Annotated in this window: 54 protein-coding genes, 4 tRNA genes and 1 pseudogene (2 of these 59 cut by a window edge); 5 read left to right on the forward strand and 54 right to left on the reverse strand. The window is 39.1% G+C overall.

Features of this window, described 5'->3' with window-relative positions:
- The 22 genes from serS to QRX23_RS08505 form a co-directional block, all read right to left on the reverse strand.
- Positions 1-161, reverse strand: the start of a protein-coding gene (gene serS / locus QRX23_RS08400; RefSeq protein WP_140836471.1) for a serine--tRNA ligase. Its footprint begins 1,123 nt before the window's first position; only the first 161 of its 1,284 coding nucleotides appear in the window; the start codon lies at positions 159-161; the stop codon falls past the left edge of the window.
- A gap of 13 nt (positions 162-174) precedes the next feature.
- A complete protein-coding gene (locus tag QRX23_RS08405) occupies positions 175-828 on the reverse strand; it encodes a deoxynucleoside kinase (protein ID WP_251940879.1) in 654 nt (217 codons plus the stop codon).
- Between the two features lie 176 nt (positions 829-1,004).
- The gene (locus QRX23_RS08410; protein WP_002828027.1) at positions 1,005-1,421 is read right to left on the reverse strand and encodes a F0F1 ATP synthase subunit epsilon; all 417 of its coding nucleotides are present in this window, start codon (positions 1,419-1,421) and stop codon (positions 1,005-1,007) included.
- Positions 1,422-1,438: 17 nt separating this feature from the next.
- The gene (gene atpD, locus QRX23_RS08415) at positions 1,439-2,839 is read right to left on the reverse strand and encodes a F0F1 ATP synthase subunit beta (RefSeq protein ID WP_002828028.1); all 1,401 of its coding nucleotides are present in this window, start codon (positions 2,837-2,839) and stop codon (positions 1,439-1,441) included.
- A 44-nt stretch (positions 2,840-2,883) separates the two neighbouring features.
- Positions 2,884-3,765, reverse strand: a complete 882-nt coding sequence (locus tag QRX23_RS08420) for a F0F1 ATP synthase subunit gamma (protein WP_002828029.1) — start codon at positions 3,763-3,765, stop codon at positions 2,884-2,886.
- 17 nt (positions 3,766-3,782) lie between these two features.
- Complete coding sequence (atpA, locus tag QRX23_RS08425; RefSeq protein ID WP_002828030.1) at positions 3,783-5,294, reverse strand: F0F1 ATP synthase subunit alpha; 1,512 nt, start codon at positions 5,292-5,294, stop codon at positions 3,783-3,785.
- 74 nt (positions 5,295-5,368) lie between these two features.
- On the reverse strand, positions 5,369-5,911 hold the full coding sequence (gene atpH / locus QRX23_RS08430) for an ATP synthase F1 subunit delta (RefSeq protein ID WP_251940881.1): 543 nt from the start codon (positions 5,909-5,911) through the stop codon (positions 5,369-5,371).
- Complete coding sequence (atpF, locus tag QRX23_RS08435) at positions 5,911-6,426, reverse strand: F0F1 ATP synthase subunit B (RefSeq protein WP_002828032.1); 516 nt, start codon at positions 6,424-6,426, stop codon at positions 5,911-5,913. The genes atpH and atpF overlap by 1 nt, the downstream gene beginning before the upstream one ends.
- Before the next feature lie 24 nt (positions 6,427-6,450).
- On the reverse strand, positions 6,451-6,669 hold the full coding sequence (gene atpE, locus QRX23_RS08440; protein ID WP_002828033.1) for a F0F1 ATP synthase subunit C: 219 nt from the start codon (positions 6,667-6,669) through the stop codon (positions 6,451-6,453).
- Between the two features lie 38 nt (positions 6,670-6,707).
- Positions 6,708-7,418: a F0F1 ATP synthase subunit A gene (atpB, locus tag QRX23_RS08445; RefSeq protein WP_140836476.1), complete on the reverse strand. Its 711-nt coding sequence runs from the start codon at positions 7,416-7,418 to the stop codon at positions 6,708-6,710.
- A 295-nt stretch (positions 7,419-7,713) separates the two neighbouring features.
- Positions 7,714-8,991 (reverse strand): solute carrier family 23 protein, encoded by a 1,278-nt coding sequence (locus tag QRX23_RS08450; protein WP_330155287.1) that lies wholly within the window; start codon positions 8,989-8,991, stop codon positions 7,714-7,716.
- A 242-nt stretch (positions 8,992-9,233) separates the two neighbouring features.
- Positions 9,234-9,866, reverse strand: a complete 633-nt coding sequence (locus QRX23_RS08455; RefSeq protein WP_330155288.1) for an NAD(P)H-binding protein — start codon at positions 9,864-9,866, stop codon at positions 9,234-9,236.
- Positions 9,867-9,962: 96 nt separating this feature from the next.
- The gene (gene upp, locus QRX23_RS08460; RefSeq protein ID WP_040760557.1) at positions 9,963-10,592 is read right to left on the reverse strand and encodes a uracil phosphoribosyltransferase; all 630 of its coding nucleotides are present in this window, start codon (positions 10,590-10,592) and stop codon (positions 9,963-9,965) included.
- A 40-nt stretch (positions 10,593-10,632) separates the two neighbouring features.
- Positions 10,633-11,883, reverse strand: a complete 1,251-nt coding sequence (glyA, locus tag QRX23_RS08465; protein WP_251940887.1) for a serine hydroxymethyltransferase — start codon at positions 11,881-11,883, stop codon at positions 10,633-10,635.
- Positions 11,884-11,912: 29 nt separating this feature from the next.
- Entirely contained in the window at positions 11,913-12,941 is a 1,029-nt protein-coding gene (locus tag QRX23_RS08470) for an L-threonylcarbamoyladenylate synthase (protein WP_330155289.1), read from the reverse strand.
- 2 nt (positions 12,942-12,943) lie between these two features.
- On the reverse strand, positions 12,944-13,804 hold the full coding sequence (prmC, locus tag QRX23_RS08475; protein ID WP_330155290.1) for a peptide chain release factor N(5)-glutamine methyltransferase: 861 nt from the start codon (positions 13,802-13,804) through the stop codon (positions 12,944-12,946).
- 9 nt (positions 13,805-13,813) lie between these two features.
- Complete coding sequence (prfA, locus tag QRX23_RS08480) at positions 13,814-14,899, reverse strand: peptide chain release factor 1 (protein WP_330155291.1); 1,086 nt, start codon at positions 14,897-14,899, stop codon at positions 13,814-13,816.
- Between the two features lie 24 nt (positions 14,900-14,923).
- Positions 14,924-15,526 (reverse strand): thymidine kinase, encoded by a 603-nt coding sequence (locus QRX23_RS08485; RefSeq protein WP_002828042.1) that lies wholly within the window; start codon positions 15,524-15,526, stop codon positions 14,924-14,926.
- 112 nt (positions 15,527-15,638) lie between these two features.
- On the reverse strand, positions 15,639-16,346 hold the full coding sequence (locus QRX23_RS08490) for a type 1 glutamine amidotransferase (protein ID WP_330155292.1): 708 nt from the start codon (positions 16,344-16,346) through the stop codon (positions 15,639-15,641).
- A gap of 4 nt (positions 16,347-16,350) precedes the next feature.
- Positions 16,351-17,703, reverse strand: a complete 1,353-nt coding sequence (locus tag QRX23_RS08495) for a MurT ligase domain-containing protein (protein WP_330155293.1) — start codon at positions 17,701-17,703, stop codon at positions 16,351-16,353.
- A 155-nt stretch (positions 17,704-17,858) separates the two neighbouring features.
- Positions 17,859-18,824 carry a mannose-6-phosphate isomerase, class I gene (gene manA / locus QRX23_RS08500; protein WP_330156137.1) on the reverse strand — a complete coding sequence of 322 codons (966 nt, stop codon included), beginning with the start codon at positions 18,822-18,824 and terminating at the stop codon, positions 17,859-17,861.
- 17 nt (positions 18,825-18,841) lie between these two features.
- Positions 18,842-19,564, reverse strand: a complete 723-nt coding sequence (locus tag QRX23_RS08505; protein WP_330155294.1) for a MucBP domain-containing protein — start codon at positions 19,562-19,564, stop codon at positions 18,842-18,844.
- Between the two features lie 197 nt (positions 19,565-19,761).
- Between QRX23_RS08505 and QRX23_RS08510 the strand changes: the two genes are divergently transcribed.
- Together QRX23_RS08510 and QRX23_RS08515 are read left to right on the forward strand one after the other, a co-directional pair.
- Positions 19,762-19,833, forward strand: a tRNA-Asn gene (locus tag QRX23_RS08510).
- Positions 19,834-19,966: 133 nt separating this feature from the next.
- Positions 19,967-20,038: transfer RNA gene (locus QRX23_RS08515), tRNA-Asn, on the forward strand.
- Positions 20,039-20,110: 72 nt separating this feature from the next.
- Here QRX23_RS08515 and QRX23_RS08520 read toward each other — a convergent pair.
- The 6 genes and pseudogenes from QRX23_RS08520 to QRX23_RS08545 all read right to left on the reverse strand — a co-directional run bounded on the left by QRX23_RS08520 (position 20,111) and on the right by QRX23_RS08545 (position 26,773).
- On the reverse strand, positions 20,111-20,767 hold the full coding sequence (locus QRX23_RS08520) for an SDR family NAD(P)-dependent oxidoreductase (protein ID WP_330156138.1): 657 nt from the start codon (positions 20,765-20,767) through the stop codon (positions 20,111-20,113).
- Positions 20,749-20,841: pseudogene (locus QRX23_RS08525) on the reverse strand (SDR family NAD(P)-dependent oxidoreductase); the annotation flags it as partial. The gene QRX23_RS08520 and the pseudogene QRX23_RS08525, both read right to left, overlap by 19 nt.
- 134 nt (positions 20,842-20,975) lie before the next feature.
- The gene (locus QRX23_RS08530) at positions 20,976-22,763 is read right to left on the reverse strand and encodes an ABC transporter ATP-binding protein (protein ID WP_330155295.1); all 1,788 of its coding nucleotides are present in this window, start codon (positions 22,761-22,763) and stop codon (positions 20,976-20,978) included.
- Positions 22,753-24,480 (reverse strand): ABC transporter ATP-binding protein, encoded by a 1,728-nt coding sequence (locus tag QRX23_RS08535; protein ID WP_330155296.1) that lies wholly within the window; start codon positions 24,478-24,480, stop codon positions 22,753-22,755. Before QRX23_RS08535 ends, QRX23_RS08530 begins: the two co-directional genes overlap by 11 nt.
- A 327-nt stretch (positions 24,481-24,807) precedes the next feature.
- Entirely contained in the window at positions 24,808-26,094 is a 1,287-nt protein-coding gene (hflX, locus tag QRX23_RS08540) for a GTPase HflX (protein WP_330156139.1), read from the reverse strand.
- A 7-nt stretch (positions 26,095-26,101) separates the two neighbouring features.
- Entirely contained in the window at positions 26,102-26,773 is a 672-nt protein-coding gene (locus tag QRX23_RS08545; RefSeq protein ID WP_251940905.1) for a histidine phosphatase family protein, read from the reverse strand.
- A 214-nt stretch (positions 26,774-26,987) separates the two neighbouring features.
- On the opposite strand from QRX23_RS08545, the gene QRX23_RS08550 reads away from it, so the two are divergent.
- Together QRX23_RS08550 and QRX23_RS08555 are read left to right on the forward strand one after the other, a co-directional pair.
- Positions 26,988-27,059: transfer RNA gene (locus QRX23_RS08550), tRNA-Glu, on the forward strand.
- Between the two features lie 33 nt (positions 27,060-27,092).
- Positions 27,093-27,164, forward strand: a tRNA-Glu gene (locus QRX23_RS08555).
- A 151-nt stretch (positions 27,165-27,315) separates the two neighbouring features.
- Here the strand turns inward: QRX23_RS08555 and QRX23_RS08560 are convergent.
- The 4 genes from QRX23_RS08560 to QRX23_RS08575 all read right to left on the reverse strand — a co-directional run bounded on the left by QRX23_RS08560 (position 27,316) and on the right by QRX23_RS08575 (position 32,643).
- On the reverse strand, positions 27,316-28,941 hold the full coding sequence (locus QRX23_RS08560) for a glycoside hydrolase family 43 protein (protein ID WP_330156140.1): 1,626 nt from the start codon (positions 28,939-28,941) through the stop codon (positions 27,316-27,318).
- Positions 28,942-28,983: 42 nt separating this feature from the next.
- The gene (locus QRX23_RS08565) at positions 28,984-30,447 is read right to left on the reverse strand and encodes an MFS transporter (protein ID WP_330155297.1); all 1,464 of its coding nucleotides are present in this window, start codon (positions 30,445-30,447) and stop codon (positions 28,984-28,986) included.
- Between the two features lie 209 nt (positions 30,448-30,656).
- On the reverse strand, positions 30,657-31,565 hold the full coding sequence (locus QRX23_RS08570) for an AraC family transcriptional regulator (RefSeq protein ID WP_330155298.1): 909 nt from the start codon (positions 31,563-31,565) through the stop codon (positions 30,657-30,659).
- A gap of 247 nt (positions 31,566-31,812) precedes the next feature.
- Positions 31,813-32,643 (reverse strand): exodeoxyribonuclease III, encoded by an 831-nt coding sequence (locus QRX23_RS08575; protein WP_330155299.1) that lies wholly within the window; start codon positions 32,641-32,643, stop codon positions 31,813-31,815.
- Between the two features lie 204 nt (positions 32,644-32,847).
- Between QRX23_RS08575 and QRX23_RS08580 the strand changes: the two genes are divergently transcribed.
- Complete coding sequence (locus tag QRX23_RS08580) at positions 32,848-33,453, forward strand: helix-turn-helix domain-containing protein (protein WP_330155300.1); 606 nt, start codon at positions 32,848-32,850, stop codon at positions 33,451-33,453.
- Between the two features lie 101 nt (positions 33,454-33,554).
- Here QRX23_RS08580 and adhE read toward each other — a convergent pair whose 3' ends face one another.
- The 22 genes from adhE to araA form a co-directional block, all read right to left on the reverse strand.
- Positions 33,555-36,248 (reverse strand): bifunctional acetaldehyde-CoA/alcohol dehydrogenase, encoded by a 2,694-nt coding sequence (gene adhE / locus QRX23_RS08585; protein ID WP_150191497.1) that lies wholly within the window; start codon positions 36,246-36,248, stop codon positions 33,555-33,557.
- A gap of 344 nt (positions 36,249-36,592) precedes the next feature.
- A complete protein-coding gene (locus QRX23_RS08590; RefSeq protein WP_330155301.1) occupies positions 36,593-38,509 on the reverse strand; it encodes a copper-translocating P-type ATPase in 1,917 nt (638 codons plus the stop codon).
- An 8-nt stretch (positions 38,510-38,517) separates the two neighbouring features.
- Positions 38,518-38,787 carry a cupredoxin domain-containing protein gene (locus QRX23_RS08595; RefSeq protein ID WP_330155302.1) on the reverse strand — a complete coding sequence of 90 codons (270 nt, stop codon included), beginning with the start codon at positions 38,785-38,787 and terminating at the stop codon, positions 38,518-38,520.
- A 16-nt stretch (positions 38,788-38,803) separates the two neighbouring features.
- On the reverse strand, positions 38,804-39,175 hold the full coding sequence (locus QRX23_RS08600; RefSeq protein ID WP_140836499.1) for a cupredoxin domain-containing protein: 372 nt from the start codon (positions 39,173-39,175) through the stop codon (positions 38,804-38,806).
- Between the two features lie 18 nt (positions 39,176-39,193).
- Complete coding sequence (locus QRX23_RS08605) at positions 39,194-39,646, reverse strand: CopY/TcrY family copper transport repressor (protein WP_330155303.1); 453 nt, start codon at positions 39,644-39,646, stop codon at positions 39,194-39,196.
- Positions 39,647-39,827: 181 nt separating this feature from the next.
- Entirely contained in the window at positions 39,828-41,723 is a 1,896-nt protein-coding gene (locus tag QRX23_RS08610) for a M13-type metalloendopeptidase (protein ID WP_330155304.1), read from the reverse strand.
- A gap of 153 nt (positions 41,724-41,876) precedes the next feature.
- Positions 41,877-42,602: a DUF4811 domain-containing protein gene (locus QRX23_RS08615; RefSeq protein ID WP_238335401.1), complete on the reverse strand. Its 726-nt coding sequence runs from the start codon at positions 42,600-42,602 to the stop codon at positions 41,877-41,879.
- Between the two features lie 123 nt (positions 42,603-42,725).
- Positions 42,726-45,185, reverse strand: a complete 2,460-nt coding sequence (locus QRX23_RS08620; RefSeq protein ID WP_140836504.1) for a phosphoketolase family protein — start codon at positions 45,183-45,185, stop codon at positions 42,726-42,728.
- A 149-nt stretch (positions 45,186-45,334) separates the two neighbouring features.
- Entirely contained in the window at positions 45,335-46,066 is a 732-nt protein-coding gene (locus tag QRX23_RS08625; protein ID WP_140836505.1) for a GntR family transcriptional regulator, read from the reverse strand.
- A gap of 82 nt (positions 46,067-46,148) precedes the next feature.
- Positions 46,149-47,525, reverse strand: coding sequence for a DHA2 family efflux MFS transporter permease subunit (locus tag QRX23_RS08630; protein WP_408068659.1), 1,377 nt, complete (start codon positions 47,523-47,525; stop codon positions 46,149-46,151).
- Positions 47,526-47,593: 68 nt separating this feature from the next.
- Complete coding sequence (locus QRX23_RS08635; protein WP_330155306.1) at positions 47,594-48,262, reverse strand: HD domain-containing protein; 669 nt, start codon at positions 48,260-48,262, stop codon at positions 47,594-47,596.
- Between the two features lie 21 nt (positions 48,263-48,283).
- On the reverse strand, positions 48,284-48,901 hold the full coding sequence (locus tag QRX23_RS08640; protein ID WP_330155307.1) for a hypothetical protein: 618 nt from the start codon (positions 48,899-48,901) through the stop codon (positions 48,284-48,286).
- 99 nt (positions 48,902-49,000) lie between these two features.
- A complete protein-coding gene (locus tag QRX23_RS08645) occupies positions 49,001-49,495 on the reverse strand; it encodes an aminoacyl-tRNA deacylase (RefSeq protein ID WP_251940919.1) in 495 nt (164 codons plus the stop codon).
- Positions 49,496-49,628: 133 nt separating this feature from the next.
- Entirely contained in the window at positions 49,629-50,027 is a 399-nt protein-coding gene (locus QRX23_RS08650) for a helix-turn-helix domain-containing protein (RefSeq protein WP_330155308.1), read from the reverse strand.
- A 181-nt stretch (positions 50,028-50,208) separates the two neighbouring features.
- Positions 50,209-51,690: an ABC transporter substrate-binding protein/permease gene (locus QRX23_RS08655; protein ID WP_330155309.1), complete on the reverse strand. Its 1,482-nt coding sequence runs from the start codon at positions 51,688-51,690 to the stop codon at positions 50,209-50,211.
- A 16-nt stretch (positions 51,691-51,706) separates the two neighbouring features.
- Positions 51,707-52,438, reverse strand: coding sequence for an amino acid ABC transporter ATP-binding protein (locus QRX23_RS08660; RefSeq protein WP_330155310.1), 732 nt, complete (start codon positions 52,436-52,438; stop codon positions 51,707-51,709).
- 180 nt (positions 52,439-52,618) lie between these two features.
- Positions 52,619-54,103 (reverse strand): ABC transporter substrate-binding protein/permease, encoded by a 1,485-nt coding sequence (locus QRX23_RS08665; protein ID WP_330155311.1) that lies wholly within the window; start codon positions 54,101-54,103, stop codon positions 52,619-52,621.
- Between the two features lie 16 nt (positions 54,104-54,119).
- Positions 54,120-54,851, reverse strand: coding sequence for an amino acid ABC transporter ATP-binding protein (locus QRX23_RS08670; protein ID WP_330155312.1), 732 nt, complete (start codon positions 54,849-54,851; stop codon positions 54,120-54,122).
- 165 nt (positions 54,852-55,016) lie between these two features.
- Positions 55,017-55,280, reverse strand: coding sequence for a hypothetical protein (locus tag QRX23_RS08675; RefSeq protein WP_330155313.1), 264 nt, complete (start codon positions 55,278-55,280; stop codon positions 55,017-55,019).
- Positions 55,281-55,293: 13 nt separating this feature from the next.
- A complete protein-coding gene (locus QRX23_RS08680; protein WP_150176712.1) occupies positions 55,294-55,527 on the reverse strand; it encodes a hypothetical protein in 234 nt (77 codons plus the stop codon).
- A 235-nt stretch (positions 55,528-55,762) separates the two neighbouring features.
- Positions 55,763-56,611: an aldo/keto reductase gene (locus QRX23_RS08685; protein WP_140836519.1), complete on the reverse strand. Its 849-nt coding sequence runs from the start codon at positions 56,609-56,611 to the stop codon at positions 55,763-55,765.
- A 230-nt stretch (positions 56,612-56,841) separates the two neighbouring features.
- Positions 56,842-57,671: the 3' portion of an L-arabinose isomerase gene (araA, locus tag QRX23_RS08690; protein WP_330155314.1), read on the reverse strand. The gene runs 598 nt beyond the window's last position; only the last 830 of its 1,428 coding nucleotides appear in the window; the start codon falls outside the window, past its right edge; its stop codon occupies positions 56,842-56,844.

A 57,671-nucleotide genomic window follows, 5' to 3' on the forward strand; every position in this document is an offset into this window, starting at 1 on the left:
GTATTACGACGTGCCTTAAGCTCTTCAGTTTGAACCAATAATTCACGACGCTTGGCATCATCTGCTACCAAAGCATCAACTTCTTCAGGTGCAACACCACGTGTCGCTAAGCGTTCTTTTACTTGTTCCGTTTCATGACGAATTAATTTCATATCTAACATAATAATTATTCTCCTAGTTACCCTTTAAACCTAGCTCCGCAATCTTATGATCAATCAATGCTAATACTTCTTTCGCTGCTGATTCATCAGCAACGAAGTCATACTGATCACCATCAATACTCAATTTTGGTGAACGGTCATAAGCATCAAACCAAGCAACATAGCGTTCATTCAAACTCTTGTAGTAGTTGTATAACGATGGATCATTTGCAATCTGTTCAAAATCACGACCGCGCTTTTTAATACGCTCCAACATCGTTTCGAAACTAACATGAATATAAATTAGTAGATCCGGTGTCTTGACAATAGCATTATCAGAAAAATCTACTTGTTCCATGATGTTGTTTAATAAATCACCATAAATTTGCACTTCAGTTTGCGTTGCTCTATCTAAGTCTGCATTTAATTTAAATAATAATAAATCCTCAAAGATAGATCGATCAATCACATTTAATTGACTACCTTGTGCATCCTTGATATTATCCAAACGCTTATTTAAAAAATAATTTTGCAACAAAAATCCGTAACGCTTTGGGTCCTCATAAAACAATGGCAGAATAGGATTATCATCCACGGATTCGTATAAGGCTTCACTTCCTAAATGTTCTGCGAGCATCGTTGTTAAGCTGGTCTTTCCAGCACCAATAGTTCCCGATAGTACGATCATCCTGTTGTCCTACTTTCTTTAATCAATATTATGTCTATTTTATCAAATTTTACGCCGACTAACACGCCTAGTTTTATAAACTCTATATTGACACAAAAAAGTCATCAAACTACTAACTTGAAGCCAGTAGCTTGATGACTTTGATTTTGTTAATAAACGTTTATTCGTTTCATGAATTACTTTTTACCAGTAACCACATGAATACGATTAACCGCACGCATTAAGGCAGCTTGTGCACGTGCAACATCATCGGTATCGCTTGCAGCTATATGCTTCTCAGCACGTTCCTTAGCCTGTTCAGCACGCTCAACATCAATGTCCTTTGCACGTTCTGCACTGTCAGACACAATTGTTAATTGATTTTCAGAGAACTCTGCAAAACCACCACTAACCGCAATGATTTCTTCAAATCCTTCCTCTTCATCAACAATCTTCACCTCGCCAATGTGCAACGATGCAATAATCGGTGCATGGTTTGCCATGATTCCCTCATCACCATTAGTTGTGTCAAGCACAACCAATGATGCAGTTTCATGTCCAAACACCACACCATCTGGCGTTACCACCTTAACATGTAGGGTGTGTTCACTCATGGCGCCGCCCCCTTTGTTTAGTTAGCCATTTGAGCAGCTTTTTCAGCTACCATTTCAACGGCACCAACGTTACGGAAGGCATCTTCAGGGTATTGGTCATACTTACCATCCAAAATTTCCTTGAAACTGCGTACAGTTTCAGTCAATGGTACGTATTGTCCAGGTAATCCCGTAAATGTCTCAGCAACAGAGAATGGTTGAGACAAGAAGAATTGGATACGACGAGCACGGTTAACAATCGTCTTCTCTTCGTCTGACAATTCATCCATTCCTAGAATAGAAATGATATCTTGTAGCTCACGGTAGCGTTGAAGTGTGTGTTGTACTTCAGTTGCAACATCATAATGCTCTTGACCAACAATTTCTGGTGCTAAGGCTGTTGACGTTGAAGCCAAAGGATCCACGGCTGGGTAAATTCCTTGTTGCGTCAATGAACGCTCCAAGTTGGTCGTTGCATCCAAGTGGGCGAACGTCGTTGCAGGAGCAGGATCAGTATAATCATCGGCAGGCACGTAAACGGCTTGGATTGATGTAACTGAACCCTTCTTTGTTGAAGTGATTCGCTCTTGCAATTGACCCATTTCAGTAGCCAATGTTGGTTGGTAACCAACGGCTGATGGGATTCGTCCAAGCAAGGCAGAAACTTCTGATCCAGCTTGCGTGAAACGATAAATGTTATCGATGAACAATAGCACATCTTGACCATTAACATCACGGAAATGCTCAGCAATTGTCAAACCAGTTAGGGCAACACGCATACGTGCACCGGGTGGCTCATTCATTTGACCGTAGACCATGGCAGTTTGCTTCAAAACACCAGATCCTTGCATTTCATAGTACATGTCGTTACCTTCACGGGTACGCTCACCCACACCAGTAAAGACAGAAATACCATTGTGACCTTGTGCGATGTTGTGAATCAATTCTTGAATCAACACCGTCTTACCAACACCGGCACCACCGAACAGACCAATTTTTCCACCACGAACATATGGTGCTAATAGATCAATAACTTTGATACCAGTTTCTAGAATTTCTGTTGATGTTGACAACTCATCGTATGCAGGTGCATCACGGTGAATTGGGTCACGTTGTACGTCGTCTCCTAGTGCTTCTCCGCCATCAACTGGCTCTCCTAGCACATTAAACACACGTCCCAACGTTGCCTCACCAACAGGGACACTGATTGACTTTTCAGTGTCTGTTGCCGTCATTCCACGGCGCAATCCATCAGTTGAGTCCATGGCAATCGTACGCACGACACCATCACCCAATGACAAAGAAACTTCAACCGTCAATGTTTGATCATCACCTTTATCGATAATCAAAGCATTGTTAATATCTGGAATCTTTGAGTCTGATGGAAAGGCAATGTCAACAACGGGACCAATGACTTGAACAACTTGTCCGGTATTCATTGTCGTTTCCTTCCTTCATTCGTATAAATCTGATGCAAGATGCTTTAATCCAAAGCGGCCATTCCACCAGTAATTTCTGTAATTTCAGTCGTAATTGCACTCTGACGCGCACGGTTAAACTGAAGACCAAGTGAATCAATAATTTCCTTGGCATTATCAGTTGCTGAAGACATCGCATTTGCAGATGCCGCATGTTCAGCAGTTTTCGCATCAATGATAGCACCATATACTAAACTTTCAGCATATTGTGGTAACACAACACCCAAAATTTGTTCAGCTGATGGCTCCATCTCATAGTCGGCCGTATACTTACTGTCATCCTTAGATTCTTCCAAATCCTCTGTTGAAACTGGAAGCATCTTTTCAAGATGTACTTCGTTAGAAATACGACTGACAAAATGCTGATAACCCACAATTAATTCATCAAAGACTTCGTTATCATACATTGTCGTGACTGTCTTAACGATCTCCCGCACCTCTGTAAAGGTTGGCACATCAGATACGCCACGATATTCGTATGCAACATCAAAACCACGCTTCTTAAAGAAGTCAGCACCATTACCACCGACCGCTAAAATAACAACTTGATCAGGTGTCAATTGACGTTCCGTAATTCTAGCCATTAATTCCTTTAATAGCGTTGAATTATAGCCACCAACTAACCCACGATCAGATGATAGGACTAAGAATCCCACCTTTGAAACATGACGTTGTTCAAGCAACGTTCCTGAAACATTGTTAATATGTGCAGTTGCTAGGTGTGCCACAACGTCATGAAGGGCATCGGCATAAACCGTATAAGAACCACCATGACGTTGAATTTGACTTAATTTAGAAGTTGAGACCATTTGCATGGCACTCGTGATTTGACGCGTCTTTTTTGTTGAGGCAATTCGGCGTTGAATATCTTGTAAAGAAGCTGCCATTTATCGCCCCTCCTTTACTATTCTGCTGAGCTAGCAAATGTTGCTTTGAATTCCTTAATTGCTGCATCCATTGCATCAGTATCAGGCAAATTCTTTGTCTCGACGATCGTCTCGAACAAATCATTGTGTGATGCGTGAACGGCAGAAATTAATTCTGACTCAAAACGTAGAATGTCATCAACCGCAACATCATCCATAAATCCATGTGTCAAAGCATATAGTGATAGCACTTGCTCTTCAACAGGAAGTGGTTGGTGTAATGGTTGCTTCAATAGCTCAACGGTACGACGACCACGTGCTAGCTTAACTTGCGTTGCTTCATCCAAATCTGAACCGAATTGGGCGAATGACTCAAGCTCCTTGTATGAAGCCAAGTCCAAACGTAACGTACCAGCAACTTTCTTCATGGCTTTGATTTGTGCGTCACCACCAACACGAGAAACAGAAGTTCCGGCATCAATGGCAGGACGAACACCAGCGTAGAACTGATCAGAATCCAAGAAAATTTGACCGTCAGTGATTGAAATAACATTAGTTGGGATGTATGCAGAAACATCACCAGCTTGTGTCTCAATAATTGGCAAAGCCGTCATTGAACCTCCACCCAGTTCGTCTGACAACTTGGCAGCACGCTCTAACAAACGTGAATGCAAGTAGAAGACATCACCAGGGTAGGCTTCACGTCCAGGTGGACGACGAAGAATTAATGACAGCTCACGATATGCCGTTGCTTGCTTTGACAAATCATCATAAATGATTAGCACATGCTTGCCATTATACATAAATTCCTCACCCATTGCAGCACCAGCATAAGGAGCTAGGTAAAGCATTGGGGCTGGTTCTGAAGGACTAGCAGTAACAACAATTGTGTAGTCCATGGCACCCATACGACGCAAAGTTTCAACTTGTGTACGAACAGTTGATGCTTTTTGTCCAATAGCAACATAAACAACAATCATATCTTGATCTTTTTGGTTCAAGATTGTGTCAATAGCAACTGATGTCTTACCAGTCTTACGATCACCGATAATTAACTCACGTTGACCACGTCCAATTGGTACCAAAGAATCCACAGCCTTTAGACCAGTTTGTAGTGGTTCAAACACAGATTTACGCTCCATAACACCTGGAGCTTTAACTTCAACAGGACGTGTTTTGTCTGTTTCAACTGGGCCCATACCATCAACAGGTTGTCCCAAAGCGTTAACAACACGACCAATCAGTTGCTCACCAACAGGCACTTCCATGATACGACCAGTACGCTTAACAGTATCGCCTTCACGAATACTGTCATAGCTACCAAGAATAATGATACCAACATCATTTGATTCCAAGTTCTGCGTCATACCATAAACGCCGTTCTCAAATTCGACAAGCTCACCGGCAAGGGCGTTTTCCAACCCAGTTGCGCGAGCGATACCATCACCAATGTAGGTAACAGTTCCAGTTTCTTTTACTGTTAAGTCGTCTTGATAATTGGCTAATTGCTTTTTGATGAGTGAACTGATTTCTTCAGCTTTGATGCTCATTTCAGCAGTTCCTCTTTCTTTATAGTGTGTCTATTCATCACACACAACATCAATTTCAACTAGAATTTCGATTACTAGCGGATGATACTCTGACGAATAGCAGCTAACTTAGTTGCTAATGATCCATCCAAAATTTGGTCATTGGCTTTAACAATAACCCCACCAAGTAAGTCCTCATCAACGATTTGCGTCAAACGCACTTCGTTAGCCTGATAACGTTGAACAAGTTGCTCTTTCAAGCGTGAAACTTGCTCATCACTCAATGGCACCGCTGTTTGCACCTCTGCGTTCACAACACCAGCAGCTTCATTAACAAGTTCTTCATACTTAGTAATAATCGCTGGTAAGTTTTGGATACGACGGTAGTCATAGGTCATCTGAATCAGATTAGCGACCACTTGGCTCGTTCCTTCAGATAAAGTTGCTAACATATTTTGCTTAGCGGCTTCATCAATTCGCAAAGATAGCAATGCTTTCGTAAATTCTGGATTTTGTACTAATATATCACGAATAGCTGTTAATTCAGCCAGCGTGTCAGCATCAGTACCTTGATCATGGGTTAATTCGAACAAAGCAACGGCATATCGCTTAGCAATCGTTGCTTTATCTAATGCCATTACTTGTTACCTAACCCTTCAATATAAGCGTCAATAAGCGCTTTTTGATCATCTAATTTTAGTTCTTTCTGGATAATCTTTTGTGCGATGGTTACTGAAAGTTCAGCAACTTCACTCTTAACATCAGCCATTGCTTCAGAACGTTCTTGTGCAATTTGTGCACTTGCTTGTTCCTTTGTAGCTTGGGCATCTGCCTGAGCATCAGCAACGATTTGGTCACGTTGCTTTCCTGCTGCTGTCTTAGCATCAGAAACGATGCTGTTGGCTTCAGTACGTGCTGATTGCAACTGTTCAGAACGCTTAGCAGCCATTTCTTCGGCTTGCTGACGCGCTTCCTCAGCAGTATCCAAATCGTGGGCAACCTTCTCCGCACGCTTTTCCATCATTTTTACTACCGGACCCCAAGCATACTTCTTCAAAAGAAGCATCAATACTAGGAATGCCACTAGCACAAACAACATGTTACCCAAAGCCAACCCTTCGCTAGCACCCGCTAGAACAATTTGATTAAACATAATTAGTTGGCCTCCGCGTTTCGATTATCGTGCTAACAACATGAAGGCAATAGCGATAGCGATGATTGGAACGGCCTCGACCAAACCAACTCCGATGAACATGTTCGTACGTAACTTACCTTCTAATTCAGGTTGACGCGCCGTACCAGCGATCATACTTGAAATAACAATACCATTACCAATACCAGCACCAATAGCGGCACCAGCTGCGGCAACTCCAACACCAATGGTTGCAACATCCATTTTTACAATCCTCCGATTAATTTAAACAGTTACTGTAGTTACTCTGTCTTTTCTGAAACATAGACAGTTGTCAAAGTGACGAAGACAAACGCTTGAATTGCCCCAATAAATAATGAAAATCCTTGCCATAAAATTGTGAGCAAGAATGCTGGCACAAATGAAATTGCACCGGCAGACTGCGCTAATTGCCACAATAGAGACAAAACCATTTCACCAGCAAAGATATTACCAAACAGACGTAGTCCCAATGTTAGGAAACTTGTAAACTGCTCAATAAGATTTAAGGGGAACAAGACACTAAACGGTGACAGATATACTGACTTGAAGTAATTCTTGAAACCTTGCTTTTCAACACCTAAGAAGTGGGCAATAGTTATAGCAATTAATGCTAATGTCATTGTCACTAATGGGTTAGCTGTTGGGGAGTTCAGGAACGTATTACCACCAACATCAACCGTAAAGGCGACACCTAATTGATTTCCAACGAAGATGAACAAAAACATGGAAAATATGAAAAACTTCAAACTGTTACCAGTCTTATTTGGTAGTGATCCATCAACAATATTGTTGGTAAAATCAATGACCCACTCTAGCATATTCTGCTTGCTCTTTCCAGCCGGCTTCATCACCAACTTTCGAGAGGTCCAAAACGCTAACAGAAAAACTATTGTCATTGAAACCAATGTCGAAATTACCACGTTCCAATCAAACGTCAACCCCGCAATGCTAAAGGTCGCGGTTTTCTCCAATGAAATTCACCTCTTTCCTTTCTTGAAGTCTAATCAAGCGGCATGCATTTGAAACAGAACCGTTTAACTTTTACCACCTAATATTACCCCTTTTTGGGCTTAATTCAATGATTAACAATCATAGGTACTTGTCCCATTTTTGCAACGCTTTTTTAAAAAGCTTGTTATATCACACTTTTTACTATTCCAAAAAAGAATAACAAAGTTTTTTTATCCAAAATAGAAATGCTTATTATATATAATTATTAACTAAAAAAATAAAAGACAGCTTTTTTACAAAAACTGTCTTTATTTTTTATTTTTCAGAAGCAGCCTTTTCAGGCAATATTAAATTCAACACAGTGCCCAGAACTGTTGCAATAGCAACACCTGAGAACTGTACGATGTTATTTCCGTGACCAATTTGTAGGTAGGCATTTCCAATACCAATGACCAAAACTGATGAGGTAATCATCAAGTTACGCTTCAAATTAAAGTCAAGTTTATTTTCAACGATGATACGCAATCCTGAAGCAGCAATGACCCCAAACAACAAAAATGAGACACCACCAGTCACTGCACCTGGAATACTTTGAATAACTGCCGATAGCTTGCCAACGAAGGAGAATAGAATCGCAAATATGGCTGCACCAATCAAAACATAAACTGAATGAACCTTAGTAATAGCCATTACACCAATGTTCTCACCATATGAAGTAACTGATGGACCTCCTACTAACCCCGCAAATAATGAGGCAGCACCATCCCCGGCTAAAGTTCGGTGCAAGCCAGGATTTTTGATATAGTCACGTCCTGTTAAGTTATCCAAAACCATCAAATGACCTAAATGTTCTGTAATTGTTACTAATGCAATCGGTGCCATAACCAATACCGCACCCCAATGCATGATTGGCGTATAGTCAACAAAAGGTATGTCAAACTTTGGCAAGGCAAACCAAGCCGCATCAGCAACCGGCTTTAAATCAACTAACCCAACGACAATTGCTAGCAGATAGCCAGTAATTATACCTAATAGAATTGGAATCAATCCTAGAAAACCTCGTAGATACATATTAAAGAAGATCGTGACACCTAGTGTTACCATAGCGACTAAAAATACACGAATATCATATTTACCATTTAATAATGTTGCCGACTGAGCTGCTGAACCAGACAATGATAGTCCAATCACCATGATAATCGGACCAACAACAATTGGCGGTAATAGTTTTTCAATCCATTCGGTACCGATAAAGCCAACAATTGCTGCAACAATCAAATAAACAATTCCGACAGAGATAACCCCAGTAGCAACGCCCGGATAACCAGTTGTTTTCATTAAGGCAACCATCGGAATAATAAATGCAAAACTCGAACCCATATAGGCAGGGATTTGACGCTTTGTAATCAGAATATGCAATAACGTTCCCACACCTGAACTAAACAACGCAATTCCTGGATTTAACCCAACTAATAGTGGTACTAAAACCGTTGATCCAAACATCGAAAACATATGCTGTAGCGATAGTCCTATCCATTGCCAGAAACCTGGCTTCTCATTCACATCTAATACAACATCGCGTTTCATTTCCATTGTGTTAATCCTTCCATATATAAACTTATAACCTGAAATAAAAAAAGTTGCGGTATAAAAATACCCCAACTTGATAGATTTATCTAATATGATAGTTTCGCTCACCGCCAGATTTACACGACAGCACCAAAATAATCTTATTAGCCTCACAGGACCAAGTTAAAGTTATTTTTTAACGATTATAATTATATATCAGTTAACAAATTTAGTAAACAAAATTTACGTCAGTTAAACGTTTTAAATCAAACTAATTTTGCAATTTCAGTTTCAATGGTGTTTTCACCATCACTCATCGACAACACTTTACCATAGGTATTCTTAGCATTTAGAATGCCGACTAATACATCAACAACATTTTCAATACTATTTTGTGCTGGCGAATCGGGATTAAATACAATTTTCCCTGACCCAGGTGTTTCCGTTAAGGCACCTGGTTGCAAAATCGTATAATTTAATGTTGTATGATCAATCAACCAGTTATCAGCAAAGAACTTGGCAATATTATAATCTCTTAGCTCTTCGCCCCAAACCTTAGGGTTTGTTGCTTGCCAACTACTCAACATAATAAATCGGTCAATACCAGCTTTTTCAGCCGCATTCTCTAACTTAACGGCACCAAACGCGTCAACTTGTAACAAATTCTTTCCTTTTGAACCCGCAACAAAATAAACTGCATCTAACTTTAAGTCGAGTAGTTCATTTACTAATTGCTCTTCATCAATCAATACATCTAGTTTAGCCAAAACAACTCGTTTACTAGTGAACGTCTCATCCAAGTGACGAGTACCTGCAATCACTTCGTGGCCTTCAACTGCTAACTTTTCAACTAATAAATGACCAACGCGGCCACTTGCACCAACTACCAAAATTCTCATAAATACCCCTCTCTAAAAATAAAAAAGGCCAGGACATATTCTTATATCCCAACCTCTTCACAACATTTCTATCGATAATAATGAAATTTTATTCAATTAATGAGTTCCAAACAAGCGATCACCCGCATCACCAAGACCCGGAATAATATAACCATGTTCGTTAAGCTTCTCATCTAAGCCAGCTGTATAAATATCTACATCTGGATGTGCCTTCTGAACCGTTTCGACACCAACTGGTGCTGAAACTAACGTGATTAACTTAATTTTTGTTGCCCCACGCTTCTTCAATGCATCAATTGCCATGACCGCCGATCCACCAGTTGCTAGCATTGGATCAACCACCAAAACCTCACGTTGATCAATATCCTCAGGCAACTTAACAAAGTACTCAACTGGTTCAAGTGATTCCTCATCACGATACATACCAATGTGACCAATTCGAGCAGCAGGGATCAACTTCATAATGCCATCAACCATTCCCAAACCAGCACGCAAAATTGGCACAATCGCAAGTTTCTTACCAGCAAGTGTTTTTTGTGTTGTTGTTGCAACTGGTGTTTCAACAACAACATCTTCAACTGGTAAATCACGCGTTACTTCATAAGCCATTAATGATGCAATTTCATCAACAATCTCACGAAACTCTTTTGTACCAACATTTTTATTACGAATAATCGTTAATTTGTGTTGAATTAATGGGTGATCAAAAACCGTTAGCTTACTCATTTCAAAGCTCCATTTCATTTTTCTCTATTATAACGCTTTTTTAATTAGCGTGTTCAATTCCTGATAAGGGGAATCGACTTGTTAAGTCCAATACAGATTGTTCTACTGATGCAAGTGTTGCTTCATCTTCAGGATTAGCAAGTACCTTCAAAATTAATTCGGCCACTTCTACTGCTTCCGCCTCTTTGAAACCACGAGTCGTAATTGCTGGTGTTCCAATTCGAATACCTGATGTCACAAATGGGCTGCGTGGTTCATTTGGAATTGCCTCTTTATTTGTTGTAATATGCACGCTGTCCAAGACATTTTGCGCTTTTTTACCAGATATGCCCGTTTTGGTTAAATCTAAATTAAATAGGTGATTATCCGTACCACCTGAAACGACACGAACAAGATCTGATTTTGCAAAGACATCAGCCATAGCCTTTGCATTCGCAACAACTTGTTGACCATATGTTTTAAAACTAGGTTGCATCGCCTCATAGAAGGCAACTGCTTTACCTGCAATAACATGCTCTAGTGGTCCACCTTGCGTACCTGGGAAAATTGCTGAATTCAGCGCCTTACCCAATTCTTCTTTAGCTAAAATCAATCCGCCACGTGGTCCACGCAATGTTTTATGCGTTGTTGATGTCACAACATCAGCGATTCCTACTGGTGATGGATGAACCCCGGCTGCAACTAGGCCAGCAATATGCGCCATATCAACCATTAAGTATGCCCCAACAGAATCCGCAATTTCACGGAATCGATCGAAATCAATAAAGCGTGAATATGCTGATGCACCGGTAACAATTAATTTTGGTTGATACTCAGCAGCTAATGCAGCAACTTGATCATAATCAATTCGTTCATTATCATCCAATCCATAAGCGTGGAATTGGTATGTTTTACCCGAAAAGTTAACTGCAGACCCATGTGTCAAATGACCTCCAGCATTAAGATCAAGTCCCAAGACATGATCACCTGGTTCCAATAATGCCGCATAAACAGCTGCGTTTGATTGTGAGCCAGAATGGGGTTGTACGTTTGCATACTCTGCCCCGAAAAGTTCTTTCACACGATCAATTGCTAATTGCTCGACTTGATCAATATATTCTGTTCCACCATAGTATCGCTTATTGGGATATCCTTCAGCATACTTATTAGTTAGAATACTTCCTTGAGCAGCACGTACACCTGCAGATGCAATATTTTCTGAAGCAATCAGTTCAATATTGTGTTCTTGACGATCAGCTTCACGATCGATTGCAGCCCACAATTCAGGATCAAAATCACGGTAATTTGTCATTGGGTTTGACCTCCTTTAAGTCAAGCAGCTTAAATATGTAACAACTCAGTAATCCAGTGTCCACCTGATGCTTTACCTAAACGGTTATTATAAGCACCATTCACATCAACTTGCGGCATTGCAGCGACAAGAATAGTTTGTACATCCTTCTTGTCATCAAAATAACGTAACCCTGCAAATAATTTTGCAGCAGCTGTGTCATTATTATCTCCTAATGACCAAATAAAATCCATACCTGCTAGTTGATGTTCTTTAATTAAATCGTTCGTTAACATTAGCCCAACTGGCTCAACTTGAGATTGCATCCAAATAATTGCCTGTGTCCAATCCTCTGGCGCAACCATATAAACTGCTTTATCAGGGGCATAATGGCGATATTTCATACCTGGTGCCTTAGGTGTTTCATTATCAGCCACACGATGAATTTCAGAATCGACTGGTACACCAATTACTGATTCTATTTGTGCTGGTGTAATTTTACCGGGACGTAAAACCGCCGGCATGTCAGTTGATAGATCCAGCACCGTTGATTCAACACCGATTTTAGTGGGACCATCATCCAAAATACCAGCAATTTTACCATGTAGATCATGATAAACATGTTTTGCTAATGTTGGTGAAGGCTTGCCAGATGTATTAGCTGAAGGACCAACAAGTGGTTTACCACTTTCACGAATTAACTGACGAGTGGCATCATTGTCAGGCAAACGAACCGCTACCGTGTCCAAACCACCAGTGACTGTCATTGATAATACACCTGGTTTAACGGGCAAAATCATTGTTAGTGGACCTGGCCAATAAGCAGCCATAAGTTTTTGCGCGCGTTCATTGACAATAGCAAAATCTGCCACTTGTTCTGGATCAGCAACATGTACGATCAACGGGTTATCTGAAGGACGCCCCTTCGCTGCATACACTTTACCAACAGCCTTTTCATTATATGCATCTGCACCAAGTCCATAAACAGTTTCAGTTGGAAAGGCAACTAACGAGCCACGTTTAATTGCACGGGCTGCCGCATCCATTTCATCTACTGTCCATATTTTTGTTTCTGTCATTTCTACATCTCCCGCAATACTTTAATCATTCGATCATGACCACTCAGATCTTGACGCAACGTTACGATGACATGAGGTAATTTGCTAAATAAATCAACAAGCTTTTTTCCTTGTTGATACCCAATTTCAAAGTATGCAGCCCCACCAGGTTTTAGAAAGGTCAGTAGGTCCGTAGCCATTTTCTTATATAGTGCTAAACCATCATCATCTGCATAAAGCGCAATATCTGGTTCAAACATGACAACCGATTCATCCATCAGTGATTGTTCATCACGACTAATATAAGGTGGATTGGCGACAATAATATCAAAACTACCTGTGACACCTGTAAATAAATCACTCTGAAGTAATTGTACTGATGGTGCGTATAGTTGCGCATTTTCTTTTGCAACGGCCAACGCATCTTCAGAAATATCAGCGCCAACCACTTCCCAACTGGTACGCTCTGCACTTAACGAAACAGCAATCGCACCTGAGCCAGTACCAATGTCTAATACATGTTGTTTCGTATTTGTCGGATGATCCGCTAACACCCATTCCACAAGCTCTTCAGTTTCCTGTCGCGGAATCAAGACACGGCGATCTACCTGAAATTCACGGCCATAAAACGCAGCATGTCCAAGGGCATATTGTACTGGCTGTCCACCCTTAATTGCCCGCACAGCGACCATAAATCGCAGACGCTTTTCATCCTCTAAAACTGTGTTTAAGTTATTTTCTAATTGCGCATAGTTCCAATCCATCATGCCAGTTAATAAATAATCGATTTGCGCCATACGCTCGTCTATATCATGAATGTAGGGTTCTAATTGCCAATCTCCCCATTCACGAACAGCTTGAATAGTCCATTGTTCATCAAACATACGTTTATATTACCCTTGTTTTAAGGCTTCCAGCTTTGCTGTTTGGTCAGCAATCAACAAAGCATCGATTACATCTGATAACTCACCGTTCATAATACGGTCTAATTTATTCAATGACAGACCAATCCGATGATCAGTCACACGATTCTGTGGATAATTATATGTGCGAATTCGTTCCGAACGGTCACCAGTTCCGACTGCTGTCTTACGTTGTTCAGCGTACTCAGCTTCATTCTGTGAAGCGTAATAATCATACACACGAGCCTTTAAGATTTCCATTGCCTTAGCACGGTTCTGTTGTTGTGAACGTTGATCTTGCATCGCAACCACGATACCAGTTGGCAAATGAGTCATACGTACCGCTGAAGAAGTCTTATTAATGTGCTGACCACCGGCACCAGATGAACGATAAACATCAACACGCAAATCTTTATCTGCAATCTCGATATCAACATCTTCATATTCTGGCATCACACCAACTGTCGCTGTAGAAGTATGAACACGACCTGCGGATTCTGTTTCTGGCACACGTTGTACACGATGCGCACCATTTTCAAACTTTAACTTTGAATAGACATTATCACCAGTGATCATTAAGACAATTTCCTTGTACCCACCAATTTCTGTCTTATTTTCATCAATGATTTCAACTTGCCAGCCTTGTTTTTCAGCATAACGAACATACATATCATAAAGATCAGCTGCAAATAATGCACCTTCATCCCCACCGGCTGCTCCGTGGATTTCCATGATGATATTCTTATCATCATTAGGATCCTTAGGTAGTAATAAAATCTTAATTTGATCTTCTAATGCTTCTTTTTTCACACGAAGATCCTTTAGTTCTTCTTTAGCTAATTCTTCTAACTCTGAATCATTGGCTTCTTCGCGTAAAATTTCTTCATTTTCTTCGATACCTGCCACCACTTGTTTGTAGTGCTTAAAGGTCTCGACTGTCTCACGTAAACTACCTTCTTCTTTAGACAATGCTAAAAAGCGTTTTGTGTCTGCAATAACTTCTGGATCAGAAATCATTTCGCTGACTTCTTCATAGCGATCCACAACAGACTGCACTTTTTCAAAAATTTCATCCATATCTTTTCAATTCCTTAACTTATTTTATTTATTATTTAATCCTGTACGACGGGCTAATGCTTGTAAATCAGGATGATTATAATGTTTCCGACAAACCGGCATATAGGCCTCATCCCCACCAATTTGAACTTGTTCACCTTCATAAACAGGTTGGCCATTTGAAATGCGTAAATTCATAATCGCTTTTCGACCACAAAATGAGCAGAGTGTTTTCATTTCTTCAATCTTATCAGCATAAATCAACAATGCCTCTGAACCCGGAAATAGTTGATTAAACGCATCATTTTTTAGGCCAAAAGTCAGTACTGGAATATTTAATTCGTCCACAACTCTTGTTAGTTGCAAAACCTGTGCTTTAGTCATAAATTGTGCTTCATCAATCAACACAGCTGCGACCGACTTATTTTGTGATATCAATTCAAATAGGTCATCGGTCGTTTGAATTGCTTGCGCCGCCCGTTGCATCCCAATTCGTGATGCAATTTCGCCAACTCCTGATCGATTATCAAGCGCACTGGTTAAGAGCAGCACACGTCTTTGCTGCACCTCATAATTATGCGCAACTTTTAAAATCTCAATACTTTTACCACTGGCCATTGCACCATAACGAAAGAATAATTGCGCCATCTTTTTCTGCCTTTCTCCTGTATAAATCCAGTTTACACTCCAGTCTAGTATACCAAAAATGTGAATAAAAAAAAGAGAATGGCGTTAACACTCATCCTCTTCATTAGCATAGTTAGAAAAACTCCGGTGTAATCGTTGCAATTTTTTCTTGCCAATCAACATCTGGGTATTTCCGTTCTAAAGCAAGTTGTAAAATATGTAGCGCCAAATTTCCATTACGGGTCAAAATAGGACCATGGAAGTATGTACCATAAACGTTACGGTACACTAACCCCTCGCCACCATCTTCACCATTGTTACCATTACCTTTAATCACTTTACCCAACGGACGCTCATCATCCCCTAGGAAAGTTCGTCCTTGATGATTCTCAAAGCCATGATACTCTAAATCATTAACCTCATCATGGATCGTTACATTTCCAATAAAACGATTATCAGGCTGGTTCAATGTGTAATGACTCAACGCACCAATCCCATCAACTCTCGTACCATCAGCCAACAAAAAATACTGACCCAATAGTTGGAAACCACCACAAACACCTAATAATGGCCCATTTGTTTCAATATATTGTTTCAAAGCTGGCGCTTTATCTGGCAAATCATCAGCGACTATCATTTGTTCATAATCCTGGCCACCACCAAATAACACGAAATCATAAGCCGTTGGGTTAAATTCATCTCCTAATGAAACAATTGTCTCATCAACAGCAACCCCAATTTGTTGCGCATAATATCTGAGGGCAACAATATTACCAAAATCACCGTACGTATTCATTAAATCACCATACAAGTGTGCTGTATGTAACCTATAATCAGCCATTGGCTTATTCCCCCATTCCTGTATGAATATAATTTTGTTGTTTCAATTCTGCACGTAATTGTAACATTGCTGTGTAGGTTGCTAAGATATAAACCCGCTTGGTTGGCATCGACTTGATTGCCGTTACAATTTGTTTCAAATCTTGATACACTGGGTGATCACCAAAACCAGCCATCTTTAACCGAACATAGAGGTCTTTGTACCGTTCACCACCCGTTGCCACTGCTTGAATCCCAGTATCATGTAATGATTCAAAATTGGCATCCCATATCCAACTAGTATCAATACCATCCGCATAGTTAGCATTTAACAGCGCAATCATTGAGAATGGTTGATCATCAGTTTTCATCATATCAATCACTTGATTAGCGCCTACTGGGTTTTTGATCAAGACGATGGTCACCTCTTTATCATCAACTTTGACCGCTTCTTGGCGTCCAAATATTTGTGCATTAGATGAAAAAGCTCGTTGAATTTGCGCCACTGAAACCCCCATATAACGACCAACTGCATAAGCTGCTAGTGCGTTATAAATATTGTACATACCACCAATTTCAATCTGGAAAGTCTGACCATCAATATCAAAATTCGACGAAATTGGTGTTAATTTATTCAATTTTGTTACTGCGTAATTCAAGGCTGGTCGTTTAAAATCATCAGTTACTGAAAAATAATCTCCCTGATTACCAAATGTCATAAAATGATAATGCAAGATGGAATTATCTGTCGGCGATAACACACCATCAGTATTATGTGGTGCTTTCATATCTCCGGTAGCTGGCACATGATCAAACCCATAATAAACTTTTGGATTGGGCAAATCGCCACGCATAAAAATTGGCGAATCAGCATTGACAATCACCGTTGCTTCAGGAAAGAGGCGAATACCTTTTAAAATTTTCTCATAAGTTGTGTAAATTTCACCATATCGATCCATTTGATCACGGAAAATATTTGTTAACACAAATGCTTTAGGCTTCAATTGTTTCGCTACGGCAGCCACATTGGCTTCATCAACTTCAAGTAACGCCACTGGACGTTGTTTTTTATCAGTAACTTTGGCTGTCAGCATGGTACCAGTAATCCCCTGCATCATGTTTGATCCAGACGGGTTGGTGATGACGTCAGCATATTTTTCGCGTAATACCCGCGTCGTCAACGTTGTGGTCAACGTCTTACCGTTTGTTCCAGTAATCAGGATAACATCATACTTTTCAGCATAGCTTTGCATCACATTAGGGTCAATTTTTGTTGCTAATTTCCCGGGCAATGAGGTACCACCACGGTGTAATATATTATGCAATACAGCATAAGTACCCTTTCCAACCAAAGTTGCTAATCCACTCTTAAGGCTCATGTTATCCTCCTGCTTGTGCTTACTAATCACACACGTTTTTATCTTCAACTTTATTTGTAATAATCATCTATCAAATTTTACCATTTTGAAATAAATAAAGACACCACTGTTCATATAACAGTTGGCGCCTTTAACATAAATGTTATGGTTCCATTTTATAGTGATTTTGGTCCAGGTGTTGATGTAATTAAGGTTGCATGTCCATTAATTGTCCATGATTCAACGTCGTTAGGTAAAATAAAACTAGCCCCTTTAGCCAAGGTATAAGTAACCCCAAAGACCGTCAATTCAATATCACCATCAACAACCGTTGCCAGTGTATAAGGTGCCGTTGCATCGACAGTTGCCCGTCCTGCAATTTCCCATTTAACAACATTGAAATATGGTGCAGCAACCAATTCCGTGAGCGTTAGGTCTTCAATATGTGAAACCTTTTGTTCTGGCTTAATAGGGACAAAAGGAACTGTCGTCACATTCTTAGCATCTGCTAAATGCAAGTCACGCTTTTCACCTGTCTTTGCATCGACACGATCAAAGTCATACACACGATAAGTCACATCTGAAGACTGTTGTGTTTCCAATGTTAATACACCCTCACCAAGTGCATGCAATGTACCAGAAGGAACATAAAAGAAATCACCCGCTTTAACCGGAACCTTTTGCAATAATTTATCCCAATCTGCGTTATCGACCTCTTGATCAAAGGTTTGCTTGTCTTTGGCTGTATGCCCATAATAAATCGTTGCCCCTGGTTCAGCAGATAAAATATACCAAGACTCTGTTTTACCTAATTCACCTGCATGCTCACCTGCGTATTTATCATCAGGATGTACTTGAACAGATAGATCTCGATGCGCATCTAAGATTTTTACTAATAATGGAAATGGCCGATCAACATCTTTATTCGCAAACAATGCTGGTTCATCATGCCACAATTCTGCAACTGTTTTGCCTGCATATTTACCATTAGTAACTGTAACTGGTCCATTAGGATGTCCTGAGATCACCCATGCTTCACCAGTGTTTTCTGATGGAATGTCAAAATCATAAACGTCACGTAAAGCTGTACCACCCCAAATTTTTTCGTGTAATGCTGGTTTTAATATCAATGGTTCTGTCATCATGTTCCCCCGACAAATTATATATTTAACGACAAATAAATATTCGATAACCATCCTTGTTGAGCAACGTGGTACCACGTCACCCCTGAAGGATCTACGACTTGCTCTGTAATCTCTACAGAAACACCATGCTGGATACGCCCAATTTCATGACCATATGGTTGTGAATAAACAGCAACATCAGCACCCGGAATATAATCAACTTTCCCATGTGCACTAAATGGCGTTGGTTGCCAGACAGTTGGTCGCTTCCACTCAGCCACCGGTTGTTGATGTTGGCCATCATTATCAGTTAGCTTCATGGTTTGCATATCATACTTGAGCCACCTTGAATCTGCTAATTGATACCAAAAATCGCCAGTCCGTGTTGCCATTCGTTGCGCAACCTTCACAACAGACCCTGCCCACAATTTCTGACCAGTTTCAGTTGCATCTTCTACCCCAACTACGGGCTGTATATTAGCAAAAATATGCAAATATTTGTGCGTTAATTTTTCTGTTTCAGCAACATCTTCACGCTGATAGTAAAATGTTGTCGTATACATTTTTTGCTCATCAAAAGTACCAGTTAGTGTGCCTTCCGAAGACACAAAACGATAACCTGGTATTAACTCAGGATCAATTGAAAATGTTTCGCCAACATAACCGTCAATTAACCGTGCCCGTGTCAGCGCACTTTTTGTATCAACATCTTTTGCATAAACCCATACGGGCATCCCTCTTAGTTGAAAGTCAGCCATATGCGCTGCCTCCTAATCGTCATTTATTAGTTCTATCATACCAATTAAATGAAATTTTTTCTTCTTTTATTGACATCCTTTTACTTTTTATTTAGGATTCATTTCTTTATAAAAAACAACGATTAGATTTTTTTCATTTATCTGGTTGACTTTTAATTTTCAAACATGTATATTAAATATATTCGCTGGTTAATTATTGCTCTGTAGTTCAGTGGTAGAATAACTCACTGTTAATGAGGAGGTCGCTGGTTCGAACCCAGCCAGAGCAGTTATATAAAAGAAATATTTTGATTACTTCAAGACATCTCTTTTATATATCAGATAAATTAAAAAACTTTCATTTATCTGGTTGACTTTTAATTATAAGCATTGTATATTAATTACATTGCTTGATGCGATTATTGCTCTGTAGTTCAGTGGTAGAATAACTCACTGTTAATGAGGAGGTCGCTGGTTCGAACCCAGCCAGAGCAGTTATATAGTAAAAAAGATGTTGTACTTCATTTGAAGCGCAACATCTTTTTTATTGTTATGAATTTGTATTAACTAAATTGCTGTGTAACCACCATCAACTAACAACGTCGTGCCATTAACAAATGATGCATCTTCACTAGCTAGGAAAGCGACTACCTTACCAACTTCTTCTGGCTTGCCTAGACGGCCTGCTGGATGTAATGCAATAAGATCTTCCTTATTAGCACCAGCAATCAACGGTGTATCAATATATCCTGGCGCAACTGCATTTACCCGAATATCTTCTGATGCATAAGTTGCTCCTAACGTTTGAGTTAGCAACTTAACACCACCTTTGGCAGCAGCATAAGCAGTGACACCACGCTTACCAACAAAACTATGAATTGACCCTGTATTAACAATAACGCCTTTGCCCTGCTTGCGCATTTGTTCAATTGCATATTTATCAGACAAGAAAACACCACTCAAATTAATATCAATCGTCGTTGACCATTGATCATAAGTCATATCAGTAATATCACCATCACGGGCAATTCCTGCATTGGCCACCATGATATCTAACGAACCAAATTGTGCAACAGTTTGTTGAACCAAATTCTTAACATCGTCTTCAACCATGACGTTGGTTTTAACAAACAAAACATTGCTTGCATCCCCCAATGATGCAGCAACTTCTGAACCTTTTTCTGATAGATCCGCAATAACAACCTTAGCCCCTCTGCTAAAAATTGTTTAACGATAGCTAGACCGATTCCTGAAGCACCACCAGTGACAACAGCAACCTTATCTGTAAATCTTCCCATGATATTTCCCCTTTAATAAGATTTCTTACAAAGCCATTTTACGTCAGCTATCCGATAAATGCAACCGCTTACATTTTTTTGTACGAAAAAAAGGACTGAAACTTCTTCTTGAAATTCCAACCCTTTTGTATCGTCTAATCAAAGACCATTTGATTCTTATACAATTCAGCATAGAAGCCATTCTGAGCAAGCAAAGCTTCGTGATTACCTTGTTCAATAATCCGACCGTTCTTCAAAACAACAATCTTATCAGCATTCAAAATTGTCTTCAAACGATGGGCAATGACAAAACTTGTGCGACCAGCAATGACGTTATCCATAGCCCGCTGAATTTTTTCTTCGGTTACTGTGTCCACGTTTGATGTCGCTTCATCTAAAATCAGCAAATCTGGTTGTGTCAAAATCGTACGGGCAATCGATAACAATTGCTTTTGACCAGTAGAGAAAACTGAATTTTCATCAGAAACCTCAGTATCATACCCATGTTCGAGTGTCATAATGAAATCATGAATATTAGCTTGCTTCGCAGCATCAATAACCTCATCATCTGTCGCATCAGTCTTTCCGAAAGTAATATTATCGCGAACCGTCCCAGTAAACAGTACAGACTCTTGCAGAACAATTCCAACATTATCACGTAAGGCTGTTAGATCCATGTCACGAACATCGATGTCATCGAACAGAACCGCACCAGATGTGACATCATAAAAACGGTTCAACAGGTTCATAATCGTTGTTTTACCAGACCCAGTTGGTCCAACTAAGGCAACCATTTCTCCCTTTGCAACATCAATATCGACACCATGGATGATTTCACGTTCCTCATTATAACCAAAATGAACATCTTGCAACTTGATATCACGCTGCACACCAGCAAATTGCACACCATTCTTTGGATTAACTTCTTCATCTTGGTTAAAGATATCATTCAAACGGTGCACACCAGTCATGGCTTGCTGCATCATATTGTAAAGTGACGTGATTTGTGAAATTGGTTGGAAATATTGTTGTGAGAATGAAACGAAAGTAACGATCAATCCCAATCCAGTTGCACGTGATGCAACATCACCAGTTAAGGCAAGTTTCGCACCGAAGAAGATGATAATCGCCAAATTAAATAATCCTAAACCTTGCATGATAGGATTAAGGACACCTGACCAGGCTTGTGAACGAACCATCGCTTGGCGAACCTTTTCATTATGTTCAACGAAACCTTCGATAGAGTCTTTTTGCAACCCGTTAGTAATAATTACTTTTTCACCATTAATTTGCTCATTAATGTACCCATTCAAATGTCCAACTTCAGCTTGTTGAATATCAACATACTTTTTTGCTTGAATCATAATCACAATACCAACGATTACAACAAGCGGTGTCGTTGCCATCGTTGCTACAGCCATTTTAGGACTCTCGTTAAACATCATCCAGATAACCCCAATAAACATGACAATTTGTTGCAAAATTTGGAATAATGCATTATTCATGGCATTGAAGATGTTATCCAGATCAGATGTAAAGCGTGACAAAATTTCACCGTCTTGATGATTATCAAAATAACGTACAGTCATTCGTTGCAATTTAGCAAATAACCCAGTACGCATATCATTCACTGCTTTTGGGGCCACAATTGCTTGTAATAGACCATTGATAAACAAAGCAACTAGAATCATTAAGGTAAATAACCCAAACAGTAATAATGCTTGATGAAAATCTGATAGACTAGCTTGGCTTTTCGTCATCGGATTAAGATAAGTCATCAAATATTTTGATAATTCAGTGATTGAACGCCCCATATAAACTGGTGCTTTAACCTGTAGCCAAGTGGCTAGAATTGTAAATACCAAAATAAAAAACAAAGCCACCTTGAAACGTTTCAAGTAATGGGCAAAGAACTTTGCAGATTCATTTAAATTATTCTTCATTATTCATTGCCTCCTTTGCTTTTTGGGTTGCATAAATCTCCTGATAAACTGGTGATGTCTGCATCAATTCTGAATGTGGTCCATATGCAACCATTTCACCATTATCCAAAACCAAAATATTATCAGCATTGATGACTGAAGAAATTTTTTCAGCAATGATAAATGTTGTCGTATCACCCAACTCTTCATCCAATGCTTGTTTTACTAATTTTTCAGAACGTGCATCCAAAGCTGATGTTGAATCGTCTAAAATCAAGATTTTTGGCTGACCAATCACACCACGAGCAATTGATAAACGTTGCTTTTGACCGCCAGAAAAATTGGCTGATCGTTCCTCAACCACATGTTCATAATTGTCATCATATTGCTCAATGAATTCTGCTGCTTGCGCAATGTTTGCAGCGCGTTTCATATCTGATAATTGTGCAGTTGCCATTCCTTGACGTAAATTATCAGCAATCGTACCAGAGAACAATGTTGCCTTTTGTAGAACAAAAGATACCGTCTGACGTAATGAATGTTCATTGACATGTTTCAAATCAACGCCACCAACTTTAACCGTTCCTGCACTAGGGTCATAAATACGTGGGATCAATTGCGCCAAAGTTGATTTACCAGACCCTGTAGCACCAACAATACCAATCATTTCACCAGGCGAAGTTTTAAACGAAACATGCTTTAACGTTGGATGATCATCATCTTGGTAGGTAAATGACACATCATCAAATTCAACACTACCGTCCAAATCTTGGCTTTCATTATTTTCATAAGTAAATTCTGGCTCAGTGTCCATAACTTCTTGAATACGTCCCATTGAGACGAACGCACGTGTTGCAAAGGACATCATCATCCCACCAATAATAATGGCGTTCATGATAATCATAATATAGTTCGTAAAACCAGTAATCTGAGCTAATAATTCAGGTTGGGCATCGATCATGTTTCCGACTGAATAGATGGCAACGACCATTAATCCCTGTCCAACGAACATAAATGCTGGCATAATCAACGCAAAAATGTAACCGATTTGGATATTAACATCACGCAACTCATTTGAGACATCAGTAAAACGTGCTTCTTCATTTGCTTCTTGATTAAATGACTTAACCACACGCACACCTTGCAAATTTTCTTTAGCCTTAGCATTGACTTTGTCCATCAACCATTGGATCTTACCAAAGCGCTTCCCCAAATTTTTAACAACAATGTAAGAAATAAATCCCACAAGGACAATCATTAAAATGACGATCCACCATAATTTAGGAATTGAGTGCATAGCTAAAATAAAACCACCAACAAATAAAATTGGCATACGCATCAATGGTTGCAACACAAGCATCAACACGTTTTGAATTTGCGTGATATCATTCGTTAATCGAACAACCAAGTTACCAACTGAAATTTTTTCAATATTCGCAAATGAAAATGTTTGAATCTTGCGATAAGTTGCTTCACGTACATCAGCAGAAATGCCCTGTGATGCCCGTGCCGCAAAAATTGTATTTAAAATACCAGCAGCCAAACCAATAACGGCTAACACTAATAATTGAATCCCAATTTTGTTAACCTTGCCCATATTGTCATCCGTAATTGCCTGCACAATATCACTGAGCAATGTTGGCTGTAGCAACATCGCCACTGATGAGATGGCAACCATCAAAATGGCAATGGTCAAATCAAGTTTATAACGCCCAATAAAAGGCTTGAGCAACTTCATTTGTTTTCCTCCCATAACACTTATTTTTTATTCATGTAGTATGCTATTGTATCACTACTTCATGTACGAATGTCAATCTACTTTACAAAAATTAAAAAAAGAAGTTGGAACCAAAGAATTTATTCCAACTTCTTTTTGCTAAAAATGTATTAATTATCAGCATGAAAGTTTGATAGCATACACGCGTTCCAAAAGTCTGAAGCCGGTGTGTAACACAATTTACGCCATTCCTGTCCTTCGCTTTGCTACGGCCAAAAATGACGCAAATCACGTTACACACCGGCTTCAAACCAACTTTTGTCACGCTCTCTTTTCTATCAATTTCACTTATTTAGTCATTTCGTACTGTGCAAAACGAGCGGCTTGAATTGGCGTCAACGTAACTTTCAAAATGGTTCCTGATTCATCATAGTCTAATTCATGAACCGTTGCCTGCTCGTTTAATTCATTAATAACTTGGCCATCACTAAATGGCACATGTAGCGTTGTAGTAACATAGTCAGCAAAAATATGTTCCTTAATCACCTCAACCAATAAGTCTTGAGATGTTTCATCAATAGCAGATAATATCAAAGTATCTCCGGCACGATCTGGATATGCTTGCTCTGGTATTTTATCGGCCTTATTATATACCGTTACCATTGGCACATCCCCAACACCAATTTCTTTGAGTGTCTCAGCAGTTGTCGTCATCATTTCTTGATAGTGTGGATCAGAATAATCAACGACTTGAATCAGCAAATCAGCATCTGCTGCCTCTGCTAGGGTTGCCCGGAAAGCTGCCACTAGCCCGTGTGGTAGTTTAGAAACAAACCCAACGGTATCAGATAGTAAAAAGTTTTGTTTATCCGGTAATTGGATTTTACGTACGGAAGTCTCTAAGGTGGCAAACAACATATCTGCTTGGAAAACCGTTTTCTCTGGATTATCACCGAAACGTTTGACCAAGCCATTCATAATCGTTGATTTACCTGCATTGGTATAACCAACTAAAGCGACATTGCGAATACTCTGCTTTGCTCGGTAAGCACGTCGCGTTTCATCATCTGCCTCAATATTAGCCAATTCGGCTTGTAATAATGATATTTGATGTTGAATATGCCGACGATTTGTTTCCAGTTTTGTTTCCCCAGCACCACGACTTGTAAAACTACCACCGCCACCACCAGTTTGCTGATCGAGACGAATATTCATTGATGTACGTAAGCGCGGTAATTGATACTTTAATTGGGCAATTGCCACTTGTAACTTGGCAACTTTTGTCTTGGCACGAGAGGCAAAAATATCCAGAATCAATGCTGTGCGATCCATAATATCAGCAGCCGTTCCTGCCTCCAGATTACGAATTTGCGATGGTGATAGTTCATCATTTGTCACCACCATATCCGCGTCATAATAGGTCAACGCTTCCTTTAATTCATCGACTTTACCTTTACCGAAGTATGTTGCCGCGTTAGGCTTTTCTAATTTTTGAACAACGCGCCCAACAACCGTCATATTGTTAGCAGCAGCTAAGTTAGCCAATTCCGTCATCTCGTAATCAAAATTTTCATTCTGTTGATCCAGTCCAACTAAGATGACCTGACGAGTTGGTTGTTGTTCGTTTTCTATCATATTTTTCTTACCATTTTGTTGCTGTGTCATTATATACCTTTAGTTTCAAATCATCGTCTGTTACTTCCCAAATTGTAACAGACCCATTAAGTGGCTTCTCTACGGCTAATTCATGAGATGCATATTGATCAACCAAGTTTCGAATCAATGTTCCGTGTGACACGACTAAAATATTTTGACCATCTCTTGTGTTTCGGCGTAACATTTCCAATCCCTTATTAACACGTGCCCAAAACATTTGTGCATCCTCAGCATCCCCAGTTGGATCGGCAGCATGCATCGCATCCATCACATCATTCTGGCTAAGATTTGCCATAATATCAGCATATGTCTCAACATTTGCTAAGCCATTCTTTTCGGCAATCAACTGTGAACTTTTATCACTTGGCAAACCTTCGAAGAAACCAAAAAATTGTTCACGTAATTGTTGTAATTGCTCTGGCTCTTTCAAATCACCGCTTTGCTTGTTACGTGATAGGACGAACTCCGCTGTCTGAATCGCACGTTGCAAGTCAGAAGAATAAGCCGCATCAAAGCGAATATTCTCTAAGCGATCACCAGCAGCATAACCATCTGAAATTCCCTTATCAGTTAGTGGTGCATTGCTCCAACCTTGCATGCGTTCGTAATGATTAAAAATCGTTTGTCCATGACGTACAAGATATAAATTGAATGACATTATTCTGAGCTCCTCTTTACTGTTCACATTTTATTTGTAAGTTATTACTTAACATTGTAACATTAAGTACTTTATTCCTCATTAAGTTAACCACCATTACCACTTTATTTTAAAAAAGCAAATCATAAGCAACATTTATGTAATAATAATATTGACAGGAAGATTGTTTCACTGTATAGTTAATTATTGTTGTTAAGACAAAGATGATAGTATTGGCCCAATGGTCAAGTGGTTAAGACGTCGCGTTCTCAGCGCGGAATCCAGGGTTCGACTCCCTGTTGGGCTATTATAAAATAGCTTTGCTACAATTTATCATCATGGCCCAATGGTCAAGTGGTTAAGACGTCGCGTTCTCAGCGCGGAATCCAGGGTTCGACTCCCTGTTGGGCTATATATTAGAGATCATACATAATGATTACACGTTAACACGGTTACTTCTTTGTAGAGGTAGCCGTGTTTTTCTTATTTTTCAAATTATAAAACAAAAACGAGTTTTTGAGCATACAGCATCCGCTATATATCCAAAATCCCGTTAATTATTTTTAAATATCACTTAATTCTTTGTAATCAAAGAAGTCGAATGTCGCTGGCAAATCATAACCTGCATAATCTACCGCTGCTAGTCCAACAAATGCACCTGTAAAGAAGCCACCATAATTCTGCAACACATAATCATCTGACAAGATAGCAGCATCTAACTGAACCGCAATTTCATGCCATGTCTGACCATCAAATGAGTACTCATAATGATAACTTAATTTTCTTACTTTGGTACGGAACCAAACATAATCTACATTTTCTGGTATTTTAATTGCTTCATCTTTAAGGAATGAAGTGTACTGATTATTATCATTTTGAGCAACCTCAATAACATGCCCTCGATTTTCATCCCAAGTAATATATATCCATGACCAATGCTTATCATTATAGAAATTGGTCAATCCTGCCATCTGCTGATACGTATATGGATCAAACTTAACTTTAGTCTCCGCATCAAAATTAAATGTTTGCCATCTTTGCGCAACCATCGAGACATCGAAGGTACTAGAAAGCGTATTCTTTCCTTTTAATATTAATTGACCATCGCCAGTTGAACCCATGTCTTTTGTAAACGGCTGACGTAACGTATTCCAGTCTAAATCTAAGTGTTCAGACTGAAATTCATCATGGCGGGAATGCTCAGTAGATGCCTCCGACTCTGTTGCATCTTTCGGCGCATCGACCATTACTTGTCCACCATGACCGCCAACAATACGTGGCCAACCCTCATCATCCCATTCAACTTTTTGAATGGCCGTTTCTCGTCCCAATGTACACCAACCTCGTGGATCATGTGCTGATTCCGTTTCATGGTGCAATGGTCGACCCACTAATGATGCGTAATACCATTCGCCACTTGGTGTATTAGTTAACGCACCATGTCCTTGCTTTTGTAGGTAAAAATCAGGTGTGTCAAAATTTGTGATGAACGGCCCATCAGGTTCCGTTTCAAATGAGTGGGCAGCCAATGTCTTAGAACGAGAGACAACTTCTTCGTGCGACCAAACTGTACCACCCTGGGCAGTGAATAAATAGTAATAGCCATTAAGTTTATATAAATGTGGTCCCTCAACAAGTTTCACTGACGTACCATCATAAATTGTACGTGCGGTATCAGGCTTCAATTTCATTGTTTCTGTATCAAGCTCTGTTAATGTAATGCCATTAAACGGGTGATGATACTCACGATGGTCCCATGTTTGTTGCACTAAATATTTTTTGCCATCGTCATCGTGAAATAGCGAAGCATCAAAACCCACACCATTTAGTCGAATTGGATCTGACCACGGACCGTGTATGTCATCAGCTGTGGTCAAAAAATTAGTCATATCCTTGAATGGACCTTCAGTTATTTTAACGTCTGTATAAATTAACCAGAATTTACCATCAGCATACGATAAGTCTGGTGCCCAAATACCACCAGATGCCGGATTTCCTTTCATATCAAGGAGTTTCGTGGTTGATAATGGTGATGGCAGCAACTGCCAATGAACTAAATCTTTAGATTCATGCAGTCTAACCCCTGGAAACCACTCAAAAGTTGAATTAGCAATATAATAGGTATCACCTACTCGAATAAAACTAGGATCGGCATTAAATCCGGGCAAGACAGGATTTTGAATTTTCATCATTAATTCCTCTTTTCTTAAATTTAATCAATTCGCTTAATTTTAAAGGCGACCTTCTGCTTTACGCTCATCAATTTCCTGATTAATACGAACAACTTCAGGATCAGTTAATGGGTATCGGCTCATAATCCAAATTGCAACAACCGCCAAAATAATTGGAATCCAAATCATCGACAACATAATACCATTTAGTGCTGAAGCACTTTGCGTTGCTTTGGTACCATCAAAGTGAACCGCTGCATTAATATATCCTGGAACAATACCACCAAGAGCCAAACCAATTTTAAAGAACAATCCCATCAAGGCATTGATAATTCCGGCTACTCGTTTATTAGACTTATATTCTCCATATGACACAACTTCTGGAACTAGTGCCCACATATAACCTGTAGCGGCCGTAATTCCCCACTGTTGCAAGAAACGACCAAGATAACCAAGTAGAATATTTCCTTTAAAGCTTGGCATTGACCATACCCAAAGCACTAATTGACCAATTATAAACAAAGTCAAAAAGATATAGAAAAATTGTTTCTTACCAATTTTTTTGCGAACAATTGGCCACAAGAATACAAGAAAAATTCCTGGGATTGATCCAATTAAGTTAATTGATGCTAGCCATTCTGGATGACCAATATTGTATTGGAAGAAAAACGCCTCAGAAGTATTACCAAAGAACATAAAGGTGAAGGCAATTAAGAAAAACATACCTAGCACAAGTAATGGCTTATTACGCTTTAATTCTTTAAATAAATCAGAATATTTAACATTGTCCGTTTCTTCTTTAGTTGGGAGCACACGTTCTTTAATCCCTGAATATGTCCCCATCAACATAACGAAGCCAATAATCATATAAATTGACATAACCATGAAATATGCGCCACCAGCATGTGGTGATGTGTAATTTCCTAGGTTAAGATGAATACCAAAAAATCCAATATCTTTTGACACTTTGTCTGGTGATGCTAATTGCACAAATAATGGCAAAAAAGTATAAACCAGTAAGTTACCAATATTTGCCTCAGTCATTCTAACAGTGGTTAATGTTGAAACTTCATCATTGTCACGTGTTAATGAAGCATTCAACGCACCGTATGGAATGTTAACTACTGAATAAGTTAGTGCTGTTAGTAAGTAGGCAATAAATGCGTATGGCAGACTACCTCTAATGGCATCGATTGGTAAGAATAAACATGCTGAAAAAATAGTTAATGGTATACCAGCATACAGTAAATATGGTCGATATTTCCCTGATTTAAAATTATGCCGATCAATTAATGTACCAATCCACGGATCCCAAAACACATTGATCCAACGTACAACCAAGAATATCGTTGCACCAGCTGCAGCTGAAATACCATAAACCGTCGTTAAGTAAAACAACAACATCGATCCAATAGTTCCAAAGATAAGATTTTGGGCAAAATCTCCAGCTCCATAAGATATCCGTTCACGCCATGACAATTTTGCAAATTCGTCAATCGTATTATCCTTCTGATTAAACGCCATAATCACAAACCTTCCTTTCAATTTAAAAAAAATGACGCTAAATGAATTTTAAGTTAATCGTTACTGTGTATTTGTTAGTTTTTTAAACCAACTAATTAACTTACGCATTTATTGTATGCGCTTACACTAATATAATCTATAACCATTTGTACCAGTATTTTGTCAAATAATGAACTATCTTGAGCATCCTCAATATACCGCATCACAATCTATTCAAAAAATCCGCTGTCTTTTAGCGTACGAACTTTTCTTTTGTGTAACACTTGTTGTTGATACTTACTTGGCGTCAGATTAGACCATTTTTTGAACTGTTTACTAAAATTAGACAAACTATTAAATCCTGTCATATACGCCACTTGCTCGATTGAATAATCAGATGTACCTAATAACAGTTTTGCTTTACTATATTTTTGTTCTTCAATAAAATGTAACGGTGTACAGCCATATACTTTTCTGAAGACACGATGTCCATAACCTGTGCTGATATTTAAAAATTGGCAAATGACGCCAACGTTTAACTTATCCGGTTCTTCATTTTCAATACCATCTTCGATCATGGTTGCCATAGATCTAGCAACTTGTGCCTCTCTTTCGGTATATTTCACATTACCTAGATCTTTATAGACTGTTGAACTATGAATAATTTGAATCAAAAAATTATAAAATGAAATTTGAATTTTTAAATCTCGTTCTTCTTTACTTAAATTATTTTTATTGGTATAGGCAAGAATCTCTTCCATTGTCTTCATAGCTGACTGAGCTAATTTGGACTCACTATGAATAACAACATTGGCGTTTGCGCGAATAATTTCTGCACGTAATTTTAAACTTTCAATATTGAAATGGACGCAACAATACGTCATTTTCTCTGTTTTACTTGCATTAGAGTTAACATGTAAGGTCCCTGGTGAAATGATAATAATGTCACCAGGACCATAGGTTTCGGTCGATTGGTTCTTGATTTGAATTGTTTGATGTCCCTCTAACACACACATCAACTCAAATGCTTGATGTTTCTGTTCAAAAAAAGACCACCCCCCAGAAACACTTCTGATATGTCCACCAAACATATGAAAACTAGATTCAATTACTGGAAATGACTTGAAATTAACCATCATTAATTACCTCACAGTTTGAAAACTTCCCAACCAAATTGTATGCGCTTACATATTATTAGTCTATCCATAATCTTAGCCATTATTTGTCAAATTGTGAACAACCTTTGTCAATAAATAACATAACAGCATATCAAAGAAGATTCTTTGATATTGATTGCATCACATTTAAAGGCCATCAATCTATCAAATAAAAATGAATAGATTGATGACCTTAAACAGTTATCGTCGTTATTTTATTGTTCAATCATTACAACTTAAATCCATCAGTCATTTCCAACTTGATTGGTGCATGATCCTGACGAGCACCAGTATCAATAACTGATAATTCGCTCACTTGATCAGCAAGTCGATTCGAGGTCAAATAGTAATCAATCCGCCAGCCAGAATTATTGATCTTTGAGGTCTTTGAAATTTGCGCCCACCAAGTATAAACACCTGCCTGATCCGGATGCAGATAGCGGAATGTATCCGTAAATCCTGCATCTAGTAGCTGACTGAAGTGTTCACGTTCTTCATTAGTAAAGCCTGCCTTCTTGTGATTAGATTTTGGATTCTTCAAGTCAATTTCTTGATGAGCAACATTAAAGTCACCAGAAAAGATAACTGGTTTCGTGGCGTCTAATGTTTGCACATAGGTACGATAGGCATCATCCCACGCTTGACGATCCTCTAAGCGTGCTAATCCACTACCCGAATTTGGGGTATAAACGGTTGAAACATAATTATTTTCAAACTCCAGTGTGATGATGCGACCTTCGATATCCATTTCACCAGGTGCTCCGATTTCAGGCATTGTCACACTAATTGGCTCATGACGAGTCAACATCATCGTTCCGGAATAACCTGAACGTCCAGTGCTCATTCTTAAATAACGGTAGTAATTAGGAAATAATTCATCCAAGGCTGTTTCCTGTTTCTTAGTCAAGCCAGTTGCCTTTAGTTTTGTCTCTTGAATAGCTAACACATCTGGCTTTTCTAAGGCAATCTGTTGTAAGACTTCCCAGGTCATTTCACCACGCACTGACTTATGTTCGACAGCTGCATTGATACTATCAATATTCCATGATATAAACTTCATTTTGCCACCGTTCCTCTTTGAAAAATCATTTTTATTCATTATAACAAAAAACAACCGCAGACTGATGGCAGTATACTATCTCATGTGATGTTCAGAAAATCAAATATCTCCCTAAACACTGATACTATGCGGAGCAAGGAATCATTGCTTGCTCTTTTTTTGAATAGGCAATAATAATAATAAGTAAACAACGGAGGAGCAATTATGAAATTTGGTGATCATTTAAAGCAAGCACGACTAGATAGAGGCATTACCCAAAAACAGGTTGCCGACGATTTCTATGTCACACGACAAACTATTTCTAGTTGGGAAAATGAGACAACATATCCCGACATAACAAATCTCATTCAACTCAGCAATTATTATCATATCTCATTAGATGAATTACTAAAGGAGGATTCAGGAATGAAAGAATATTTAGAAAAAAAGACGATAACAAACAGCCTTAAGCCCATCTATCGCAGTCTCATATTAGCCTGTCTATTTTTATCGTTTCTCTTAGTTTGCAATCTCTTTAATTTCGTCCAACTAGGCATCTTTTTTACACCAATATTATTAGCTTTATTTTTTATTATACTTGCCTTGAACGATTTAAATACTTTTAACCGTTCTCAATCACTTCATTTAAGATATACTTGGCAAAAGTATTTATCTGGAGACAAAGGATTAAAATATGTTTTCATCCTGCCAACTTTTTGCATAATTTTAGGTATCATCCTTTCTTTGAAAATAAAATCCATAGGTATCACTGTCATAATAGTTGGTATAGCACTTACACTCGCCATTCTTATTAGAAAATATCATGATTAAAAATTAATGTTAACGAGAGCGAGACAAAAAAACGGCTGGTGAATCTGATACTAATTCAATCAGATTCACCAGCCGTTTTAACAAGCTTTTATCATTAATGATTAAAATTGGTCATGCAACAATTGTTCAATCTCACTCAAACGTGGTTGACGAGGATTTCCTGGTGTTGTCTGATCATTATAGATAAGATCCATCAATCCTGATAGTTCACGATCAAAATCTTCTTTCTTCACGCCATTACCAGAAAGCGTTAGATCCATATTCAACTTTGCAGCTAAATCTTCAATCTTATTAATCAAAGCTTGCACTAGCTCCGCATCATTATTACCAGCCAAGCCAAGGTGACGAGCAATATCGGCATAGTCTTTTTGTGCAGTGTATGTCTCATAACGTGGGAATGGTGTCCGCTTAACGTTACCAGTCACACCGTTAAACTTAATGACATGTGTCATAGCAATTGAAATTGCCAATCCGTGAGGTAGGCCGAAAGCACCACCAGTTTTGTGGGCAATCGCATGATTTAGTCCCAAGAAAGCATTTCCAAATGACATACCAGCTAACGTTGAAGCATAGTGCATCTTTGAACGCGCAAGCTCACCTTCCTTTGTTGGATTCTTCGCATCATACTTATATGATTCTTCTAGATAATCAAAAATCAACTTGATTGCCTGCAAAGCCCATGGACGCGTAAACTCTGAAGACATTACTGAGACATATGACTCTAGGGCATGTGACAAAGCATCCATACCTGAATAAGCAACTGTACGACTAGGTACCGTCATGACAAATTCTGGATCAACAATCGCTACTTGTGGTGTTAATTCGTAATCTGCCAATGGATACTTAACATGTGTTTCGTCATCGGTAATAACCGCAAATGGTGTGACTTCAGAACCAGTACCTGAGGTTGTTGGAATCGCAACCATCTGAGTAAGACGTTGGTGCTCAAACTTTACAATACGCTTACGAATATCCATAAACTTTTGCGCTAATTCTTGGAACAAGTTTTTCAGTGCTTCATCATCGTACAAGATGTCTGGATTTGTTGCTGAATACTCATACAAGAACCGTGCAATCTTACCAGCATCAAGCGCTGAACCACCACCAAGCAAAACCACCGTGTCTGGCTTAAAATCAGCCATTTGGCGCGCAATTTCAATTGCTTGTGAAATCGTTGGATCTGGACTTACTGAACCATAGAATGATGTTTTTACTTGATCATCACGAAGTGCAAATTGGTCCAAAATCTTATCCACAAAACCAAACTTGACCATACCTGGATCGGCCACGATAAATGCACGATCAACATCTGGTAGTTCTTGCAAATACGTAATCGCATTTGTTTCGTAGTAAATATCCTTTGGTAAACGAACCCACTGTGGACGGTTACGACGACGAGCGACTGTCTTAACATTTAATAGATCATAAGTTGATAGATTATGCGACAATGAATTCTTCCCCCAAGTACCTGTTCCAAGCGTTAGTGATGGTCGCAAAGCATCTGTATAAATGTCCCCAACACCACCAATTGAATCGGGTTGGTTGACCAAAATACGTGATGCTTCGACTCTATCTGCATATTCCTTAACAAACGGATCATCTTGTGCCCCAATTTGAATTGCCGCATTGTGACCAGCCCCCTGGTAGTTCAATAATGCGCGCACAATTTCAACAGCTTCATCACGATCCTGTGCCTTATAAATTGACAATAAGGGACTTAACTTCTCAGATGAAAGTGGTTCCCCGATATGACGCTTTTCAAGCTCAAACAATAGCACGTCTTTATCCTGTGGTAATTTTAGCCCAGCCTGCTCAGCAATCCAGCGGCCAGAACGCCCAGCAACCGGTCCAGTTACCCCATAACCATCACCAGTTGGTTTGAACACAAAGTCAGAAATCTTTTGATAATCTTTCTTTGGTGTCAAATAAGCGCCTTGTTCTTGAAGTTTTTGTAGCATTTCATCATAGATTGATGCATCAATGACCACTGAGTTCTCTGATGCACAAATCATCCCATTATCGAAACGCTTTGATAACAGTAAGTCAGAAACCGCACGATCAACATTAGCTGTTTTATCAACATATACGGCACCATTTCCAGCACCAACACCCATTGATGGGTTTCCAGAATGCAATGCTGCATTAACCATTGATGGACCTCCAGTTGCTAAAATTGATGCAATTTTCGGGTTCTTAATCAATGCATTTGTCGCATCAATTGATGGCGTTTCAATCCATTGAATGAAGTTCTTAGGTGCACCTGCTGCAACCGCTGCATCGTAAACGATTTTGGCAGCATGGGCAGAAGACCGTTGTGCTTGTGGATGGAATGCAAAAACAATCACATTGCGGGTTTTTGCTGTTAACATTGACTTAAAAATTGTCGTTGATGTTGGGTTTGTCGTTGGCACAATACCTGCCAAAATACCAAGTGGTGCGACTAGTTCAACTTTTCCACTTACCTTATCTTCTGAAATAACACCAACTGTTTTATCATTTTTAATTGCATTATAAACAGATTCTGATGCAAAACGGTTTTTAGTATCCTTATCTTCAATAACACCACGTCCCGTTTCATCATAAGCTTCGTGAGCAAGTAGTAAAGCATTTTCAGAACCAGCTAAGGCCATAGCTGCGACAATTTTATCAACTTGCTCTTGCGTGTAAGTTTCAAATTTTTGTAAAGCAACTGCTGCCTGATCAACTAACTTATTAGTCATTTCTTCGGCAGCTGCATAGTGCGCTGCCTTTTCTTCAGGTGTCAGTATCTTCTTTTTTTTAGTCGTAGTAGTCATTGTATCTACCTCTCAAATTGTTTAAATTCATTAACTTTGCTCATCTTTTAACAATGTTAATTATAGCAAATACACAACTCCTGTCAACTATATAAATTGTGTTTTATCAAGCTTTCACGTTAGTTTTCATTATTTTTCACAAATTCTACATCCGTTAAAATTGTCGAGATTGCTCATTTATTAACAAATGAAGCGCTTACATATTTTGCTGGATTTTATTTTTTAAGCAAGCAAAATATTTTTAAAAAATACACATTTTTAATAGTTAAAAATAATGAGGTTGAAACAAAAAATGTTCCAACCTCATTTTACTAAAATTGTATAAATTATAAGCTTGTAATAAGTTAATTCGTTGCAAGTCTTGTTTTTCCAAGTAGTACTGAACTAATAACGACTGATAGCGAACTGAGCGCCATTGCAATACCAGCAATTTCCGGACTCAAAATAAATCCAAAACCGTAAAACACGCCCGCGGCAACTGGAATTCCCAGCACATTATAAACAAATGCCCAGAAAAGATTCAATTTAATCCTACCAAAAGTTTTCTTACTTAAAGCCAAAGCGGTGTCGACATCACGTAAATCATTTTTAACTAGCACAATACCACCGGCATCAATTGCGATATCAGTTCCTGATCCCATCGCAATCCCAACATCTGCAGTAGTTAACGCTGGGGCATCGTTGATACCGTCCCCAACAAAAGCAACTGTACTATTTTTTTGTAGTGCATGAATTTTATCCGCTTTTTCTGCTGGTAATACTTCAGCAATCACCTCATCAATACCAACTTCATCCGCAATCGCCTGTGCAACTTGTTTATTATCACCAGTCAGCATAATTGTCTTTAAGCCCCGTGACTTCAAGGCTGCAATCGCTTTTGCAGAAGTTTCTTTTGGTGTATCCTGAATCGCAATCAAGCCAATAACTTGTTTTTGTTGGCCAACCAACACAACTGTTTTAGCTTCCTTTTGCAATTGTTTCATCCGCAGCTTTAATTCATCAGTAATTGATGCATCATCTAATAAGCGATTATTACCAACAAACGCTCGCTGGTTATCAATCGTTGCTTGCACGCCTTTTCCAGATACTGCTTGAAAATCTTTAACTGATGCCAAATCTATTTGTTGTTTCTTAGACTCTGCTAGGATAGCTAGTGCCAATGGGTGTTCTGAACCAGCTTCTAATCGAGCTGCCAAGGACAGAACTTGTTTTTTATCACCAACAATATCGGTTACTTCAGGTTTTCCAACCGTAATTGTACCCGTCTTATCAAAAACAACGGTGTCTACATCATTAACTTTTTCGAGCACCTCGCCATTTTTGATTAATATGCCCATTTTGGCACCACGGCCCGTCCCGACCATCAAGGCAGTCGGCGTTGCCAAACCAAGCGCACATGGGCAGGCAATCACGACAACTGAAACTGCAAAAATTAGTGAATGTGAAACATCATGGCCGATGAAGACATACCAAATCAAGAAAGTTAAGATTGCCACAATCAAAACAACTGGTACGAAGATATCTGATACACGATCGGTTAATTTTTGAATAGGTGCATGACTAGATTGTGCCTTTTTAACTAGGGTCACAATTTGGGCAAGCATGGTTTGGTCCCCCACCTTTTCGGCACGAAAAACAAATGTTCCTGTCATATTCATTGTTGAACCGATAACTTCATCTCCAGTTTGTCTAGTAACTGGCATACTTTCACCAGTTACCATCGATTCATCAATAGTTGATGTACCATCGACTATTTTTCCATCAACGGCTATTTTTTGACCTGGTCGCACTCGAATTAAATCATTAGCGACCACTTCATTCAGTGGTAATCGAATAAATTTACCATCACGCTTTACTTCAGCATCTTTTGCTTGTAGATCCATCAATTTTTCAATCGCTGAAGAAGCGTTATCGCGCATTCTTTCTTCAAATACTTGTCCAAGCAAGACAAAAGTAATCACAAAAGCCGCGCTCTCAAAAAAGACAGCTTTCCCCGTAAACATCGCATAAATACTATATACATAAGCAGTTCCCGTTCCAACTGCAATTAATGTATCCATGTTCGAGTGATGTTTTTGAAAAGAAGACCAAGCGCTAGATAAAAACGGACGTGCTGAAATCAACATAATGACCGATGTTAAAATTAACATTGTCACCTCACCACCTGGCAACATCCAATGTGTGAACGGCATGACAATCATTGCAACTAGCATTGGCAGCGACAATATCAATGATATCCAAAACCGTGTGGTAATTTTCATGAAATCACCTACTTTACCACGACTTTACCATGGAACATATCCATACCACAGCTAAAATCAAATTCACCAGCTTCTTCAGTGTTAACGGTGACAGTTCTAGGTGCATCAATTGGTAAATTCTCTTCAAAGCCAAGTTCTTTTGAATGAACCACATCTAAACATCCCTGCGGACTCGTACGCGTGAAGGTAATTTCTGCTGGCACACCTTGTTTTAAATTGACTACTTCTGGATCATAACCACCTGCGACTGTTACATTTACTTTTTGTAGTTCACTCATTTTTTCTCCTTTATTGTTATTTAATAATAACTTTGCCATGGAACATATCCATACCACATGCCCAACCATATTCACCTGGTTTACTTGTATCAATCGTAATCGTTTCTTCTTGATTTTGTGGTAAAGCTTGATTGATGCCAAAATCAGGGAAAACAACATGATCTAAGCAACTCGATGGATCAGTTCTCGTAAAATGTAATTTAGCTGGCACGCCTTGTTTCAAAACAACTTGTTCTGGTGAGTATCCTCCCTTAACAAGAATATCAACATCTTGTTGATCTGATGCAATAGCTGCCGTTTCAGTCACTGCTTCATGTTTGCCAAAGAACCACCAAACAATAAAACCAATAATACAAATACCAATAAGCAACACAATTATTCTTGCCATATGATATAACCCGCCTTTCTAAGCCATCACAGAATCATTCTCGCATTGTTCACAACTCATCGGTACAATACAATCACAAGCCACCGTCTCCGGAGCTGTTTGCAATTTCTCCGCTAAAATTTTTTGTAATTCCTTAATATCGCTTTGACTTAATGTTGTATTGGCCACCAATTTTGCCAGGGTACGTCCTTTTTTCATACGACACAAACGACTAAAAACCTCTGTTGTCATTTGATCCATCGCATCATCCTCACCAATCAATGGTTGATAAATAAATTTTCGTCCTTCTTTACGTGTTGTTAGAACTTCTTTTTGCACCAAACGACGTAATAAAGTTTTAATTGTTGATTCAGTCCAATCTTTTTTACCATGAATTACCATTATGATGTCACTACTGCTAGCTTCATGTAAAGTCCAAACGACACGCATTAACTCCCACTCAGCAGTCGACATCTCTTTTGCCTGCGCCATGGTCTCACCTCTCTTTTTCGTCTACATTTGTAACTGTAATCAGTATAACCCTTTTCGTTGACGTTTGTAAACAAAAAAGGGCTGGAACATTTTCTTTTGTTCCAACCCTATCTTTTGTGCTAAAAATGGCGCAAATCACGTGTCACACCGGCTTCAAAACGTGTCTCGCTCCCCCTTTTTATTACCAAATCATCGTCCGATTGCTTGGTTCACGATACATACCATCATCAGGTTTTACATCAAAGGTCCCATAAAAATCATCAAAATTTGAAACAATCACGTTAGTACGTGCTTTGTTGGGTGCGTGCACATCAACGGCGGCAAAAAACTTCATTAATTCTGGTCGTGCCTTCATGCGCCAAATCGTTGCCCAGCTTTCAAAAAATTCTTTCGCCGAAAAATCTGCTTCTCGTTTTGCTGCCGCCAACGCAGCAGCAAAGCCACCTAAGTCAGCCACATTCTCCGAAACTGTTAGTTTACCATTTACCTTTGCACCATATGAATCCAAACCATCAAATTGGGCAATAATTTTTTGCGTGCGTTCCTTAAAGGCCGCATAATCTTCGTCAGTCCACCAATTATTTAAGCTACCATGTTCATCAAATGAAGCACCATTAGTATCAAATGCATGCGAAATCTCGTGAGCAATAACTGCACCAATCCCACCATAATTTGCAGAAGCTGATTGCTCTAAACTGTAAAATGGTGCCTGCAAAATAGCTGCTGGGAACACGATTTGATTTTGCTGTGGATCATAATACGCATTGACCATATGTGCTGGCATATGCCACTCATCACGGTCCACTGGTTGATGCCACTTTGCCCATGTACGCGCAACACTTTGTTGTGTAAACTTTTGCATTGCTTCAAACAAGGTTGCTCCATCATCGACTATTTTATCCTGATAGTAATCAGGTAGTTTCTCTGGATAGCCAATGTGTGGCTTAATCGCATTCAACTTAACAACCGCTTGATCTCGCGTTGCTTGTTGTAACCAAGTCGCCTGCTGTAAACGCTCTTTATAAACGTCAATCATCGTCGCCACTTTGTCCTCAACATCAGCTTTGGCTGCTGCGGAAAACTTTTTATGTGCATACCACAAACCTAATGCCTGATTAAATGGTCCTTCAGCTAGATAATAAGCTGATTTTTGACGATTCTTTGCTTCCGGTGTACCTGATAATGCACGGCTATAGGCACCACCTAGGATACGAACTTCGTCAGACAAGTAACCTGTATAACCGTTGGCAATACCAACAATTAAGGTCGCTTGCAAAAGTGGCCATGCTTCTTCAGAAAAGAATTGATCAGCCGCGTGCCAGAATCGTTCTTCTGGTACAACAACCATGTCAGGTTTCTCACCAATCATTGCTGTCACGATATCGTCTAATGGCAATGCAGGCGCTAAAGCTGTGAAATCTGCCCATTTATAAGGCTTATATAATTTAACATACTCTGAAGATTCTTCTTGACTCAACACGACCTTGGCAACACGTGCATCAAAAACAATCGCTTTATCTAGTAAGTCCTTAATTTCATCAGAACTAAAGCCAAATTTAGGTAATAATTGTTCTTGAGATTCACGCCATTGCTTTAATAAATCTGCACCTTGTGGATGCCCAGGTTCATAGTAAGTTGTGTCTGGCAAAATCGTCCCTAAAGCGTCAGCCCACAAGACGTATGTTTGGGCGTCTTTGAAATCAGGTGCAATACCTAATGGTAAAGCATTTGACAAACCTTCTTTTTCTAAAGAAACGATATTTTGAGCAAAATCAGCAAATGATTTAAATTGCTGATACCGTTCAATAATTGGTCGAACTGGATCCGTACCTAGTTGATTACGTGTTTGCCAATCTGCAGCCAGACGATGATACTTGATAAAGTTTTGTAACACCTGATCATCTGGTACATCGTCCCCAGCTAGCCATTTATCAGTTGTCGCTAACATTAATTCTTCAATTTCATCAGCTAAGTCAATAAAGCCACCTGTCCGTGACTTATCATTTGGAATCACAGCTTGTGCGATCCATTCCTCATTGATTGCTTCATAAAAATCATCTTGTCGACGTGTCCCCATTGTTTCACCTCAAATTTTAATTTTTCTTATAGACTAAGATAACACAATTTACTATCTTAGAACATCTGCCATTTTTATTTTCAATAAAGGAGCAATAAAAAAGCCGCATACGGTGCTATAGATTACAGTCACACGTATCCGACATTAAAAATATTATTGCGCTTGTTGCCATTTACTAATTTGGTTTACTATATCAACCTTTAATTGCTTCTTAGCATCGCTCGTTACTTGCTTAACAACATCATTCTTCAGCTTATTCTGACTCTCCGTATCATTAACGAAATCTTTATCCGTTTTCACTTTTTCAGCAACACGTTTATCAATTTCGTCACGTACCTTATCAGAAATTTTTGATTCATTTGTGTCAATTAATTTTTGTAAATCGTCAACTTTATCATTAGGTACAACATACCAACCCTCAGGTAACGTCAATTTATAGGTTGTGCCACCTTGTTCAAGAGTTTTTTGTCCCAAAAGTAAGAAACGACGCCACGTTGAGTTAGCTTGATAAGTCATTACCGTTGTTTTTAACGTCGCGTCCTTACCAGCAACCACTTTCGTTTTGGCTTGTTGTGTCAATGTTTGATACGTTTTGTCATTTGTTTTGTATGTATAACGCAAGCGACCGTTACTACCTTTTTCTGTTGTAACTAAATTAAACCCATCAATCACAACTGCAGGCTGAATTTTTTGTGTCTTTGTAAATGGCACTTCCGCCATCAAGAAGTGACGTTGTTGTGCTCGTTGCAATCCCAACCCCATAAAAATAGCCAATAAAAGTCCAAGCGTAATCGGCACCCATCGGACTTGATGGTGAACGACCCCTTGGATGGCTGCATAAGCTAACAGCACAATTCCTAACACAAATAAGACAATCATTAACTTTCTCCTTAAAAACATATTCAACCATTAAAAATTATACCAAAAAAAGCTCATAACCGCCAAAGATTAGCGATTATGAGCTTTTATTTTATCGATTCAATCCTGAATCTGATTAGTCGATTACTTGTTTAAAGCAGTCCACTTCCAGTCAGTAAACTCTTCGATATCGCGTCCCTCGTTACGAGTAACATCGAAGTGCTTTGCCAAGATAGCATCCATCTTCTCATCAAAGGCCTTTGCTTCATCAGCATTGATTACGCCCTTGTCAGCCAAGATGTTTGCAGCTTCCTTAGCTTGGTGGAAACGATCCAACTCTGAGTATACACGCATATCGTAAGTCGTTGTGATGTCACCATCTTCACGGTAACCGTGAACGTGTGCACCTAAGTGTTGACGCTCGTAGAAGATTGACTCAATCAAGTCTTCGAATCCGTGGAAGCCAAACATAACTGGTGTTCCTGATTCACCGAACAATGCAGTAAACTTGTCATCTGACAAGGCACGTTCGTGGTTCATCTTACCATTCTTGTTTAGCAAACGGTGCAATTCAACAACGTTGACATAACGCATCTTAACTGCTGGGAATGCCTCGTTGATCAAGTGCAATGCAGCAAGAACTTCGATTGTTGGCTCAACACCAGCTGATGCAAAGACGATATCAGCATCTTCACCTTCAGCAACAGTTGAAGCCCAGTCAATGACCTTAACACCTTCAGTAGCCAACTCTTCAGCTTCAGCAACTGAGAACCATTGTTGACGTGGTTGCTTTGAAGCAACGATGTGGTTGATCTTGTGACGTTCAGTAAATGCACGACCAAAGACAGCCAACAAAGTGTTACCATCAGCTGGCAAGTACTGACGGATAAAGTCAGCCTTCTTCTCAGCCAAGTGTGACAAGATACCTGGATCTTGGTGAGTGTAACCGTTGTGGTCTTGTTGGAAAGCAGTTGAAGTTGAAATCAAGTTCAATGATGGGTAATCATTACGCCATGATTGTTCTGAAGCATGACGCAACCACTTGAAGTGTTGTGTAATCATTGAATCAACAACACGTAGGAATGATTCGTATGATGCGAAGACACCAACACGACCAGTCAATGTATATGCTTCTAGCCAACCTTCAGCTTGGTGCTCTGACAATTGTGCATCCAAGATACGACCTTCATGAGCTTCGTGTTGGTCGTTAGGTTCCTTAACCTCTTCCATCCACTGACGGTCAGTAATCTTGAACATCTCCCACAAACGATTTGACATCGTCTCATCAGGTCCGAAGATACGGAATGATGTTGGGTTCAACTTTGAAACTGCAGCAAAGTAAGTTGACAACACGTTCATATCCATGTTGCGGTTACCATCTGGTAATTCAGTTCCACGGTTGTCAGCAGTCACTTCGTTAGTAAAGTCTTTCCAGTTTGGCAATGCCAAATCAGTAGGTTCTTCACCACGACGACGACCACCATTGGCAACTGGGTTAGCAGCCATACGCTTGTCACCCTTTGGTGCCATTTCAGCAACTTCTGCCTTCAATGAACCATCAGTGTTAAACAATTCGGCTGGCTTGTATGAGTTCAACCATTCTTCGAATTCAGGCAAAGTGTCCAACTTTTGTTGTGCCAAAGGAAGTGGCACTTGGTGGGCACGGAATGAGTTTTCAATTGGCTCACCAGCAGCGTTATGAGTTGGTCCACCCCAACCCTTTGGCAAGCGAGCAATGATAACTGGCCATGCAGCAACTTCACCATCAATATAGCGACCCTCTTCACGGGCAGCCTTTTGAATAGCTTGAATGTCTTCGATAGCTTGGTCGAATACCTTAGCAGCCAATTCGTGGTATGCCATGTAATCGTGGATATCATCATTTTCGATGAAACGTGGTGAATATCCCAAACCTTCAAAGAACTTAGTAATCTCTTCATCACTCATACGTGAGAAGATAGTTGGGTTTGAAATCTTAAATCCATTTAAGTCCAAGATTGGCAATACAGCACCGTCGTTCTTAGGGTTCAAGAACTTGATTGAGTGCCATGCAGTCATTGAAGGACCAGTTTCGGCTTCCCCATCACCAACAACTGCGAAAGCAATTTGATCAGGGTTATCCAAAACAGCACCAGTTGCGTGTGATAGTGAGTAACCTAACTCACCACCTTCGTGCAATGAACCTGGTGTTTGTGCAGTCATGTGTGATCCAATTCCACCAGGGAATGAGAAACGCTTAAACAAACGGGCCATACCTTCAACATCTTGAGTGATCTCAGGATAATTTTCAGTATAAGTACCATCCAAGTATGAGTTCGTAACCATAACTTGGCCACCGTGACCAGGACCACCAATGTAGAACATGTTCAAATCGAACTTGTTGATCAAACGGTTAGCATGAGCATATAGGAAAGTTTGTCCTGAGATAGTTCCCCAGTGACCGATAGGCTTAACCTTAACGTCATCCGCTTGTAGTGGTGTGTTAGTTACTGAAAACAATGGGTTGCTCTTCAAAAAGATCATACCTGCTGAAAGGTAGTTGGTAGCACGCCACCAAGCATCAACCTTTTCTAGATATGCTTTTGAATCAAAATCTACTGCCATTTTGATTAGATCTCCTTTTTACTTTTGAGAAAGGTTTAATCGCAGAAGTTATCTCCTGGATTACAATTATTATAATAACAGATTTCCAAACCAGGTACAATAAAAAACTCCTAATTGGACCGTCCCAATTTGTGACATTGAATTTTTCGTTATTCACCATCTAAACTAACGAAACTATTGTAACGCATGTACTCGTAATGAACGCGCATTTGTCCAACTTCAAAGGGGGTACCATCATCTAAAAAGTACACACCAGACATCACGCCAACTGGTTCAGTCGGCTTTAAATTCAAATATTGCTGATCTTCTTCACTAGAAGGTTCTGCTGTGACAGTCATAAATGATTTGGTAACTGCTTTATTAGTTGTTTGCTCCGCATACTGAAACATTGAATGGGTCATATCCTCTGCCGTTAACATTGGTAATAGCTTCACTGGCACAACCGCATTTTCAATCATAAATACTTTATCCTGCAACGTACGCAAACGTTTAATACGATAAACTTCTTCATCTTGCTCTAAAAATAAGGCTTCACGGTCTTCATCATTTGCGATTTCTTTTTCAAAAACGAGCAATTTAATTGCTGGCGTTTCTCCTTTAAAACGAAACGAATCAGAGACACCTAAATTTTGACCAACCGCATGAAACATACCTTGATTTTTTAGATAGAGCGGATTAACAAAGGTTCCTGAACCACGCTTTTTGAAAATGATGCCTTGTTGCACCAACACCGTTAATGCTCTTTTGATCGAACTTCGTGAAACACCATATGAGCTAGCTAATGACCGCTCGTCTGGTAACTTTAGATCCGGGAATTCTTGCGCATTGATACGCCGGTTTAAATCATTGAGCACTTTTATATAGAGTACTTCCTTAGCCATTTTGAACCTCCTGTTCACTACAAGTTCTAATCATAACATAAAAGTGGTCCAACCAAAATAAGGTTGGACCACTTTTATAAATTTATTCGGCTTCACCGTGCACATGACGATCGTCAACAAAATCCTGACGGTTTCGTAACAAACTAGTCAACAACAAAGCGAGGATAACTAACCCTGTTGCTATCCAGAATGCAACGTGTATTCCATTCAAATCCGCTGATACTTGTGTATGACCTGCCTTTACACTAGCAGAGGTTAAGCCATACGCAGTAATCAGTGCGGCGGTACCAAACGATGCGGCAACTTGCCGGATCGTCGTATAGACAGCAGAACCATCTGGTACCATATTAATTGGTAATGAATTAAAGGCTTCTGTTTGAATAGGCATTGTCACCATCACAAGACCTAACTGACGAATCAATTGACCAAGGGCCGGTAACCATAATGGTGAATTCAATTGTAAGTTAGCCAAAATAATTGTTCCCAAAACAACAATTCCTAAGCCAATTGGTGCTAGGCGTCGGGCACCAAATTGGTCATACCATTTACCAGATGTTGGTGACAAAATAGCTGTGATCAATGCACCAGGTAATAGCACCAATCCTGAAATCAAAGCTGATTCACCACGTACCGTTTGCATATACAAAGGTAACATCAACGCACCACCATACAAGGCACACATTAAGACCACATTGATAATTGTGGCAATCGTAAAATTATGATACTTAAACACATTAAAGTTTAGCAATGGGTTTTTCGCATGCGTTTGTTGATAAACAAATAAAGTGGTTACCAAGATACCAACAACTAAAAAGCCCCATACGTTTGGGCTAGTCCATTGACCGTCCCCGGCATTTGAGAAACCATACAATAAGCTTCCTAACCCAACACTTGATAGTAAGACACCCAAAAAGTTAAAGCGTAAGAATTTCTGCGTACCAATATTCTTTAATAGGAAAAAGGCTAAAATCAAATCTAAAAAGATAAACGGTGCAATTCCCCAGAATAGCCACCGCCAAGAATGATTGGAAACAATAAATCCAGATAACGTTGGGCCAATTGTGGGTGCAAAATTTAATGCTAACCCAATGATTCCCATTGCCTCACCGCGACGGTTAGCTGCAAAAATATTCATTACCACAACGTTCATCAAAGGACCAAAAATACCAGCACCAGCCGCTTGCACCATACGTCCTAGAATTAATGTAAAATAAGTTGGGGCAAAGCCTGAAATCAGTGTCCCAATTGCAAAAACTAACAACGCACTCAGATATAGAGTTCGCGTTTTTAAACGTTGAATTAGAAAAGCAGTCAACGGCACCATAATACCATTCACTAACATGTACCCATTGGTCATCCATTGACCAAGTGCAGTGGAAATTTTAAAATCTGCCATAACTTGTGGCAATGCCGTATTCATTAATGTTTGATTTAAAAAGCCCAGAAAAACGCCCACCATTAATATTAACAGCACACCACGTTCCTTTTTTGATATCGTATTCACATCCACACTCCAATATTATTAAATTAGTAATCCTTCTGTTGCCACTCTAATTCAAACTGTGTCACAAATTCATGCATCAGTTTGTCTCTTTGCTCACCAATTCGCTTACCCTCATCAGTATTCAAATAATCTTTTAGCAAAAAAAGCTTTTCATAAAAATGATTCATGATTGTCTCACCATCTGCCTGACGATACTCAGCCTTTGTTTTGACCTGTCGTGGCTTAATATCTGGATTATACAATTCATGGCCATGTGCAACGCCATATTGAATCACGCGAGCAATCGCAATTGCCCCAATTGCGTCTAGACGATCTGCATCCTGGACAATTTGTCCAGCTAACGTCAACGGTACCGGGTTCCCAAACCGTTGTTTACTCCACGACATATTATCAATGATTGTAAAAATTTCTAGTTGTTGTGCTTGAGATACCCCAATTGTTGTTAACATATTAACAACCCGCAACTTCGCTCCATCGACATCATCAAACAATTTATCATCATAAGTATCATGCAATACAGCAGCAGCTTGTGCAATAAATGCATCAGCAGTTGGCTCCGTAGTTAGAATGTGTTGCGTCATGTTAAGTACCCGCAGAATATGGGTCATATCATGACCAGTTTGATCTGCAGTTAATACCTGTGCCGTAAAATCAGTAATCGCTGCTAATTGTTTGTCTACCTGTTCATCCATGAGAACCCTCCGTTAAAATCGTTAATCTAAAATTTTTGCTATGATTAGCATTAAAAGACTAATCCCCATATCAATCAACCAAACTGTCCCTAACCAATAACCAGCTGTTTCAACAATCAGCCACGGATCCGAAATAAAAAATCCCACAACTAACCCTATCAAAAGTAACAACAAGCTGTAATAAAGAACGCCATGCCAAACGTTCAACCAGTCTGCATGGCTAAGATTCATCGCTAAATTTAAATTAATTACAATAACTAGCCAAACTACCAAGCGCCACCATGGTACTTGACTAAAAATCTGCCAACCAACAGTTTGCACATGAAAAACTTGTGGCCAAAGTAACTGTGTTGTTATCCCAGTTAATAAGGTAATACCAATAATCGGTGCCAACCCAATAAAAAAATTTCCTAACTGTTGATACTTATTTTTTGGTTGCCATGAATGGGCAACATAACCTAATCGATTTTCTTGATCCGACTGAAACGGGTTAGTCAATAATACTAACCGATTAATTTTATGACCAAACAACAGTGCCATACCTGCGTGAGATAATTCATGAACCATTACCCCTAACCAACTAAATATTATTGGTGCATGATACCCAAATCGATTGACGAGATGTTGATTAGTTCGCATGGTAATTGCAGACAGACAATAGCTAGCAATCATCGGCAACAGTAAAAAAATAAGAAATAAATACAGCACCGTATGCCAAATAATTACGCCTGACATAGACTATTCAACCGTACGAATATCAGCAAATTTTGCATGTACAAATTGGGCTAAAGTCTCCGCATCGATACGAATCGAACGGCCAACTTCACCTGCTGAAATCGTAATCGTTCCAGCTTCCTTAGCACTATTGTCAAAATAAATTGGGAATTTCTTAGTTTGCCAAATCCCTACAGGATTATTCGCACCATGTATATAGCCTGTTGTCTTTTGCAAATCCTTAGTTGGAATCATGTTGACCTTTTTATTACCAGACACTGCTGCTAACTTTTTTTCATTTAAGTGGTTATCAACTGGCACAATACCAATTACTGGTCCAGTCACATTGCCATCCAACGCCAATGTCTTATAAATATCATGATCTGTCAGACCATAAGCATCTAACTCTGCTTGGTTACGATTCATCCCACCTGAAAAAACAATGGTTTCATAAGGAATATTGGCCTTATCTAAGATTTGTTCAACAAGAATTTTCTTAATGCGTGCTTTCTTTGCCATCTTGTATCTCCTTCATTCTCTATCCTTTTTAATATACGCCATTCTTTTCACTTAGAAAAGTAAACCCTACTTTAAAGAAACCAAAAAACTGGCACAAATAAATCTGTCCCAGTTTAACGCAAACTATTCAATTTTATCTAAGCGCATGGATGAGACTTGGCAATACCCATCCGATGAACCAACCAATCGGAAAAATCAACCACCAAAAGCGTGCTGCAAATTCCCAAAAATTTGTGATGGGTTGTCGTTCTTTACGCTTTTTATCATCTGAGTGATCTGTACTTGGTCGTGTCGTTTGATTTTTTGATTGTACCATCAGTGTTTCCTCTCTTTCTGATGCGTCAACATAGTCAAAGAGCTCATTAACTGTCACTGATAAAGCACTAGAAACAGCCTTTAATGTTTCCTCACTGACCTCCTGCCCTGCTTCCAATCTCTGAATTGTTCTAACAGTAACATGTGCTCGTTCAGCTAATGTTTCTTGTGTCCAACCTTTTTCTTTTCTTAACTTAACAACTTGTGTCTTATTCATAACCATATTATATATTCATTCAAAATAAATAGCCACGACAGTAACCTGACAGTCATCCGACAGTCCAAAAAAGTTACTTTGACGCACATTTCCTTTAAAAAAGGTAAGCTAATAAAAATCCCCGATCATGACACTTACCAAAAATGTCGTGATCGAGGATTTTAATAATTTATATTTTCAACTAACCCAATGTTTTATCAGACTTACGTAATTTCTTTTCAAACAAATTCAACAACCGGCTGATACCGAATGTCAAAATAAAGTAAATTGCTGCCGTGATAATTAATGGTATAAATGGTTTGAAAGATGCTCCTTGAACCACTGATGTTTGGAAGGTCAACTCACCAACACCAATTACCGAAACAACTGAACCTTCCTTAATAACTGTCACAAACTCATTACCTAAGGCTGGCAAAATATTCTTGATTGCCTGTGGTAAGATCATGTACCGCATCGTTTGGTTTTTCGTAAAACCAAGCGAACGTGCTGCTTCAGTTTGTCCTGTTGGCACGGCTTGAATACCCGAACGAATAATTTCCGCTACATATGCGGCTGAATTCAAGAACATCGCAATCGCACCAGCTAAGAAACTTGATACATGCACCCCAATTGCTTGGGTACCAAAGTAAACAATAAATACTTGAATCAACAAAGGCACACCACGAACAGCTTCAATGTATGCAGAAGCCACCCATTTAAATGGTTTGATTGATGATAGTTTCATTAGGGCAAATAAGATACCCAAGATAATACCAAAGAAGACACCAATCACGGCCAACCCAATTGTATAGAGGGTTCCCTTTACAAAGTATGGGGCATACTTCGAAGCAAAGGATTCTTTTTTGTTCATCAACTTAATGGCCTTGTCCTGCATTTTTTGCAATGGCGCACCAATAATGTGATCATCTAATATCTTGTTAACTTTTGCCTGGAGTACTGTCGCATTTTTATTCATAACGACTGATGAACCGTTCGTAATACCTGGTAATTTTGCTGGTGATACAGCAAACTGATTACTTTGTTCTAAGTAACTTTTAGCAGTCGTACTTGCAACAACCACACCATCAACTTTTTTCTGTGTTAATTGTGTGACTTCATCAGTGATTTTCTTTAATGAAACCACTTGTTTATTTGAAATTTCATGTGCCAAATCGTCTTGTTTAGATGAGACTTGCGCTGCCAATTTTGCGTGACGAATTTGTTTCAACGTTGTCCATTTATTTTTGTTTTGCTTCAATGTTAAGACAACATTCTTATCGACAAAGTAAGGCTTTGAAAAGTTAACTTCTTGTGCACGTTCTGGTGTCTCAGTCATTCCCGCAACAACGATATCAACTTTGCCAGTCTTTACAGCACCTAGCAAAGCATCAAAACTCATCTCTTGGATTTCTGTTTTAACGCCTAATTGCTTACCAATTTCACGAGCCACATCCATGTCAAAACCAACAATCTTATCTTGACCGTTTTCAGTTGTATGGAATTCATAAGGGGCATAGTCCGCTGAAGTTCCAACCACTAATTTACCAGATTTCTTAATGCGCGCTAATGTTGGATCCGTTTGATCAGCTTTTACGGCATGGACATCAAAAATTCCCACGCCACTACTAATCACAAGACCAAACGCCATTACCATCATGATGAGCTTTTTCATCCATTTATTCATGATTTAATTTCCTCTCTTACAACATCTTTGCTAAGAAATTTTGCGCACGTTCTGAATCTGGATTTTCAAAAAAGCCTGCTGGATCGTCATACGCTGTCATTTCACCATCACTCATAAACCAGATTTTTGAAGCAACTTCACGCGCAAAGCCCATTTCGTGAGTAACCACTAACATGGTCATTCCTTCTTGAGCTAACTCACGCATGGTTTTCAATACTTCGCCAACCATTTCTGGGTCCAGGGCAGAAGTTGGTTCATCAAATAACATAATCTTGGGATTCATTGCCAATGCACGGGCGATCGCCACACGTTGTTGTTGACCACCAGACAAAGATGCTGGGTAGACATCAACTTTATCAGCCACACCCACTTTTTCTAAAAACTTTTGGGCCGTTGCCGTTGCTTCACTGTCAGAAATTCCTTTTACCTTAGTCAAAGCAATTTTTACATTATCCAAAACCGTCATATTTGGAAACAAGTTAAAGCTTTGGAAAACCATCCCCAAATCTTGACGAATCTTATCAAGACCAGCTTCATTCGCTTTAGTAATATCTTGATCGTCAAAAATCACCGCTCCTGAAGTTGGGTGTTCTAACATATTTAACTCACGTAATAAGGTTGACTTTCCAGTACCGGAAGGACCTAAGATTGCAATCACATCACCCTCTTCAACTTGGGCATTAATTGACTTTAAAACTGTATTTTCACCATATTCTTTATGTAAATTTTTAATCTCTAGAATTGCCATATTTCTACTCCCATTCATTACTGACCAATAAATACTAACAGTAATTGAAAGTATATGCAATAATTTCCACAAAAAACCCTTAAAATTCTATTTTTTATTCAAGAAAGCTGAATATATACGTATAATATCGTATACATTCAGCTCCCTAATTAATATGAAATTTTTAAGCAATCAATTATTTTATCCAAATGACTTATCTGATTTATGTAATTTCTTTTCAAATAAGTTCAACAAACGACTGATTCCAAATGTCAAAATAAAGTAAATCGCAGCTGTAATAACTAATGGTAAGAATGGCTTAAATGATGCCCCTTGCACAACTGATGCTTGGAAAGTCAACTCACCAACACCAATTACTGAAACAACCGATCCTTCCTTGATAACCGTCACAAACTCATTACCTAAGGCTGGCAAAATATTCTTGATAGCCTGTGGCAAAATCATATAACGCATTGTTTGATTTTTCGTAAAACCAAGTGAACGGGCAGCTTCGGTTTGACCATCAGGTACTGCTTGAATTCCTGAACGAATAATTTCTGCCACATATGCTGCTGAATTCAAGAACATCGCAATCGCACCAGCTAAGAAACTTGAAACATGAATACCAATTACTTGCGTTCCGAAGTAAACAATAAAGACTTGGATTAGTAGTGGCACACCACGGACAGCTTCAATATAAGCAACTGCTATCCACTTCAATGGCTTAATTGATGACATCTTCATTAGTGCAAATAATACACCCAAAACAATTCCGAAAAAGACACCAATGACAGCCAAACCAACCGAGTACTCAGTACCCTTGATAAAGTAAGGGGCATACTGTGTTATAAATGATTCCTTCTTATTCATCTGTTTGATTGCTTTATTTTGCCAACGATGCAATGGTGCCCCAATAACATGGGCTTTTAAGATACCATCAACTTTTTCTTTCAAAACAGGTGCATTTTTGTTCATCACAACTGAAACAGCATTCCCTGTTTTGATTGGCAGCACTGCTTTAGTGATAGCAAATTGATCACTTTGATCCAAATAACTTTTGGCTGTTGTTTGGGCAACAACGACTGCATCAACTTTTTTCTGGCTCAACTGGGTAACCATATCCGTCACTCTTTTAACTGACACAATTGGCTTATTTGTTAAATCACCTGCTAAGCTTGCTTGACTAGAAGAAACCTGTGCCCCTAGCTTGGCATTTTGAAGTTGTTGTAAGGTCGCAAATTTATTTTTATTTTGCTTCAATGTTAAGATAACGTTTTTATCGTTATAGTATGGTGTTGAGAAGTTAACTTCTTTTTTACGTTCTGGCGTGCTAGTCATCCCGGCAATGGCCATGTCGATTTTGCCAGTTTTAACAGCGCCTAACAACGCATCAAAACTCATATCTTGAACAACTAGTTTAACGCCTAGATGTTTCGCAATAGTTCGTGCAACATCCATATCAAATCCAATAATTTTGTCCTGCCCATTAATGGTTTTGTGGAATTCATACGGTGCATATTCAGCAGAAGTTCCAACAACTAACTGACCTGATTTCTTAATATGCTGTAAAGTTGGATCAGTCTCATCTGCATTAGCACTTGAGACACCAAATATTCCGATACCACTACTAATGAACATACCAATCGCCATTAGTAGTACAACTGCTTTTTTCATCCACTTCTTCATAAATACATTTCCTCTCTTACAACATCTTTGCTAAGAAATTTTGCGCACGTTCTGAATTAGGATTTTCAAAAAAGCCTGCTGGGTCGTCATACGCTGTCATTTCACCATCACTCATAAACCAGATTTTTGAAGCAACCTCACGGGCAAAGCCCATTTCATGGGTAACCACTAACATGGTCATCCCTTCGTTTGCTAACTCACGCATGGTTTTCAATACTTCGCCAACCATTTCTGGATCCAAAGCAGAAGTTGGTTCATCAAATAACATAATCTTGGGATTCATTGCTAATGCACGGGCAATCGCCACACGTTGTTGTTGGCCACCAGACAAAGATGCTGGATAAACATCAACCTTTTCAGCCACACCAACTTTTTCTAAAAACTTTTGCGCTGTTGACGTTGCCTCACTGTCAGAAATTCCTTTTACCTTAGTCAAAGCAATTTTCACATTATCTAAAACAGTCATATTTGGAAATAAATTAAAACTTTGGAAAACCATCCCTAAGTCCTGTCGAATTTTATCTAATCCTGACTCAGTAGCTTTGGTAATGTCTTGATCGTCAAAGATTACTGCCCCTGAAGTAGGATGTTCTAACATATTTAATTCACGCAGCAAGGTCGACTTACCAGTACCAGAAGGACCTAGGATTGCAATCACATCCCCTTCTTCAACCTGGGCATTGATCGACTCCAACACTGTGTTTTTTCCATATTCCTTATGTAAATTTTTAATCTCTAGAATTGCCATATTGCTACTCCCCGTTCTTGTTGATGAATAAATATTAACAGTAAATGAGAATTTATGCAATAAAAAGCCAATAAATTACTTAAAAAACTTTAATTTATACAAATAAAGCGAATATATGCAAAATATTATGCACATATTCACTCTATATTGTATAAAATTTAATTTTTAAATCATTTTTTGAGACTCATCGAAAATAATTTTTTTATTCGTTGCGACCAATGTCGCCATATAAGGACGACCCAATGTCATTGGTTCTCCCTTATTATTCAACAAAAATTCAAAATCAGCTAATTTCAACATTGCTTGATAAACCGAATCACGATCTAGCGTCGTAGCTGGATGCTTAATTTTGATTACTGATAATTTTTTGTTTGTGTCTGTGGTTTGTTGTCCTGGTGTCAAAAATGATAGCTCTAGTACTTGATTCATATTACGTGCCTCCTTAGTTACTAGTGGTAGCTGGACTGAATGCATGCGCCTTCGTATCAACAGTTGTTATTGTTTCAACGGCAACCTCTGCACCTAGTTGCAACATCAACTGTGCTAACTGGGTCAATTCATTAACTGTCGTCCCCGGCTTCACGTAAAATTGACGGCTTGTACCTACGCCTTCATTTGTTTTACCAACAATCTTTACCTTCAACATATTTTCAGGTAACCGCTTCTTATCTACCATAGATTTCATCCTCGTTTCTTTCGCTTTTCGAACGGCCATTCGATCATCAGCTAAACGCTGACATCTATACTAACGAAATAAACCGGATAAAATGTCACATTTTTATTTTAAGTAATGATGTGAGACAGCATAAACTTTAACGATAAGTAGTTATTGTGGACCAAAAAAGCCATCAATCCATTCGTCGATAGATTGATGACCTTAAACTGTATACCTTACTGTAAATTAAAGCTAATTAATGGTGTGGATACTGACGACCATGTTCATAGACTTGTTCAGGCTCTTGGCTAATCCTTGTAAAATTATTTAACGCATCAATTGCTGCAACTTCTTCTACCGTTAGTGAAAAGTCATAAATATCAGCATTTTCAATAATTCGTTGTGGGTGCACAGATTTTGGAATAATACTCGTTCCATGTGCCAAATGCCAGCGAAGAACCACTTGTGCTGGTGATTTACCATATTTATCTGCAATCGCACCAATCGTTGGTTCAGCCAATACTGAACCACGCCCTAAAGGTGCCCAAGCTTGTGTCACAATGTTATTTTCTTGTAAGAAATTGCGTAGCTCAGGTTGAACGAGATGTGGGTGATTTTCAATTTGGTTCACAACCGGCATTTCATTAGCCTGGGTTGCTAAATATTGTAAATGAATCATTCCAAAATTCGATGTGCCCAATGATTTGACCAGTCCCTCAGCCTGTAAACGTTCAAATGCACGCCAAGTATCAAAAAATTGTTCATGTAATGGCCAATGTACCATTAATAAATCGACGTAATCCATTTGTAGATCCTTTAAGGACTGCTCAACAGACGCTAAGGTTTGATCATACCCTTGATTAGCTTCAGCTACCTTGGTTGTCACAAAATAATCTTCACGAGGTACACCTAATTCACGTAAACTGTGACCAACTTCAGCTTCATTTTTATACATTTGTGCGGTATCAAATAAACGATAACCAGCTTCCCATGATGCTTTAATGACCTCTGTTAGGTTATCTTGATCAGTTACTTTATATAATCCTAACCCTTGTTGTGGCATCTGATAGCCATCTGCTAATTGCAACTTTGTTGTAATATCCATCTTATGATTTTTACCCCTTTTGACTGAAGTTTAGCATGCCATTAATCTCAGCTTTCTCAATAGCATCATAACAGATAACATAAAAAGTCAGCAATAATATGTTTTTAGAGCATATCATTACTGACAATTTACATGAGAGATTTTATTTTATATTGTTAACTTTTATATGAGATTTTAGGTTTTATTTTTTGATTTTATTATTAGGTTAGAAATTTTAAATTAATGAATGATTAGTCTTTGATATCAACGTATGTCAAACCAAACATCTTTGACAAATCTGACAATTGTTCTGAATCGATATCAAATGATAGCACAGTGTGGTGTCCACCACCAAGTGTCAACCAACCAACTGATCCATCACGCAAACCTTGCTTTGGTGTCCACAATTGCTTAGCAACTGGTAGCAATGGCATTTCTGCTTCAGGCTTGTTACCACGTACATCATATGACATCAACTTGAACTCATCACCATAGTCTGCAAGGGTTGCGTCAACCGCGTCACCTTCCATACCAGTGAATACCAAACGTGCAGGATCAGCCTTGTCACCGATGTCCAATGGGTGAACTTCAACACGTGGCTTGTCTGAAGCGATTGTTGGGTCAACTTCAAGCATGTGTGATCCAAGGATAGCTTCATGTCCCTTACGCAAATCAAGCGTGTAGTCTTCCATGAAGACAGTGTGCTTGTTGTGTGACATGATCTTCATCAAACGATCCAAAGCGGCTGTCTTCCAGTCACCTTCACCAGCAAATCCATAACCTTCAGCCATCAACAATTGTGATGCCAAACCTGGTAATTGCTCTAGACCGTACAAATCTTCAAAGTTATCAGTGAAGGCTGTGTAACCATGCTCGTCCATGAAGTGCTTCAAACCGAAGTACTCACGGATTTGATACTTTACACTGTGTTCAAACTTTTCTGGTGAGTTGTCACCAACAACAAAGTCATAAACTTTTTGTAGTTCTTCGTACTTTGCATCGATGTCTTCTTCGCTAACGTTGTTAACGGCTTCAACCAAATCACCCATTGCCCAGTAATCAACACGCCAACCAAACTTGA

This window comes from Weissella paramesenteroides (assembly GCF_036327715.1).
GTDB classification, from domain to species: Bacteria; Bacillota; Bacilli; order Lactobacillales; family Lactobacillaceae; genus Weissella; species Weissella paramesenteroides.

What these genes read in the sequence shown, in the direction of transcription:
- QRX23_RS08405 (WP_251940879.1), bottom strand. Translation starts at nt 828, where the DNA reads ATGATCGTACTATCGGGAACTATTGGTGCTGGAAAGACCAGCTTAACA.
- QRX23_RS08410 (WP_002828027.1), bottom strand. Translation starts at nt 1,421, where the DNA reads ATGAGTGAACACACCCTACATGTTAAGGTGGTAACGCCAGATGGTGTG.
- atpD (WP_002828028.1), bottom strand. Translation starts at nt 2,839, where the DNA reads ATGAATACCGGACAAGTTGTTCAAGTCATTGGTCCCGTTGTTGACATT.
- QRX23_RS08420 (WP_002828029.1), bottom strand. Translation starts at nt 3,765, where the DNA reads ATGGCAGCTTCTTTACAAGATATTCAACGCCGAATTGCCTCAACAAAA.
- atpA (WP_002828030.1), bottom strand. Translation starts at nt 5,294, where the DNA reads ATGAGCATCAAAGCTGAAGAAATCAGTTCACTCATCAAAAAGCAATTA.
- atpH (WP_251940881.1), bottom strand. Translation starts at nt 5,911, where the DNA reads ATGGCATTAGATAAAGCAACGATTGCTAAGCGATATGCCGTTGCTTTG.
- atpF (WP_002828032.1), bottom strand. Translation starts at nt 6,426, where the DNA reads ATGTTTAATCAAATTGTTCTAGCGGGTGCTAGCGAAGGGTTGGCTTTG.
- atpE (WP_002828033.1), bottom strand. Translation starts at nt 6,669, where the DNA reads ATGGATGTTGCAACCATTGGTGTTGGAGTTGCCGCAGCTGGTGCCGCT.
- QRX23_RS08450 (WP_330155287.1), bottom strand. Translation starts at nt 8,991, where the DNA reads ATGGAAATGAAACGCGATGTTGTATTAGATGTGAATGAGAAGCCAGGT.
- QRX23_RS08455 (WP_330155288.1), bottom strand. Translation starts at nt 9,866, where the DNA reads ATGAGAATTTTGGTAGTTGGTGCAAGTGGCCGCGTTGGTCATTTATTA.
- upp (WP_040760557.1), bottom strand. Translation starts at nt 10,592, where the DNA reads ATGAGTAAGCTAACGGTTTTTGATCACCCATTAATTCAACACAAATTA.
- glyA (WP_251940887.1), bottom strand. Translation starts at nt 11,883, where the DNA reads ATGACAAATTACCGTGATTTTGATCCTGAATTGTGGGCTGCAATCGAT.
- QRX23_RS08470 (WP_330155289.1), bottom strand. Translation starts at nt 12,941, where the DNA reads ATGACAGAAACAAAAATATGGACAGTAGATGAAATGGATGCGGCAGCC.
- prmC (WP_330155290.1), bottom strand. Translation starts at nt 13,804, where the DNA reads ATGTTTGATGAACAATGGACTATTCAAGCTGTTCGTGAATGGGGAGAT.
- prfA (WP_330155291.1), bottom strand. Translation starts at nt 14,899, where the DNA reads ATGGATGAAATTTTTGAAAAAGTGCAGTCTGTTGTGGATCGCTATGAA.
- QRX23_RS08485 (WP_002828042.1), bottom strand. Translation starts at nt 15,526, where the DNA reads ATGGCGCAATTATTCTTTCGTTATGGTGCAATGGCCAGTGGTAAAAGT.
- QRX23_RS08490 (WP_330155292.1), bottom strand. Translation starts at nt 16,346, where the DNA reads ATGGCTGATTATAGGTTACATACAGCACACTTGTATGGTGATTTAATG.
- QRX23_RS08495 (WP_330155293.1), bottom strand. Translation starts at nt 17,703, where the DNA reads ATGAGCCTTAAGAGTGGATTAGCAACTTTGGTTGGAAAGGGTACTTAT.
- manA (WP_330156137.1), bottom strand. Translation starts at nt 18,824, where the DNA reads ATGACAGAACCATTGATATTAAAACCAGCATTACACGAAAAAATTTGG.
- QRX23_RS08505 (WP_330155294.1), bottom strand. Translation starts at nt 19,564, where the DNA reads ATGGCTGACTTTCAACTAAGAGGGATGCCCGTATGGGTTTATGCAAAA.
- QRX23_RS08530 (WP_330155295.1), bottom strand. Translation starts at nt 22,763, where the DNA reads ATGAAGAATAATTTAAATGAATCTGCAAAGTTCTTTGCCCATTACTTG.
- QRX23_RS08535 (WP_330155296.1), bottom strand. Translation starts at nt 24,480, where the DNA reads ATGAAGTTGCTCAAGCCTTTTATTGGGCGTTATAAACTTGATTTGACC.
- hflX (WP_330156139.1), bottom strand. Translation starts at nt 26,094, where the DNA reads ATGATAGAAAACGAACAACAACCAACTCGTCAGGTCATCTTAGTTGGA.
- QRX23_RS08545 (WP_251940905.1), bottom strand. Translation starts at nt 26,773, where the DNA reads ATGTCATTCAATTTATATCTTGTACGTCATGGACAAACGATTTTTAAT.
- QRX23_RS08560 (WP_330156140.1), bottom strand. Translation starts at nt 28,941, where the DNA reads ATGAAAATTCAAAATCCTGTCTTGCCCGGATTTAATGCCGATCCTAGT.
- QRX23_RS08565 (WP_330155297.1), bottom strand. Translation starts at nt 30,447, where the DNA reads ATGGCGTTTAATCAGAAGGATAATACGATTGACGAATTTGCAAAATTG.
- QRX23_RS08570 (WP_330155298.1), bottom strand. Translation starts at nt 31,565, where the DNA reads ATGATGGTTAATTTCAAGTCATTTCCAGTAATTGAATCTAGTTTTCAT.
- QRX23_RS08575 (WP_330155299.1), bottom strand. Translation starts at nt 32,643, where the DNA reads ATGAAGTTTATATCATGGAATATTGATAGTATCAATGCAGCTGTCGAA.
- QRX23_RS08580 (WP_330155300.1), top strand. Translation starts at nt 32,848, where the DNA reads ATGAAATTTGGTGATCATTTAAAGCAAGCACGACTAGATAGAGGCATT.
- adhE (WP_150191497.1), bottom strand. Translation starts at nt 36,248, where the DNA reads ATGACTACTACGACTAAAAAAAAGAAGATACTGACACCTGAAGAAAAG.
- QRX23_RS08590 (WP_330155301.1), bottom strand. Translation starts at nt 38,509, where the DNA reads ATGAAAATTACCACACGGTTTTGGATATCATTGATATTGTCGCTGCCA.
- QRX23_RS08595 (WP_330155302.1), bottom strand. Translation starts at nt 38,787, where the DNA reads ATGAGTGAACTACAAAAAGTAAATGTAACAGTCGCAGGTGGTTATGAT.
- QRX23_RS08600 (WP_140836499.1), bottom strand. Translation starts at nt 39,175, where the DNA reads ATGGCAAGAATAATTGTGTTGCTTATTGGTATTTGTATTATTGGTTTT.
- QRX23_RS08605 (WP_330155303.1), bottom strand. Translation starts at nt 39,646, where the DNA reads ATGGCGCAGGCAAAAGAGATGTCGACTGCTGAGTGGGAGTTAATGCGT.
- QRX23_RS08610 (WP_330155304.1), bottom strand. Translation starts at nt 41,723, where the DNA reads ATGGGGACACGTCGACAAGATGATTTTTATGAAGCAATCAATGAGGAA.
- QRX23_RS08615 (WP_238335401.1), bottom strand. Translation starts at nt 42,602, where the DNA reads ATGATTGTCTTATTTGTGTTAGGAATTGTGCTGTTAGCTTATGCAGCC.
- QRX23_RS08620 (WP_140836504.1), bottom strand. Translation starts at nt 45,185, where the DNA reads ATGGCAGTAGATTTTGATTCAAAAGCATATCTAGAAAAGGTTGATGCT.
- QRX23_RS08625 (WP_140836505.1), bottom strand. Translation starts at nt 46,066, where the DNA reads ATGGCTAAGGAAGTACTCTATATAAAAGTGCTCAATGATTTAAACCGG.
- QRX23_RS08630 (WP_408068659.1), bottom strand. Translation starts at nt 47,525, where the DNA reads ATGGTGGGCGTTTTTCTGGGCTTTTTAAATCAAACATTAATGAATACG.
- QRX23_RS08635 (WP_330155306.1), bottom strand. Translation starts at nt 48,262, where the DNA reads ATGGATGAACAGGTAGACAAACAATTAGCAGCGATTACTGATTTTACG.
- QRX23_RS08640 (WP_330155307.1), bottom strand. Translation starts at nt 48,901, where the DNA reads ATGCGAACTAATCAACATCTCGTCAATCGATTTGGGTATCATGCACCA.
- QRX23_RS08645 (WP_251940919.1), bottom strand. Translation starts at nt 49,495, where the DNA reads ATGGCAAAGAAAGCACGCATTAAGAAAATTCTTGTTGAACAAATCTTA.
- QRX23_RS08650 (WP_330155308.1), bottom strand. Translation starts at nt 50,027, where the DNA reads ATGAATAAGACACAAGTTGTTAAGTTAAGAAAAGAAAAAGGTTGGACA.
- QRX23_RS08655 (WP_330155309.1), bottom strand. Translation starts at nt 51,690, where the DNA reads ATGAATAAATGGATGAAAAAGCTCATCATGATGGTAATGGCGTTTGGT.
- QRX23_RS08660 (WP_330155310.1), bottom strand. Translation starts at nt 52,438, where the DNA reads ATGGCAATTCTAGAGATTAAAAATTTACATAAAGAATATGGTGAAAAT.
- QRX23_RS08665 (WP_330155311.1), bottom strand. Translation starts at nt 54,103, where the DNA reads ATGAAGAAGTGGATGAAAAAAGCAGTTGTACTACTAATGGCGATTGGT.
- QRX23_RS08670 (WP_330155312.1), bottom strand. Translation starts at nt 54,851, where the DNA reads ATGGCAATTCTAGAGATTAAAAATTTACATAAGGAATATGGAAAAAAC.
- QRX23_RS08675 (WP_330155313.1), bottom strand. Translation starts at nt 55,280, where the DNA reads ATGAATCAAGTACTAGAGCTATCATTTTTGACACCAGGACAACAAACC.
- QRX23_RS08680 (WP_150176712.1), bottom strand. Translation starts at nt 55,527, where the DNA reads ATGGTAGATAAGAAGCGGTTACCTGAAAATATGTTGAAGGTAAAGATT.
- QRX23_RS08685 (WP_140836519.1), bottom strand. Translation starts at nt 56,611, where the DNA reads ATGGATATTACAACAAAGTTGCAATTAGCAGATGGCTATCAGATGCCA.